This is a genomic window from Rhodococcus sp. 105337, from assembly GCF_012844225.1.
Lineage (GTDB): Bacteria > Actinomycetota > Actinomycetes > Mycobacteriales > Mycobacteriaceae > Rhodococcus.
Genome location: NZ_JABAGQ010000008.1, coordinates 171,977 through 216,796, shown reverse-complemented (window position 1 = coordinate 216,796; position 44,820 = coordinate 171,977). Strand labels below are relative to the sequence as shown.

The following is a 44,820-nucleotide window of genomic DNA, read 5'->3' as shown; positions in this document are numbered from 1 at the left end:
TACGCGATGGCCCACCCTCGGCGAGGGAGCGACACGCCGCGGACCTGGCCGGATGCGCTCAGCCGATTCCCACCACTCCCCGGGACTTACCCTCCGATGGCGGCTCGATTCCGTCCCCGTTCTCTGCCGAATACTCGACAACACGGCTGCGGCACGATGCCGTCGGTCTGCGGCGGACTCTCAGCGAGGTCACCTCGACACCGCTTCGTGCCGCACTTACAGACGGGCCGCGCCTCCACTTGTCCCGTCTGGATCGCCCGTGGTCCGACGCGCTCGCGATGAGCCTGGCAGTCCTGAGCGAACGCGAGCACATCGCAGGCAAGGCGCATTCCCGAGAAACCGATGCCTTCGAGTTGTCGACACGCACCGACAAGCTGTGGGAACGCATTGTCGAGGAGTTGCTTCAACGCGCGGGGTTCGACGCCGTGCGGAATCAAAGCAGACTCGGTACGGGGGTGGTGGCGGACCCCTGGTCCGGCAAGGCGGACAGCGGATCCCGCACATTCCCGGATCTCGTGGCCCAGTTTGGCGACGATCTCGTGGTGATCGATGCGAAATACAAGTTGCGTAGCAGTCTCGTGGCACCGAGCCGCGACGACCAATACCAAATGTTTGCCTACAGCCACCTCGTGGCGGACGAAGGGCGGCGTCCGAGCCGGGTCATGCTCATCTACCCAGGAACTGGACCGACTGCACGATGGTATCGAGGACCTGATAGCACGATCCCGCTCGATGCCTACAGCATTCCGTTCCCTCAACCTGGCGATGTCCGGACCGACGCTGCGTTCGCGCAGTACCTGGATCGTGCCGGAATGGATCTCGCGAAGCAGCTCCGTGACAGCTCCAGATGACACCAAGTGAGCCGGCTGACTCGCATGTCAGCTACGTGTGACGCTATTGCTCGGTTCGACCTTCCAAACCAACACGCAACTCTGAGGGCACGCAAGCCCACATCGCGGAGGTTGCAATTGTCCTGGCACTTCGATATCTGAAAGTGCAGGCGAACATCAAGGAACGGAGTTCAGAAGTGGCCGAGATAAACGGTGACACGTCGGCGGGCGACACCAGCGCTCCTGCGCGCCTCGACGGGGCTGAAAATCCCGACCATCCCAAAACGACTGTGTGGGATGGGCGACTCGATCATTTCTCCGAAGAGGAAATCGCGGTTCGAAACGCACTTGCCGATGCAGCCAGAGCCGCAAACTGGGAGGCTGTGTTCGGCCTGCTCGATACCCACAGATACACCCTGTCGCCGAACTCGTGGCGTGCGTATGGAAAGTCCTGGTACACACCACTTCACCAAGCCGCCTGGCACAACGCGCCGGTTTCGGTTGTCGAGGAACTCATCCAACGTGGCGGATGGCCGTCATTACGCACCGCGTCCGGCGAAACTGCACACGATATTGCTGTGAAGAAGGGACACATCACGCTTGGCGACTCGCTCGTCCCACCCACATCCAAGCGTGTCGACAATGACGTCTTCAGCAAGCTCGACGAACACTTGGCGCGGTTGGTCGAATCTCGAATCCGCCCTGCTCTGCCTGTACGGCTCCGCCACCCTGCCACCGAGGCACTCGCCGAGACCACCGACCAAGCGTTATGGTTCCCCATCCCGGGTATGTACGGCGGCTTCTCCATCCGACTTATGCGCAGCTATCTGTTCGTAGAAAGTTGGTGCCGAGTCGCCGGAGGATCCGGGCAAGCACACGTCGTCACCACCGAAGGGTTCACCCTCGTCGAGGAGGGGTTCGTATAGCCACATCTACCCCGATCCACGATCCACGGCCGAGAACCCAGGTCGGGACGCGATACGCGACCTGATCGCCCAGTACTATCTCCTCACCACTAACACTTCACGAGCACGGCCCGACGGGCTTCCGACACAGGACATGCCCCCACCCGATGCGAACCTGAAAAGGCGCATGGGCATTGACCAGTTGGATCGTCAAAATCGGCAAGGGCACTCCACAGCATTGGGATTTCGCGCGCGACGACGGGTTCTGGGATGTCCGCCAGCCCGGGTTCTTCCGACGCATCGAGCCTGGAGACGATATCTACTTCTGGCTGTCAGGGACCGGGCTACTCAGCAGGGTTCGCGCAACCAGCGCTCTCTACGAACTCACCCCCGGCTCGCGTTCGGCTCACTGGATCGACAGAGACGACGGCGGCTACACCCATCGCTTCGACTTCGAGACCATTAGCGAGGTTCCCCAGCGTTCCTTGACGTGGGGCGAGCTCAAACGAGAGCACGGACGCAACTACGCCGCGCAAGCCCCAGCCAACGAAATCGATGGTCCGGTAGCCGAATCGCACCTTAGATCCCTGTTCGACAATCGGAGCGATATCGCCTTTGCGAGTCTCCCGCTACCGGACGACACCCAGCTCGAGTACTCTCCCGGGTATACGCATGGCGACGATCTGCGTGAGCGAGCGAAACGCGAGATCGCAGCCCGACGGGGCCAGCGTAGGTTTCGCCAATCACTCCTCGTTGCGTACGAACACAGTTGCGCTGTAACAGGATCGAACGTCGAATCGGTTCTCGAAGCAGCACACATCGACCGATACTTCGGCGATCACAGCAACCACGTCACCAATGGAATATTGCTTCGCGCTGATCTCCACACTCTCTTCGACTTGCAGATGTGGACTGTCACGGATCTGCTCACCATCGAAGTTTCACCGATGCTGAAACGCAGCGAGTACGCATCGTTCGATGGCAGACCACTCCGGGTACCCGCGAATCCGAGGCAGCGTCCAGACCGTGCCGCCCTCGGCCGGCACCGAAAAGCCTGCCAATGGACAACGCAGAACGCCTAAGCAACTCTCGCTGAACAGCTCGGGCGATCGTGTAGGTGTGCATCTTCGGAACGCAACCGGTCGGGTCTCCTCGGTTTCGATCGTCAGGGCAACGGATCGACGCGCATTCACACCTCCGGATCGCGCCCCTTACCGCGTTTATCAGTCGGTACCTGACGAGGTCCTCAGTTCTGTGTATTTGGTGGCGTTGCCGCGCGCCTGGTCGACGGGATACTTGCTGGCGTTGGAGGCGAGCTTGCTCCGAACGGCGTGGGCCAGGTCGATGTCAAGGACGTCGGCGAGCCGGAGCAGGTATATGAACACATCGGCAAGCTCGTCGGAGGTCTGCTTCCGTTGTTGCGGATCGAGTTGATCCGCTTGCTCGGGAGTAAGCCACTGGAAGATCTCTGCGAGCTCGCCGAGTTCTCCGGTGAGTGCCATGATCAGGTTCTTCGGAGTGTGGAATTGTCCCCATTCGCGTTCGTCGGTGAAGGCACGCACCGCTGCTTGCAACTCGTCGATGGTCGTCACTTCCAGCTCCGTCCCTGCGCTCTTAATTCCGTGCCCCTCGTAATCCAGCTTCCCAGACCTGCGCGGCAGTGGTAGCGGAAGGGTCCGCACCGTTCCGTTTGGACGAAGCCGACTACCACTGCCTGCCGCCGAACGCACCGAGGCGACGAAGCATGCTCACGGCGGTCATTGCGACGCGCGACGAGTCACATTCGAGCAGGCACATCCGAGACACGAGGCGAGATACGCCGCTCGAGTTCGTCCCACAGCCCGGCCATCGCCGCGACCGGGTCGAGGTAGTACTCCGATTCCCGGACCCGCCAGAACTTCCACCCACTCCGGTGCAGTTCACGTTCCCGCTCGAGGTCGGCGCGCTGCCGGTCAGCGCTGGTGTGCCACTGCCCGTCGTCGCACGCGACCGCGAGCTTGCCCGCCGCTCCGGTCACCACCAGATCGATGAAGTGGCCGTTCACCTCGACCCGCGGGTTCACGTGATATCCCCGGGCCACGATGTCGAGGAACACCTCCTGCTGGAAGAGACTGTCGAACGCCTCGTGTCGTTCGTCGCGCGTCACGCCGTCCGGTATGGGTGCGGCGGGCGTCGTCGACGTCGACTGCATGTGGGAGAGCAGCGAATACCGCAGGTCGGTCCGCCGCAGCGTGTCGAGCGTCCGCGAATGGAACAACCACAGTTGGTCCTGAGCACGCGACGCCGCAACGTTGAATCGTCGCTGGTACTCGGTCCGCGTCATGGCCGCGATGTTCTGGTCGGGCGCCACGACCATCGACAGGAACACCACACTCCGCTCGTCGCCCTGGAAATCCGGGGGCGTGCCGACGCGCAGCCTGCGTTGCTCCCACTGGGCCGGGGTGAGACGGTCGAGCAGTTCGTTCTGGATGACGTCGACCTGCGACTGTCCCTGCAGAACGACCACGCCGAATGTCTTGCCGTCGTAGGCGGGGTCTTGGACACACTGCACGAGGGTGTCGACGAGGGCATTGGCCTCGGCGTGGTTCGCCAACGTGGAGTTCTGTCCCGTGACGGCGCCACTCTCGACGTATGTGGTGCGCAGTGGCGGCAGGCGGTCGGACCCGTATTGCCGCAGGGGAACCAGCGGGTCGTCTGCGTAGAACTGTTCGCTGGACCACGCGATGATCTCCGGCATCGACCGGAAGTGTTCCCGCAGCCGGATGATGCTTCCGAACCGTGACCGTAGCAAGGAGAACAGACTCGACCGCGGAGTGAAGCTGTCGCGCAGGTAATTCGGAATGTCGGGCAGGTACGAATCGAGACGGGTGAAGACGCCGTCGAGTGCACCCAGCGACACCGCACTCGGTGCACACTGCTTGTCATCGCCGACGACGATCACACGCGGCGCGAGCCACAGCAGAAACAGACTGCTGATGTCGACCTGACTCGATTCGTCGACGATGACGACGTCGAACGAACTCTGCTCGGGTGGAACCGAAGCGAGCACCTGCTGCAACGGCATCACCCACGCCGGCACCGCGCCCTGCGCAACCTGCATGGCCTCGCGCGCCGCCGCCCGATAGCGCTCCGCATACCGCCCGGTTCCCTTACCGATACTCGCGACATGGTCACGGTACGAATGGAGTGCCTGGACCTGTTCGGCCGTGGTGCGGGCGAGACACGTACTCCACGCCTTCTCCTCGACGAGCTGCGTCGTGAGACGCGTGATGTCCTTCTCGACTGCGTCGAGTTCACGTTCGAGCTGCCCGTCGTCGCTCCGTTCGTGGAAGCGCCGCACCCAGGCGTCTGCGCGTCGCCACGCCCACGCATCCTCGATGTGGGCGAGACGAACCGGCCATGCCAAGCTCAACGGATTGTCTCCGAGCGTCTGCGCGAGTGCCGGTGCAGCAGTCGTCAAACGCGCCTGCAGGGCTACGAGTTCCAGCTCCTCACGTTGTTCACCGACCGCACGGTCCCACGCGTCCAACGCCGCATTGATCGCCTCGAAGTCCGCTTCGTGGAAGGCTCGCGCCAGCGCGCGTCCTTCGGGCGACGCTCCCCCGGCGGTCTGGCCCCGCACATACATTCCGATGGATTCGAGCCAGTTCTTGCTTGCTTCCGCAGTGCCCGTCGCGGCGATGGCCCGTGCCGACTCCGCGATGGACCGCGCCTGTTCGACGCTCGCGATCCGCGGCGCACCGGGATGGACATCGCGTAACGCCGATTCGACGTCTCGCACCCGTGCCACGAGACTGTCGATGATGACGCGGTCCCGGTCGATGAAGGCGAGGGTGCCCACAGCACGGCTGCGCGACTCGTCGAGCTCGATGTCGATGCCCAGATCGCGGAGGACGACCCCCGCCACCCGGATCGCTTCGAGCACACGGAGGTGTTCAGCGACGATGCGCACCGTGTGGGCGGTGGTAGCCGCGACGCCGTCGACGGTCGCAAGTTCACCGAGCGCCTCGACTGCGGATTGTTCGTCGCTTCTCAGGAACCGAGCGAAACCGTTGCGCCACGTTTCCCCGGCCTCCAGCTTGCGGGCGAGCGCGTCGTACGCCTCGAAGGCGAGCGGTCCCGCTACCGACACCTGGACCGAGCTGGCACCGACGATCCGGTCGGCGTCCTGCGCGGCCTGCACGAGCCCTGCGAGCTCGGCGGTCTTTCCCCACAGATGCTGAGCCTTCCCCGACAGGACGTCGTCGGCGACGCGACGAATTCGAACGTCGAGCCGATCTGCATCCTTCAGGGCACCCTGCAACTGCTCGCAGCGGTCACGGATGTGGGCGAGTGCCTCGAGGGACGCGCCCTCGAGTATCCGCAGCAATCCCTGCATCTCGTCGTTCGCGGTGCCGCTCGATGCCTGTGAGACGGCCGCACACGCGTACTGCAGTTCCCTCTGGGTGGGGAGGGACAGCTCCGGGAAGCGTTGGTGCCGGCGTCGCGCACGCTCGACGCTCGACCGCTGATGGAGCGCATGGAGGGTGACGAGCTCGTCGACCGTCAGCGGCGCGGTGTCGGTGAGGAGAGGTGCGGGCAGCCACTCGTATTTGGGTTGTTGTGCGCGGACCCGTCGGACGATCGAGGCAACCGTCCCCTCGTAGCCGGCAGCGACCTCTGCATGGACCGATGCTTCCTCGGCTCGCGCCTGCCGGATCTGTTCCATCAGCGTCGCTCGACGGCCGAGTGCATCGTTGCGTTGCGTGGTGAGTTCGTCGATGCGTTCCTGCGCGCGTCGCGCGTTGAATTGCGCTTTGCGGATGGCGATTTCGCTGACGCTGCGGGTGAGTTCCACAGACCCGCCGTCGACCGGGTCGGTCACCGCTACACACAGGTCCTGAAGTTCGTCCGGGAGCTTGTCCCGGAGTACACGCAGCGCCTGCGCCTTCTCGCTGGTGACCAGCACGCGCTGGCCACGCGCCAGCAGCGCGGACACGATGTTGGCGATGGTGTGGGTCTTGCCCGTACCCGGTGGGCCCTCGATCACGACGCCGCTGTCGCCGGCGAGCCGGTCGAGGATCTCGCGTTGTTCTTCGTTGGCGGGCAGTGGAAGCAGCGGATCCCCGGTGAAGAGGCCCGACGGCGTGCCGATGCGGTCGAGCCATGCGACACGGTCGGCCGGCTCGATTGCTTCGACGAGCTGCGCCAGACCGAGCGGAACCGGATTCTCGTCGTCGGCCGCGGCCTCGGTCATGCGGTTGTAGTACTCGATGAGTGCGTGGGCACCGCGCTTGCGCAGGACGAGTGCGGGTGACGGCGTGACGAATGCGTCGGGCGACGATGCTTCCTCCGCACGGTCGGCGACCTCGACGCGCAGGGTGAGCGCACGCTCGGCCCAGCTCTTCAGAAACGCCCGGGCGGCGGGATCGAGGGGCGATGCGACCTGAGTGACAAGGGAGTCGTGCAGTTCGCGGACACTCGACGGGTCGAACACCTCCAGCCCGGTGAGGATCTGGACGTCTTCCAACGACGGGCCGGCGCCGGGATCGAGCCGGACCACCAGGTCGCCGGAGTCGCCGTGCCGCTCGACGACAGCGGACTGCGTGATCAGGTGCGTGCGAACCCGCGCGCCCGCAACCCGCTCGGACAGATGCAGCAAACCCGACGCGACGACGAGTTCCAGCGATTCGGGTTGGTCTTCGAGGTCGAGCATCGTTCGCTGCAGGAACGTGTACAGATGCGATGCGGCTCGTCGTTCACGGTCGGCGGCCGCCCATGTCCGCCAGTCCGTGAGCCAGGCGTCGAAGCCTGCCGCGGTGGCGGGGGCCGTCGGGTCGAGTGCGGGTTCGATGTCGGAGTCGCCGATGTCGCCGCGAACATACGTCGCGAACTCTCCGGAAGGGAGTGGCGGGTCTTCGAGCTGAGCACGACGCGCGCGCAGGAAGACCTCACCCGACGCGGCGTGAGCTTTCAGGCCGGCCCTGATGTTTCCCTCCTCGAGGGACATCACGGCACGGTGTTTGTCGACGATGCGAACCGGTGCGCTGCGGGCTTTGACGAGCTCTGCCATGAAGGCAAGCAGGCGTTGCACGCGGTCCCTCAGTTCGGGATCGTTGTCCCTCGACGCGACGTCCACTCCACACCCTGCTTCCACCCGCCGACGGCAACGGACCCCACCACCTTAGAAACTGTCTCCGGCGAGTCCGCGTCCGGTCCCGCCTCGTCCCCGCACAAGTGCATTGAATTCCGCCGACACTACCCTTCGACCTGCGTAAAAATCCCCTGCTGTTACCGCCAGGACAGTGCAGGGGCACCCGTTGCGAGCAATCAGCCGACGCCGGGCTTTCCATGCATGCTATTTGCTCGCCCAACGGGGATCCGCGCACGGAAATGCGCGAGCGAATCACCATTGAGCGCGCAGATCGACAACGGTTCGGCTCATCAACCCTCACTGAGCAGGCGACCGCATCCCCATTCGTCGGTCGGAGCAACCACCCCTGGTGTCCGCCCGATAGAGCCAAGTCCGCGTCCGGTACCTGGCTGCGTCCCTAGCCGGTGGCTTCGACAAAGCGCGAACCAGAAGGCACCGGCTTGTTAACCAGCTCCCGCGGCGAGTGAAGATTCACGTACAACCGCGGAATCGAAGCCGGCGTCACCGCCAATTCTGCCGAGTGCGCGACAGTCTCGAGACGAGTCCGCACCGGGAGAAGCTGAAAGGCTACGCTCGGCTGGTAGTCGTGGGCAGCGGGGCTTCACACCCCGCCCAACCGTTTCAGCACTCCCCTCCACCGACCGTCCGTATGAATGTCGGGTCGCCGCACACGATCAACTGGTCGCGGGCCCGGGACAGCCCCACATACAATCGTTCCCGCGATCGCTCCTGCGGCCGTGATTCGTTTACGGCAAGTACGACCGCCCGGCGCTCGAGTCCTTTGAATCCCAGGACGTGGCCGTAGAACACCTGGTCGCTGTCCCAGAAACTCTCCCAGTACGCTTCAGGCCCGGCTTGCTGCCGTTCGACCTGTTCGGGGTGCCGACTTCCGGTCGCGAGGAGGGCGACATCTTCGGGCCGCCAGCCACTTTCGAGCAGAGTCTCGATGGCGTCGTCGGCGCGATCGAGCGCATCTTCCGGTGCGCACGGAACGAAGGTGACCTCGGGCCCGTCGCCGCCGAGCAATCGCATGCGTTGCCCGACGAGCGGTGTGAAACACCCGGCGATCTGCTTGGTGTTGCGGAGGTTCTGATCGAGCACCAACGGCACCAGCGTAACCGGGGGAACACCTTCCCGATCGAAGACCCGCTGCCCTTCGTCGCTGAACACGTAGATCTCGCCGGCATCCTCGTCTCTCAATACAGCGAGAACCGGCCGCCACCAATCGTCGGCGAAGTCCTGCGCTTCGTCGACGACCACGGCGTCGAACCGCTGCCCGTTCGGAAGTTCGGCTGCGAGTTCCGCCATCCGCGCCGGGAGCACATGCTCCCAGAACGCCACGGTTTCTTCCGTGCGCAGGCTCTCCGGCGGACCTTCCGGGGCACCCCAGCGTCGGCCGAGTTTGTGAAATTCACCGACATAGGCGGGACGCTGTTTCCGTGGCAGTGCCCTGGTGACGCGTTCGAGGTAGGACGCGAGCCCGTGGGAATAGCAGATCAGCGCGACACGCTTACCCTCCTTGGTGAGCCTGCGAGCCTTTTCGATCGCGAGGAAGGTCTTGCCACTTCCCGCTCCTCCGCGGATCTCGACGCGGGGAAGCAGACGCGCCGCATCGAGTACCGCCGCTTGCTGCTGGGTGAGCAGGTTGCCGGCGTCCTCGTTCTCGAGCGCGCGCGAGACCACGTCGCGCTGAGGCAATCCACGCCCCGACAGCACATCTGCGAGTTCGAGGATCGAATCCGCGTCGATCCCGGTTCTCGCGACGTGCTGATCGATGAGCACCTTCATGAGCTTGCCGACGATTCCGCTCAGACCGTCGCGGTCGACCACCTTCCAGCGGGGACATTCCGGCAAGGCGAAGTCTGCGGGAAACGAACTGTTGGGGAACACGACCACGTGATCCCAGCGCACGTGGCCGACGGGGCGACGGGGATCGTCGTCGACGTACCGACGTAACGCGTACATTGCACCCCGCACCTGTCCCACCGGATCGATGACGGCGGGTCCGCCCGGGCGACGCTGATACCACGCGCCGTTCTCGTACCAGACTCCCCCGCCCTTGACCTCGAGGCAGATCACACCGTAGCCCTCGAGCGCCACGACGAAATCTATTTCGTGGTCCTTGTCGTGGTCGGTGACGCGCTGGTTCGCGACCACGAGGTCGTTCGGCCCGAGCTGATCGATCAGCGCCCGCCACACCACTTCTTCGGTGACATGCGCGAACCTCGGCTCCTGGGGAATACGAATGCTCATCGCAGATCTCGCGACGGCAGTACCCGTGACCGTTCAGGCATCGACGTCGACCCCGTACCGCACCGCAAGGGCCGCAAGGCCGTCGTCGTAGCCCTGCCCCACCGCCCGCAGACGCCACTTGCCTGCCCGGCGGTAGATCTCGGTGAGCACCATCGTGCGTTCGGTGGTCCCGGCGTCGAGAACGAAGGTCGCGGCAGTGCCGTCGTCGCTGTCGACGCTGACGGAGACGGCGCCGAGGTCACCGAAGGTACGGTCGCCGTCGATAGCCGCCGCGATGGCGATGCGCTCGCACTCGGCGGGCAGCGACGCGAGGTCGACGCGGACGCACTGCTCACTGCTGCCGTCGATGGTCAGTTCCACCACCCCGTCGTCGAACACGGGGTTGTTGTAGAAGACGAAATCGTCATCGGTGTCGACTTTTTCGTCCGAACCGAGCAGGAATGCGACGATGTCGATGTCGAACTCGTCGTCGACAGCTTCGGCTTTCCACGCGATGTTCACCGACCAGGACGTGATCTTCGCGGGCAGGTCGGTCACCTCGCCGAGCGACAGCACCGGCGCCGTCATTCGGGCTTCGGTCCGCATGTGCGGTGGGATCACACCCTTCTCCACCGCGGCGTTGACGTCGTCGGGGGTGAGGACGGGCAGCGCGCGTTGCAGCACCCGGGGCATCCGCTTGTCGCTTTCGCCGCCGCCGAGGACCAGCGCGTCGGTGACCGCGGCCGTGAAGTTGAGGGCGGGCCTGGCACCGAGTTGCGCGATGCGTGACCGCATCATCACCGCTTCGAGATGGGTTCCGCCCAGCAACAGTACTTTTCGGCCCGACCACAACTTGGGCTTGTGGCCCTGCAGCGCCCAGCCCTGTGCCGGCGCTGTGTCGTCGGGGGCGGGGGCGGTGACGACCTGCGGAATCTCCACCGGGATCTGTGCCTGCGGCACGACATCGATGACGGTGGCGACCTTGGGCTCGCCGGGAGCGACCCGGGTGAGAAGGTCGTCGAGGTGTCGCTCGCTGATGACGGGAATGCTTTCGGCCATCGCCTTGCGCACCTTGGCGGTCTGCACGACGGGGTCGTTGCACACCAGCACACTGGTCTGCCGGCTCGCCTGGTTGAGGACGTCGAGCCCTGCTTCGGTGAGGCGCTCGGCGAGTGCCGTCCGCGGCGTGGCGGTCGACCCGCTGATCACGACCTTCATACCCTGCACGAGACCGGCGTCCGTGAGCTTGCCCGGGTTCTTCCACCGGCAGGGAACCCGGGTCACCGATGCCGGGTACACCGACTTGCTGCTCCGGCAGTTCACGACGGGCAGCGGAAGTTGCAGTGTCTGTGCCATTCCGGCGCTGCGCAGAAAGATTTCGGTCAGCACACGCGCGTCGTCGTACGCGTCGTGTGCCTGGAGTTGCTGAATCTGCCAGTGCTCCGCGAGCGTCGCGAGCCGGTAGTTGGGAAGGTCCAGGTCGAGGCGGCGCGACAACGCGAGCGTGCACAGCCGCTGCTGCACCGGAAGTGTCCTTCCCGCCCGCCGGAACTCGGCGTCGAGAAAGCCGTAGTCGAACGACGCGTTGTGGGCGACGACGGTGCCGCCGGCGAGAATGTCCGCCAGCTCCGACGCGATGTCTTCGAAGCGCGGCGCTCCCGCGAGCCGCTCGCGGGTGAGGTTGTGGATGTGCACCGGCCCGGGGTCGCAACCGGGATCGACGAGCGACGAGAACTCCCGCTCGACCGAACCGTCCTCGCGCAACGCGAGCGCGGCGACGCTGAGCACGCGGTGGGCGTTTGCACGCACACCCGAGGTCTCGACATCGACCACCACCCAGCGATGCCCTCGGGGCAGCGTGACGGTTCCACTCGCCGGCGCACGAAGATCGATCACGTCTACCCCTCCGGATGTCCTCCCGGCCGAGCTGAAACTCGGTCCGATCGGACATTCTTACCGGAGGATCAGGCGCCTGAAAACTCGCCCCTGCACTTCTGCCGGCGCTGTAACGCCGTCGCTCATCCCGTCGATATATGTGGTTCCACCGCCCAGCGATCAGGTCGAAGAATGTGCCGTGAGCAGCACTTTCAGCGCACCCGTCTCCCCTGCCCGGCCGAATACGTCATATGCCTCTTCGAAGTCGTCGAGGTTGAACCTGTGGGTGATCATGGGCGACGTGTCGAGCCGTCCACTCTCCACGAGCCCGATGAGCGTCGGAGTGGAATACGTGTCGACGAGGCCCGTCGTGATGGTCAGATCCTTGATCCAGATGTCCTCGAGATGCAGTGTCGCGGGCGAACCGTGGACGCCGAGGTTCGCGACGTGTCCGCCCGGCCGGACAAGCGCCACCGCCTGCTCGAACGTCTGCGGCACGCCGACCGCTTCCATCGTGACGTCGGCTCCGAGCCCACCGGTGAGGTCACCCACGACCGCTGCGACATCGTCGCGTCCACCGTTCAGAGCGATGTCCGCTCCGAAGGATCTCGCGGCTTCCAGGCGACTGTCGGCGAGGTCGACGGCCACGATATGGCTGGGACTGAACAACTTGGTGCCCAGAATCGCGGCGAGACCGATCGGCCCGGCGCCGATGATGACCACCACGTCGGCCGGACGCACACACCCGTTGAGTACTCCCACCTCGTACGACGTGGGCAGGATGTCGGCGAGCATGAGCATCTGCTCGTCACTGACCCCCTCGGGGATCTTGTAGGTCGAGTTGTCCGCGAACGGAACTCGCACCAGTTCGGCCTGGGTTCCGTCGATCAGATGTCCGAGAATCCAGCCGCCTCCGTTGAGACATTGGCCGTACCGCGCCTCGCGGCAGTATCGGCATCGGCCGCAGGCGGAGACGCACGAGACCAGTACGCGGTCACCGGCCATGAGATTGCGAACGCCGGAGCCGACTTCGACGACAGTGCCCACGGCTTCGTGACCGAGAATTCGTCCGTCCGTCACCGCCGGAACGTCACCACCGAGAATGTGCAGATCGGTGCCGCAGATCGTCACCGCGTCGACGCGCACGATCGCGTCGGTCGGTTCGGTGATCGTGGGGTCGGGCACGTCTTCCCACGCGCGTTGTCCCGGACCATGAAATACCAGTGCTTTCATCCTCGGCCTCCCGCCGATCGATGGCGATTCACTCTCCAGAATGACACCGGCCGGGACGTCTCCGGGGCATATCCGGGCTTTCGGACGCCGCGACCGCACGCATGCCGATCACGCCGAATCCGGTCCGGAGCAACCGATATGCCGCTTCCGTCCGCATCGAGACGCAGCGACCCGGTGCGGACGAGATCAGTCCTCATCGCCGCGCGGAACTGTGCCGGGACGCGCCTTCCGGAAACCGTCGCTGTCGATCGGAATTCCATGGCCTCTTCTCCCGAGAATTACCCCCTCATTCTGCTAGTTTTCGTCGCACGGCATCGAATTCCGTCCCCTCGACGTGGCTCCGGCGCAAAAGTCGAAACGGAATGGACGAACTACAGCCCGCCGGCAGAACGTCCTACGACGAAAGCGACCCGCCCGTGACGACGACGACCGACACCACTCCGGCCCCCGCGCCTCATGAACGCGTCTCCCTTCCCATGCGAATGCGGCATGGAATCATGAAGTGGCTCAGTCGGTTCAGCTTCCTCGGGCTGGTGGTGGCGTTGCTATTCTATTGCTGGTCGCTCACGCCCTCGCTACTTCCGCGTGCGTGGTATCTGCAGGGGGTCGCCACCGGAATCAGCATCGTGACGGGCTACGGGATCGGCGTCCTGGTGGCATGGGGGATACGCAAATGCGGATTCGACGTCCGAGTGCCACCGAAAGCCGCAAAGGTCCTCTGGATACTGCTCGCGTTGGTCGCGATCGTGGTGGTGCCGACGTTCCTCGCGCTCGGGTCGCGCTGGCAGAACATCAGCCGCGAACTCGTGGGCATCGAGAGCGGAAGCAACTGGGACTATCCCGGCGTGCTGGCCGTAGCCCTGTTCCTCTCGCTGATCCTCCTTCTCATAGGGCGAGGTCTGCGTCGTGTCGCGCAGTTCATCACTCGGCAGGTCGTGCGGATTCTGCCGGTGCCCGTCGCGCGGGCAGTGAGTGTCGTGGTGGTGGGAGCCGTCGTATTTCTTGCGCTCGAGGGCCTGCTCGCGGCCGGGATCACGCGTATCGCCGACGGGTCGGCGAAGGTGGTCGACGAGGGCACCGCAGCCGGTGTCGTGCAACCGCAGTCGCCCGACCGGTCCGGATCCGACGCGTCGGAACAACCGTGGGACTCGCTCGGACGCGAAGGCCGGACGTTCGTCGCCGGCGGACCGACACCGGAGGAGATCGGCGCGGTCACCGGTAGGCCGGCCATGATGCCGATCCGGGTCTACGCGGGTTACCGCTCGATCGAGAACGCCGGAGGACAGTCCGAACCCGAAGAGATGGACACCCTGGCTTCACGTGTGGTGGCGGAACTCGACCGCACGAACGCATTCGATCGGGAGTATCTGGCCGTCGCCACCACGACGGGACGTGGATGGGTCAACGAAGACGTCGCGTCCAGCCTCGAATACCTCGCGGACGGGAACTCGGCGATCGCCGCGATGCAGTACTCCTTTCTGGCGAGTCCGCTGGCGTTCCTCGCCGACCGGGTTTCCCCACGCAACGCCGGTCGCGCACTGTTCGAAGCCGTGTACGACCGCTGGAGCGACCTGGACCCGAACACACGGCCGAAGCTACTGGTCTTCGGTGAATCCCTCGGATCGTACGGCGGCCAGTCGGCGTTCTCCGGGGCGCAGGACATGATTACCCGCACCGACGGCGCCCTGTGGGTGGGCACCCCCGATTTCACCGAGCAGTGGCGCAGGATCACCGACTCGCGCGATCCGGGCAGCCGCGAAATCCTCCCCGTCGTCTACGGCGGTCAGAATGTGCGCTTCGCCGCCACACCTGCAGATCTCACCGACCTTCCCGGACTGCGCCAATGGGAGTTCCCCCGCATCGTGTACTGGCAGCACCCGAGCGATCCGATCGTCTGGTGGTCCACCGACCTGATCCTGAACCGCCCCGATTGGCTCCGGGAAGAGCGCGGCGCCGATGTCGACAAGAGCATGTCGTGGATCCCGTTCGTGACGTTCTGGCAGGTGACCCTGGACATGGTGTTCGCCGCTGACGTACCCAGTGGCCACGGCCATGACTACGGCACCGAAGCAGCGTATTTCTGGGCGGACATCCTGGGAATTGAGGACCAGGCATTCGCTCAGCGCGTCTTCGATGCCCTCTCTGCGGGACCAGGCTGAGGGCGCGGACTCCGCCGAAGTTCGTTCCGCTCCGCCGAACCGGGTGTGCTAGCGTCTGGCGCCAACTGCGGATCCGGGGGGGCTCATGAGCAGGCGGGGCTTGGCGACGTGTTCTCTCGTGGCCGCAATAGCTGTCACGACAGGATGCGGGTCTCCACCACCCCCCGACGAACGTGCTCGAGCCGAGACGGTTGTCGAGACGTCGGAAGTGCGCACACCGCGCGTCGTCGACGACTCCGGACGTCCTCCCGTCACCTTCGATCCGTGCCTCGACCTCCCCGACGACGTGATGACGGAGGCCGGTTACAACGCGGCGCACAAAGAGTTTTCGGATATGCCGATGGGGTCGTACACGTTCCTGGGTTGCACGTACCGGAAGTCCGACCCGATTCCCGGCGTAAGACGGGGATACAGCCTCAGCGTTCTTGCAGGCAACGTATCCCTCGACGAAGAGATCGCCAAGAACGGACACGTGGCTACCGCCACCACCGTGAACGGCCGAACCGCGCTCCTAGAACTTGACCCGAGCATCAAGGACGCATGTACATACGTCCTGCAGAGCACGTTCGGAATCGTCATATTCAGCAGGCTCTACAACAAGGATCATGCCGGCGCGGTTCCACAGAATGAGTGGTGCGCAGATATGGAACCTCTCGTGCGAGCGGCTGAACCATTCATCGGTAGTTGATCCGCCCACCCCAAAGGGAGCCATGTCAGAATTCACGAGACTCGACCCACCCGTTATTGATGAGATCGTCGCCATTTGCGAGACGATGCTCGCCGAGTTCGAAAACTCAAGGATCAAAGCAAAAAATCTCGTCTCCGCGAACGGCTTCGGCGACCTCGAATCCGCCCGGCAACTCGCCGCCGGTTACAGCCGCAAGGCGGCCGGCACACCCGAATCCGCCTACGAACGGATCGAGCAATTCATCGACACTCTCACCCAGCTGCGCGACGCGTTCGCGGCGGGAGGCGAGGACTTCCTCGACGCGCAATTCGACTGGGCACGCGCACTCGATACCGCGGACAGGGACGTGTAGATCCTGATCTGCGCGTCGAACGGAGATTCGCTCACGATATTCGCCGCGCAAATCTCCATTCGGCGAGCATTTCCTCTCTTTCAGATGGTTAACGGGGAGCGGCGTCCACCAGGTCGTGGGCGACGCCGTAGTCCACGCGCATACGGTCCATCGCTGCGTCCCGAACCTTGTACGCCCGCGCTGTGGTCCGAGCCTTGTCCGGGTAGCGCCGCTCCTGGATCCGGTTGACGAGGGCGAGCGCGGGGCCGGCCCGGCGCACCACGTGCTTGAGCGGGCTGTCCGGGATCCCCAGCGCATCGGCCTCCGCGTCACCTACGAAGACACGCTGCAGGCTGTGCATCAGCGTGCGAGCGAGAGATGTTCGCACACGGTCGTTTCCGGGCAGGAGGTTCGCGAGTTCCGGGACGAGATAGTCGTCGGTGAGTGCGGCCACGAAATCTCGGTCGTCCTGGCTCGGTCCCGGAGAGGTCAACCGGTACAACTCCTCGACGAGCACGTGATCGGCTTCTTTACACAGGTTGAGTTCGTCGCTCATGCCGATCACATGCCCGACGTAGCGCCACAGGTGGTAGATGTCGTCGAGTTCCGTGCGGGTGAAACGCACGCCGAGCGTCTGCATCGCTTCGACACAGATGTGCCCGAATTCGGCGATGGTGAACGCCATATAGGGCTGAGGGATCGGCACACCCCATGCGTCCTCGTCCCACAGTCCGCTCGCGACGATGCCCCGGCGCACGTGTGCGTGGATGAGCCGCACCCGGACGGTGAATGCGAAACCTTCTCCGTTGCGGCGCATTCCGTCTCGCGCGATCACATGCCGCAGCCACTCCCCCACCTCGACGGAGCGCACCGCCGGCTGACTCACGTAACGACCGGTCAGCGCGAGAGGCTTCCCGGCGATCTCACTGGCGGCACCCCGAAGCAGCGACGCCGCCCCGAGCACCATGCCCATCACGGGGGTGTGACGGATGAGGGCATCGGCAGCGTGGTCCAGGCGGTCGTGGTCGAGCCACTCGGGTTCGTCGTCGAGGCGTGTGAACAGCGCTCGTAGCGACTCGGGAGCGTTCGGGACAGCGTGGATACCGTCTGCCAACGCCCTGCGTACTTCGGCTGTGGCCGAGGAGGAACCGAAATCGTCGGCGACGACCGCGTCGGCCAGTGGGTCGGCCTGCCACATCCCGTCCAGCCACCTGCTTCCGAGGTCGCCGTAGCGACGCACAGCGAGATCTGCGTTGACAAGTTCGCGCGGAATGCGTCGATTCATACATTCCATGCAAACACGAGAAATCCTCACTTACTATTCATTTCTTGTGACCAGCACACCGAACGGCAATTCGGCCGGTAGAGGGGTACGAACATCCCCGACTCAGCGCCGTGCCAGAGAGATGCGTACGCACCTTCTCACGTCCACGCACGAGCTTCTCGAGCGTCGGCCCGGGGCACGCGTCAGTACGACGGCTCTCGCCGAACACGCCCACGTGAGCATCGGCACCGTCTACCGCTACTTCCCGGACATGGACGCCATCATCGACGAACTGAGGATGACGGCCGTCCACAACATCACCACGGCGCTGTCGACGGCAATCGCCCGCGCGATGGACCAGGCGTCTCTCGACGCTATGGTCACGGTCGTGGAGGGGCTCACCTCGGCATTCGAGAAGCACGCCCCGGTCCTGCGAGTGTCCTACACCTCGAACGAGGCCGAGTTCGGCTTCGCCTGGGCCGACATCGAGGCCCCCCTCCGCCCCTTGGCGCGCATCATTCCCACACGCCTGCGCCCCGATCTCGACGACGACGCACTCGACGACCTGGTCTTCATCGTCATGGGTGCCACCGCGAGTCTGTGCTCCCGGATCGCCCTGCTCCGGCCCCCGGATGCCGACCGGACGAAGCTGATCTCGGTAGCGGCGAAGATGCTCCTGGCGGCAGTCGAAGGTGCGTGACCGATCAGCCGCGCACATCCTCGAGTAGGTCGTCGTCCAGCGAGACGCGTACGAGCGCCGCGGCAAGCGGAGCGAACCGGCCGTCGGGCGCGTGCTTCTCCAATTTCTCCGACTCTGCGGGCACACCGAGCGCTTCGGCGCCTTGCCGGGCACGCTTGTCGAGGTAGGGCCGGAGCCAGGTCCACACGTCCTGGACTTCGCGCAGGAAGATTTCCGCTCCCACAGGTCCGATTCCGTCGAATTCCTCCAGCAGACGGGCCGCTGCCGCAGCGTCACCGTCAGCACGCTGTGCCAGTTTTCTCAGATCGCCCTGGTACTCGGATTCGACTCGTTCGCCCATCTCGCGCAACCGAGTGGCAGTGCTCTCGTCGTACCGAACGTAGTGACCGCGTCCGAGCGCAGCAATCACGTCCGGACGTGGCGCCTTCGCCATTGCCTCCGGGGTACGCCATCCTGCCTGAAACAGTTCTTTCGCCGCAGCGACGGCGATATCCGCCGATATTCGCGTACTCGACAGCAACGCGAGGACGAGAAGCTCGAACAAGGGCTTCGGGGTGTCTTTCAGTGTGATGCCCGCATCCTCCGCGTACGTTCGTCCGGCGCGATCGAGCAGTTTTGTCACGGTGTCCATCGACATCCTCCTGGAAGCGGCTGGTCCTGTCGTGGTACCCGAATTCCCGACCCACACACTCACCCACTTCGACGGGGATACGCTGCTGCGAAGCCCCGTCGAAGGAGCCCGATGACCGAGGACGCACCGAACCGCTCCCCCGCCGGCATCGTCGCCGGAGCAACTCTCGAAGAGAAGGCGGGCTTGACCAGCGGGCTGAACTTCTGGTTCACCAAACCGCTTACCCGGTTGGGCATTCCGTCGATCATGCTCACAGACGGGCCGCACGGTGTCCGCAAGCAGTCCGAGGGCGGCGACCATCTCGGGCTCGCCGACTCGGTACCGGCGACCTGCTTTCCGCCCGCCGTCGCGCTCGGTTGCTCGTTCGACGCGGCCCTTCTGGAACGTGTCGGCGTTGCGCTCGGGTCCGAAGCCCGCGCCGAGCAGGTCGGCGTGCTGCTCGGTCCGGGGATCAACATCAAGCGGTCGCCGCTGTGCGGACGGAACTTCGAATATTTGTCGGAGGATCCGTTGCTCGCCGGCATCCTCGGCACCGCGCTGGCTCGGGGCATCCAGTCGCAGGGTGTCGGTGCGTCCCTGAAGCACTTCGCGGCGAACAACCAGGAAACCGACCGGATGCGTGTGTCGGCGGACGTCGACCCGCGACCTTTACGGGAGATCTACCTGCGCGCTTTCCAGCGCGTCGTCGAGGATGCACGTCCCTGGACGGTGATGTGCTCGTACAACCGCATCAACGGGGTCTACTCGTCGCAGAATCCGTGGCTGCTCACCGGCGTGCTGCGAGGTGAGTGGGGATTCGACGGTCTTGTCGTCAGTGACTGGGGCGCCGTCGCCGATCGGGTCGCTGCGGTGGCAGCGGGCCTCGACCTCGAGATGCCGTCGAGCGGAGGTCGCACGGATCAGGAGATCGTCGACGCGGTGCGGTCGGGCGCGCTGGACGAAACGGTGCTCGACACGGCAGCAGCGCGGGTCGTCGACCTCGTCGGCCGCGTCGCCTCGCGCGCCGACGCCGACGCGACCTACAACGCCGACGACCACCATGCCCTCGCACGGGAAGCTGCGGCAGCGAGCGTCGTGCTCCTGCAGAACGAGCGCGCCCTGCTTCCACTCCCTCTCGACGTCGACGTTGCGTTGATCGGCGAACTCGCCCGCACTCCCAGGTATCAGGGAGCGGGATCGTCGCGGATCAATCCCACCCGGATCGACACACCGCTCGACGAGATCAACGCACTCGCGTCCGGGAATGTCGCTTTTGCCGCGGGGTACTTGCTCGACGGTACCGCCGACGACGCACTCCGCACGGCTGCCGTCGACGCCGCTGCCGGCGCCGAGGTGGCTGTTCTGTTCCTCGGACTCCCCTCCGAACTCGAATCGGAAGGCTTCGACCGCCCCGATCTCGAACTCCCGTCCGAGCAACTACGACTGCTCGACGACGTGGTTGCGGCGAACCCCGACACGGTGGTCGTCCTCTCCAACGGAGGTGTCGTGCGGGTCTCCGGCTTCGCGCACAAGGTGCCCGGGATCGTCGAAGGGTTTCTGCTCGGACAAGCGGGGGGCGGCGCGCTGGCCGACGTGCTGTTCGGCATCGTCAACCCGTCCGGGCGTCTCGCCGAAACGATCCCGCTCAGGCTCGAGGACACTCACTCGTTCACGAACTTCCCGGGCGAGCACGGGCACGTCCGCTACGGGGAAGGATTGTTCGTCGGCTACCGCGGCTTCGATGCACGACGCCAAGATGTGTCGTTCCCGTTCGGACATGGCTTGTCGTACACGACCTTCGAGTACGGTGCCGCGGCCGTAACCGCTGGTGACGATCCGACCGTGACCGTCGCGGTGACCAACACCGGCGACCGCGCCGGGTCTGAAGTCGTGCAGGTGTACGTCTCGCTGCCGTCGTCCGCCGTGTCGCGGGCACCCCGCGAGTTGAAGGGATTCGCGAAGGTATTTCTCGGACCCGGCGAGTCGCGGGAGGTCCGAATCGCGGTTCGTCGATCGGACCTCGCCTACTGGGACACGCGTGTCGATACGTGGGTGGTGGAGGGCGGCGTGTACACCGTGGAGGTCGGCGCGTCGAGCCGCGACATCCGGGTCACGGCAACTGCGGAAGTCGCCGGCGATACCGTGAACGTGCCGTTGACGTTGGAGTCGTCGATCGGTGAAGTTCTGGCCAACCCTGCTGCTGCCGAAGCACTCTCGACGATCTTCGTGGCATCGGGAGACCGGCAGGCTCCGGCCCTCGATCCTGCGGTCCTCGCCATGGCAGCGTCGATGCCCATCGGCCGGATTCTCAGCTTCGGCGATTTCGGGATCGGCGAGGACGAGATTCAGCGCCTGCTCGATGCCGCCAACGGGTAATCCGTCGAATTTGCGCGGTGAATTGTTATCTGCCAACGCTATTGCGTGAGCAGATCCCGGTTGAGCGCGCAAATCGCGACGATACGGCGCTGCGTTCCCTGTGCTAGCGTCTGCGGCAATCGGCGGATCGGGGGGTCGCGTGGGTGGGTGGAGCTGTGTCGTGCGAGCGGTCGCATCGCTGGCTGTCGTGGTGACGGCGGTGGGATGCGCATCCGGCGCGGCGACGCCGAGCGAGCCGGAAGCTGTCGAAACCCCGACCTCGACGACGAGGACGCCGCGGGTCGTGGACGACTCGGGTCGCCCGCAGATCACGTTCGACCCGTGTCTGGATATCCCGGACGAACTGCTCGCGTCTTCGGATTTCGATCCCAGGAGCAAGGGGCCGATAGAGATGCCGATGGGCACCTACAGCTTTCTCGGCTGCGATTATCGAGGGACACTCCACATTCCCGGTGTTCTGAGCAGTTACAGCCTCATCATCCTTTCGGGCAATGTCACCCTCGAGGAAGAGCTCGCGAAGAACGGGCACGTGGCTATCGAGACGACGGTCAACGGGCGACGAGCGCTTCAGGAGATCGACCCGAGCCTGAAGGGTTCGTGCGCCTATGTCCTTCAGTCGAGCTTCGGAATCGTGATACTGAGTCGCATCTACCACGCAGACCATAGTCGGGCCGTTCCCCAACATGAGTGGTGCGCGGGTTTCGCAGACTTCGTCATGGCAATCGAACCTCTCATCGAGAAGTGAGGAGGCGTCATCATGGCCGAATACACAAGGCTTGATCCGCAGGTCGTCAACGAACTTGTCGCAATTTGCAACACGATGCTCGCGGAGCTGAAGGCCGCGGGGGCTAAGTCCGAGCGGCTCACACGGACAGACGGTTTCGGCGACCTCGAGTCCGCCCGACAACTCGCCGACGGCTACGCCCGCAAGGCCGCCGGGACCCCGGAATCCGCGCGCGAGCGCATCGACCAATTCATTGCCACGCTCACCGACCTGCGCGACGCTTTCGCTTCGGGAGGGGAAGCATTTCTCGAGGCCGAGTTCGACTGGGCACGACAACTCCGGGGGATGGAAACCGAGCTATGATGCCGCCGCGTGTGTCGGGATCAGCGAGGACGAGATTCAGCGCCTGCTCGATGCCGCCAACGGGTAATCTTCCAATCCAATTTGCGCGGTGGATTGTTATCTGCCAACGCTATTGAGTGAGTAGATCCCGGCTGAGCGCGCAAATCGCGGCGATACGGCGCTGCGTTCCCTGTGCTAGCGTCTGCGGCAATCAGCGGATCGGGGGGTCGCGTGGGTGGGCGGAATCGTGTCGTGCGAGCGGTCGCATCGCTGGCTGTCGTGGTGACGGCGGTGGGATGCGCATCCGGCGCGGCGACGCCGAGCGAGCCGGAAGCTGTCGAAACCCCGACCTCGACGACGAGGACGCCGCGGGTCGTGGACGACTCGGGTCGCCCGCAGATCACGTTCGACCCGTGTCTGGATATTCCGGACGAACTTCTTATCGCGGCTGGGTACGACCCGCGAAGCAGAAAAGTAGCCGACTATCCGATGGGAAGTTATACGTTCCTGGCGTGCGGATACGATGGCACCGTTCATATCCCCGGCGTGCTCTTCCGATACGGGCTCAACGTTCTGGCAGGCAACGTAACCCTCGAAGAAGAGCTCGCCAAAGACCGACTCATTGCAACCGAAACAACCATAAATGGCCGGCAAGCGCTCTTGGAAGTCGACAACAACAACCAGAATTCCTGTTCGATCGCCGTGGAGACCGAGTTCGGCATTGTCATCTTCAGCCGCACGTACTACCCCGATCACACACGTGGCGTACCCAGAGAGCAATGGTGCAGCGGTCTCGATGACCTCGCGTCATCGATCGAACCGCTTCTCGACCTGACACACGGTTGACTCGGAAGGATCACATCCATGGCTGAGTTCGTCCGCCTCGACCCTGACGTCGTCGACGAGATCGTCGCAATCTGCAACACGATGCTGAAGGAATTGATTGCGACACGCGAGACAGCAAACAGGCTGCTCGAGACCCGCGGTTTCGGCGACCTCGAGTCCGCCCGACAACTCGCCGACGGCTACGCCCGCAAGGCCGCCGGAACCCCGGAATCCGCACGCGAGCGCATCGACCAATTCATTGCCACCCTCACCGACCTGCGCGACGCTTTCGCTTCGGGAGGGGAAGCATTTCTCGAGGCCGAGTTCGACTGGGCACGGCAACTCCGGGGGATGGAAACCGAGCTGTGATGATGCTGCCGCGTGTGTCGACTCGGTGACTCCGGACGTACGTGGCAGGCTCGGAAGAATGCATCTGTACGACGAAGGATTCGAGCCTCCGAAGGCCTGTGCCGAGTGGTGCCGGGCACGGCCCTTCGACCTTCAGGTGCTCGACGACGGCGTGACCGTCGATTTGCAGTGGTGGAACGATCATCTCGAGGACGCGGGACACGAGATCCGGTTGCGGGGACGAAACCTCGACGGCCGCATCGTCACCACCGGCACTGCGGTGGTGCAGCGCAACGACCTTCGGTTGGGTAGCGACCTGATCGATGCCGACCATGAGGGTCTCGGTCTGTTGTTCCTGTGTGCGGCATGGCGCAGCGCGCATCCACGACGAAAAGCGGTGCGCCGGTTCCCCGACGTCCGCGACGTACGTACCCCCGCGGGTCGCCACCCGTTCGCGAAGATCAAAGGTGTCCTCAACTATTGCGCCAAGACGAAAGGGCTGCCCGACACCTCTCGTCAGACCTGGTCGGGCTGGCCCGACACTCCGGGAGTGGGTGTGCCGTTGATGGCGACCTACCTGTGGGCGGTGGAGGCGCGCACGGACACCGGTCCCGCGCAGATGCTGGACCAGTACGGCGTGTCGACGCTCGTGCACGAGGGATGGCTCGAGGACCCGTCGGTCGCAGACTTCACTGTGCGTCGCTATCACCGGTACGTCGAACTGCTCAACACGTGGGCCGGTCCCATGGCCACGCGACCGGAGCTGGTCGAGATGTGGCTCGTCGATCGGTGGCATGCGCGGGTCGTCGAAGCCCGGGACGGATCCCACGCGACTCCGCGCCTGTTCTGATCCGCGCGTACTTGTCCGCAGACACGGCATTTGTCCACAAGGGCGCCGGTACGTTGCCTTCGAACGCTCGGACCCGTGACCTGATCGGGCACGATCCGCTGCATGGACGAGCCGGAAGTGCTGACGAGGACGTCGCTCACGGCCGCAGGGGCGTCGGACAACGACATACGGCACGCGCTGCGCGCGGGCACACTCGTCCCGCTTGCCCGCGGCGTCTACCTGCGGCGGACCGAGTACGACGCGCTCGACGAGGCGGGGCGCCACCGCGTGCACGCGCGCCACGTCGGTTCGCTTCTCGAGCCGGGTGAAGCGATCAGCCATGTGTCTGCGGCGGTTCTCCATCGTCTCGATATCTGGAAGGTGCCTCTGACCCGCGTGCACGTCTCGCGTCCGGCGCGACACGGGCGGATCACGCCACACCTGCACGCGCACCACACGACGTGGGGCGATGACGATCTCGTGGATATCTGCGGAGTCGCCGTCACGTCGGTCGCCAGGACGGTCGTCGATCTCGCCCGCACGCTGCCGCGCGACCAGGCGGTGGCAACCGGAGACTCCGCTCTACGCCTTCACCCGAACACACGCCTGCAGTTGGCCCCGGTACTCGCGCGGGCACGACACCACACCGGTACGACTGCCGCGGCGTCGGTTCTGGATTTTCTGGATGGGAGAAGCGAGAGCGTCGGTGAATCGCTGTCGCGGATCCGTATGCGAGAGTCCGGGTTACCCGCACCGGATCTGCAACGCGAGGTGGTCGTGCGCGACGGACGACGGTACCGCCTCGACTTCTTCTGGGACGGCCTCGGCATCGTCGGCGAGTTCGACGGCAGCATCAAATACCGGGACCGTCGTGACCTCCTCGCCGAGAAACGTCGAGAAGACGCATTGCGCGACCTGGGACTGGAAGTAGTCCGCTGGAACTGGGCAGAGCTGGAGCGGTTCGAGGTGGTCGCGGGCCGGTTCGCACGCGCCGTCACCCGTGCACGCTCCCGGATTGCCGCAGCCGCGCGGTGAGTGGAGAGTTGCGCACGCTGTTCCGCGAGTCGATCCCCACTTACCGCGCAAATACCCCAGTTCACCTGCGGCGTATGATTCCCGGAGAAGTCCTGCCCGTCGAGAAAGGCCCCATCGTGTACGTCATCACCAACCGCATCGAGGTTCCCGCCGAGACGGCAGAGGCATTCGAGAAGGTCTTCGTCGACAGCATGCGCGAAACCCTCGACGGCGTTCCCGGCCTCAACCGCACGACTCTCCTCCGTCCGGCGGCCGACGGTCTCCCCTACCTGTCCACGATGGAGTTCGATTCCAAAGACGACTTCCTCGCCTGGCTGCGTTCCGATTCGTTCAAGGCCGCGCACTCCGACGATCAGGCACCGGGCATGCAGGCGCCGTCCGCCGTCGAGCAGCACACGCTCGTCGAGGACATCGTCTTCGAGAAGTAGCAACACCCTCTTACACACGACGGCGCCCACCGGAGAATCTTTCCCGGTGGGCGCCGTCGTATCTGGGGTACGTCTACACCGCGACGGGCTGCCGCTCGGGAGCCACGACCGGCACGACCACCGGCGGCTGCGGCTTCGTCGCAGGCCGGGTGACCAGTGCAACCGTCACGTAGGCGACGAGCGCCACGATCGCCCCGAGGAAGGTTGTCCAGCCGTCGGCGGCTGCGGTGACGAGGTCGTTCGGGATGTAGAACAGGGTGTTGTCGACGCCGTAGATCGTCGGGGTGAGTACGAAGAAGCCGACGCGCACGCCGATGCCGCAGATCGCTGCCGCGGCGACGGCCCGGCCGTCACCCCGCTTCCAGAACAACCCGAGGATGAACGGCACCACGAGCGACGCCAGCAGCAGGTCGAAGGTCAGGGTGAGCAGGATGCCGGTCTGCGGAACGCGCAGCGCGACCAGCGCTCCGAACGCCGCCATGGGCAGCATGCACAGCCGGGTGGCCCGCATGACGTCCGAGGACATGGCGGCGTGTTCGCCGCCGACGCGGAAGAGGTTGCGTACCAGGACAGTTGCGGTGGAGAGCAGGACGCCGCTGATGGTGGTGAGCGAGGCCGTCACGAGTCCGGACAGCACCAGGATCGACAGCCACTTCGGGGCGTACTCGCCGAGCAGCACGTACAGGATCGGGCCGTCCACGGCGCTGTCCCCGACGATGGAGATTGCCGCAAGTGCGACGAACGAGAGCGGTACGCACAGAACGAGGATGCCGGTAGCCGCCGAGAAGCAGGCCCGCTGCGCGGCGTGCGGGCTCTTCGCCGAGAACACCCGCTGCATCAGGTCGATCGCGACGATGTTGCCGAGGCCGAGGGCGATCAGCGTTGCCCAGTTGATCGCGGCACCCTGCGCCGGATCGGTGAGCTGCCCGAGACCGCCGATGCCGAGCCCCTCCGGAGCCGAGAATCCGGGACCGAACGCCACCCATCCCAGCAGGCAGACGATGCCGACCGCCATGACCGCGAACTGCACGACACCGGTGTAGACGCTTGCGAACATTCCCCCGGCCATCGTGTAAGCCAGAACGAACGGGATCAGAACCAGCACTGCGACGGTGTAGTCGAGCCCCACGAAGTATTCGAGAAGGTATCCGAGCGCGACGAGGTTGCCGGCGAGGAGGATGCCGAAGCTTCCGACCGTCAGGACCGAAGCGGTGATCTCGGTGCCGCGCCCGAAACGCTGCGCGAAGTACTCGGGCAGGGTCACGACACCGGTAGCCCTCAGCTTCTTCGCGAAGAACAGCCCGACGAGCAGCACGCTCAACGCGACGCCCAGCGGCATCGCGGCACCGGCCCAGAACCCGAACCCGGCAGCAAGATCCGCGCTGCCCAGTGTCGCGTTGGAGTCGATGACCTGGGACATGAGCAGCACCGCGAGGATCGGCGCCCCGAGGGATCGTCCTGCCAGGAGGAAGTTCCCCGTATCGCCCCGGACCTTACGGGTGGAATAGAAGCCTGCGCCGAGAAGAACGACGAGGCATACGGCAACACCGGTGATGATCATGGCAACTCCAGATGAGGAGGTCAGACGGCAGGAGCGCTGCGTTGAGCTTCGCGTCCGAGCGAGTAGAGGGGTCGTGCGTTGTCGGGAAGGGTGATCTCGCCCGAGGCGAGTCGGCGCTGCAGGTAGGTGAAGCTCTGCGCGGTTTGCGCGAACAGGTGGTCGCCTGCCCGCACACCGTCGTATCGCGGTCCGTCTGTGGTGACGAACTGAGGCAACGGCTCGACCCACGTGTTGTAGTCGACGTTGAAGAACAACGGGAACGAATAACGCTCGTGCGATACCTTACGCACCCGATGTGACGTCGCCGTAAACTCTCCGTTGGTCCAGATCTCCAGCAGGTCACCGATATTCAGCACCAACGCATCGTCGGCGTAGGGAACGTCGATCCACGTTCCGTCTGCGTTGACGACCTCGAGTCCGGGGGCGGTGGGCCGGAGCAGCGTGAACACCTCGTAGTCGGTGTGGGCGCCGATGCCGGGACGGTCTGCGGCGCTGGGGTCGTGCGGGTAGTGGATCAACCGCAGCTGGGCGGGCGGGGTGCTCACGTGCTTGTCGAAGAGGTCCGCGGGTTCTCCGAGCGCTTCGGCGAAGGCGCGCAACAACAGTCGTCCCAGCGAGAAGACCGCGTCGTAGTAGGTGGAGACGGGTTCGGCGAAGTCGTCCAATTCGGGCCATTGGTTGGGACCGAGCAGGGGGTTACCGGCCAGATAGTCCGGGTGATGATCGGACGGGAGGTCTATCGACAGGTCGTAGGCTTCCTTGTGGTCGGGAGTCGCACCCGCGAACACTTCCTCACCGGCGGGGACGTATCCTCTGTGGTTGGTCGAATTACCGATGTACACCTTCATTTTCACATCGTCCGGTTGCGCGAAGAACCGCTCGGCGGCACGCTGCACCGCCGCGAACGACGCGGGGTCGATGCCGTGTCCGACGATCTGCGCGAACCCTACTTCTCTTGCGGCACGACCCAATTCGGCGATGACGGCGCCGCGGTGCACCGGATCGCCGGTGACGAGTCCTGTGACGTCGATGGTCGGAATGCTGGTGAACGTCACGCCATGCCTTTCTGTTCTGTCTCGGGAAGATCGAGTCGGCGCCAGCGGCGCACGATCGGATGGCCGTCGACGTCGATGTCGGACGTCGACAGGATTTCGCCCGGCACGGGGTCGAGCGTGTCGCCGACCCGGAACGGGAGCGTGGAGGCGGTAATACGCCACTCCCCGAGTCCAATACTCCCGAACGATATTTCACAGTTCATCAATTCCCGGGCCGCCGACAACGTGCCGGCGCCCCGGACCTGCTCGTGCAACGGCGCCCCGCCGATCGGACGGGTTCGGCCGCGGGCGAAGGCGAAGTCTTCGCCGACGCGGATCAGGATGCCGGGAGCACCGGTCTCGATGTCTTCGAGCAGGTATTCGTCGATGCTCGACGACGTGGCGCCGATCCGCCAGTGCTCGAGGTAGTCCTCGAAGACACCGTGCTCGGCCACGGTCGTGGCGTCGAGCAGTTCCAGACTGCCCGCGTCCGGGTGTGGGCCGGGTGGGTGGATCGCCACCGTGCGGGTCCATTCCACATGCCCGCCGTGGGAGAGCAGACGCCCTGCGAACCCGTCCTGGGTTGCCAGGACGAGCAGGTCGTCGATGCTCGTCGCGCCCAGCGACCGGGCCTGCACCGGGACTTCCGCCGCGGGCCGACGAAGATCGCAGTACAGGCTCGCACCCTGCAGCCAGACGACCCGGCTGGTGGTGTCGGGCGCCGCGCCCGGGCGCGCCAGCAAGGTGCGCTCGAAGCGGGTGCCCGAAATCGTGAGGGTGTCGGCGGCAGTCATGCGCCGCCGGCTTCCCAGCGCGCCCGTTCCTGCGCGAAGGCAACGGACTGGACCGCTTGGAACGACTCGATCGATTCGGTGTTCTCCGAGAGGAATTCGCGGTGTTGCGCGAGGGAGAACGTACCGTCGGTGATGTCCACGCCTCCGCCTCGGCCGGCCGCGAGGTCGGCCCGCAGATCGAGGAGTTCCTCGGGGTCGACCGGGTACCACGAGATACGGTCGAAGAACCTGAGCAGCCACGGGGTGCCGTTCTCGAACGCGCCCGCGGGTTGCGGGTGCCGGTGGTTCCACACCTGGGTGGTCCGGCCGACGAACTGGTAGCCGCCGGGTCCTTCCATGCCGTAGATGCACAGGTAGGCGCCGCCGATGCCGACCGCGTTCTCCGGTGTCCACGTGCGGGCGGGGTTGTACTTGGTGGTGACGAGACGGTGCCGGGGGTCGAGCGGCGTGGCGACCGGCGCTCCGAGGTAGACGTCACCGAGACCGAGCACCATGTAGTCGGCAGCGAAGACGGTGTCGAACACGTCGGCAACCGTGTCGAGGCCGTTCATCCGGCGGATGAACTCGATGTTCCACGGGCACCACGGTGCGTCGGCGCGCACGCCGTGCATGTAGCGCTGGATGGCCTCCCGCGTCGCGGGGTCGTCCCACGACAGCGGCAGGCGCACCTGCCGGCTCGGCACTTCGAGTTCGTCGCTGTCACCGATGGCAGCCTCGGCTTCGGCGAGCAGACCCAGAAGCTTCGGGACGGGCAGCACGTCGGGATCCACCTTGACCTGGAGGGACCGGATGCCCGGAGTCAGTTCGAGAAGGCCGGACGGACGCTCCCCTTCGAGACGCTGGTGCAGCGCGTGGACGCGGGCCCGCAGCGCCAGATCCAGTGTCATGTCGCCGTATTCGACGAGCACGTTGTCGTCTCCGCTGCGCCGGTAGGTGACGGCGGTGTTGCCGTCGCGGCGCGCGAGCACGCCGTCGTCGCCGTCTCCTCCGGCCGACGACACGAGCGAGAGACCCGCGCGTCGCGCAACGCCGAGGTCGCGGCGTGACGCCGCGTGCTCCGACCGCACGGGCACGAAACGGATGGTGTTGCCCGGGGCGAGTTGCCCCAGCTTCCAGCGGTCCGCGGCGACGACCGTGACCGGGCACACGAAGCCGCCGAGGCTCGGTCCGTCCGGACCGAGCAGAATCGGAGTGTCACCGGTGAAGTCGAGTGCGCCGATCGAGTAGGCGTTGTCGTGGATGTTGGACGGGTGCAGGCCCGCTTCCCCACCGTCGGCGCGCGCCCACTGCGGCTTCGGCCCGATGAGCCGGACGCCGGTGCGGTCGGAGTTGAAGTGCACCTCGTATTCGGTGGCGTAGAGCGCGTCGATGTCGTCGCGTGTAAAGAATTCGGGCGCTCCGTGCGGCCCTTCGGTCACCGCGATTTCCCAGTGGCTGCTCAACGCGGGCACGTGCTCGGCGGGCACCGCGGCGCAGCGCCCCGCGGTGACGTCGCCGACGACGAGCACATCACCGTCGCGGAGAGTGCGGCCTTCGTGTCCGCCGAACGTGCCGAGGGTGAATGTCGAGGCACTGCCCAGGAACTCGGGTACGTCGAGTCCGCCGCGTACGAGAATGTAGGCGCGGAGCCCGGGGCCGGTCACCGCCCCGACGTCGAGCAGGCCACCCTCGGGGACGACGACGGGCCGCCACTGCGGGACGGGGGTGCCGTCGACGCGCACCGTGACGGGCGCTCCGGTCACGCAGACCTCGGTGGCTTCGGTGAAGCGGAGCGCCGGGCCGGCCATGGTGGTCTCGAGCCCGGGCGCACCCTCGGGGTTTCCGAGCGCGACGTTGCCGAGCCGGAACGACAGGTCGTCCATCGGCCCCGACGGAGGGACTCCGAGCTGCCAGTAGCCGGTGCGGCCCGGGTAGTCCTGGACGGTGGTGAGCATTCCCGGTCGTTCGACAGTGATCTTGGTGGTCATGGGCGTCTCATGCCTCCCGCGGCCGGGTGACGATCATCCGCACCGGAGTCGGATCGAAACCGTTGCAGGGGTTGTTGATCTGGGGGCAGTTCGACACGAGGACGAGTACGTCGCGTTCGGCCCGGATCGCGAGGCGCTTGCCGGGAGCCGACAGACCGTCGACGATGCCGAGGGTGCCGTCGGGCTCGACGGGCACGTTCATGAAGAAGTTGATGTTGGACACGAGGTCGCGCTTGCCGAGGCCCCATTTCGCGCCTTCGATGAGGAAGTTCTCGACGCATGCATGCTGGTGCTTGGTGTGATGCCCGTAGCGCAGGGTGTTCGATTCCTGCGAACACGCGCCGCCGACCGTGTCGTGGATGCCCACCTCGTCCGCGACGAGTGTCATCAGCGGTCCGCCGTCCGCGTCGCGCAGTACCGATCCCGTGGTCAGGAACAGGTTTCCTTGCCCCGCGACGGTGGCTGCGGCGCTGTAGCGGGCAGTGTGGTCGTGTGCGTCGTAGACGAGGGTGTCGACGGCCTGGTTGCCGTGGAGATCGACGATGGTGAGCACGTCGCCCGCGGCGACGACAGTGGACCAGGGTCCGCGGACCCCGACGACCTCGTCGAGCAGGACGCGGCCGGAAACGAGGGCGAGGTCCGTGGAGTCGAGCGTGGCGGTCATGTCAGTTCTCCATTCCGGAAGCAGCGGCAGCCCAGGCGTCTTCGGTGTTGAGCACGGCGCGTCGGTATTCGGGGTCGGTAGCGGGGAGCGAGTCGAGGTCGGCGGGGGCACGCCACGCGAGGATTTCGAGTGTGCTGGTCGGGAAGTCCTCTGCCGGGTCCAGCGGGTGCGCGGTGTTGGCGAGCAGCACGATCACCGGCAGGTGGAGAATCAATTCGACGTAGGTGTCGGGCCCCGCCGAGCCGGTACTCGTCAGCGTGCCGTCGTCCTCGACGCGCACGCCGTGGAAGAACGACAGCGACGGGGGCAGGTCGCGCGGGGCGAGATCGTGTTTCGCGGCGGCGACCGTGAAGAGTTCCCGTCCGGCGGGAGCTTCCGAGTGCAACTCTCCCGCTCCGTATTTCGCGGTGTTTCCCGCGAGGTGCGTGGTGCCGCACAGCGCGTCGTGGCGGCCGGAGGTATCGGCGACGATCGTGGCGAGCACCCGGCCCTGATCCGACAGCAGCGGATGGCCGGTTCCCAGATACGCCTGCCACGGCACTTTCAGCGTGTCGGCGACGTTGAGCCGCTCGTGCGGGGCGTCGGCGCGGAACAACAGGAGGTTCGCGCAGGCCGCACCGTGGATGTCGCGGAGTCGCAGGCGAGTTCCCCGGGCAAGCACCTTGCTCGTGTAGCGGCCACCGGGCACGGTCTCGGCCCAGACGAGGGAGGCGGCGCGTCCGGTGGGAGCGGCCGGCCACGCGGACGCCGGAACGGTGGGCATGCCGTCGGTGACGATGCCCGACTGTGCCCGTGCGTGGGCGCGGGCGGCGTGGGTGGTGGCCGTCGCGAGGGTCTCGGTCATGGTGCTCCGATCGTGGCGCTCGGGGAAACTGTCACTCGACAGTTTTCCGAGCGCGCATATTCGGGGAATTGCCGCGGCGTAACAACTCCGTGACCCATGTTTCGTCCGGATTTCGGAGTTCTCACGGCCGGACACGACCGCGCGGCGCACACGACCGTTGTGCCATGGTGAGGGAGTGACCCACGCAGGACCGGGCCGTCCCCGGCTACGAGAACCACGTCGCCCCGGCGCCACCGCGCGTGCCGAAATCCTCGATGCCGCAGCCGAACTCTTCACCACCCGGGGGTTCGCGTCGACATCGACCCGGCTCATCGCCGACGCGGTGGGCATCCGTCAGGCGTCGCTCTACAACCATTTCGCGACGAAGAACGACATCCTCGTCGCACTGCTGGAGGACACCGTCGAGCCCACGATCGAATTCGACGCGGGCCTGGATGACAATCACCCCGCGGCGGTGCGGTTGTGCGCACTGGCCTGGTTCGACACCGCGCAGTTGTGCGCGGGCAGATGGAATCTCGGTGCGCTGTATCTGCTGCCCGAAGTGCGCACCGAGCAGTTCGGGCGTTTCCGGGCAGAGCGGGAGCAGTTGGCGGTTCGTTATCGGGATCTGGCGGCCGAGATCGTCGGAGAGAACGATCCCCGGGCGGGCCTACCGTTCCGGCTCGTCGAGTCGGCCATCGCGATCCGCGCCGACGACGAACGAGTCGACGCCAAGCTCCCCGAGATGCTCGCGACGGCGTCGCTCGACGTTCTCGGCGTGAGCGACACCGCCGCTGTGAAGCGGCACGCACGTGCTCTCGTGATCGGGGTCCCCGATCTGCCTCCCGGGCACTGAGGCACGGGAGGCCGGGTCACCGGTTTTCGTCGGTGCTGTCCGACGGGGAACGGTTGGCCCCTTCGAGCACGTTGACCTCGCGCTTGTTGCTGCCCGGCCCGACGTGCGCCTCGGTGCGCATCTTCTCGGACATGTGCGGGTAGTGCAGTTCGAACGCGGGGCGCTCCGACCGGATCCGCGGTAGTTCGGTGAAGTTGTGCCGCGGCGGCGGGCAACTCGTTGCCCACTCGAGCGAGTTACCGAAGCCCCACGGGTCGTCGACCGTGACGACCTGGCCGTAGCGGTAGCTCCTGAACACGTTCCACACGAACGGCAGCGTAGAGGCACCCACTATGAACGCACCGACCGTCGAGACCGTGTTGAGCGTGGTGAACCCGTCCGAGGGCAGATAATCCGCGTAGCGACGCGGCATGCCCTCGTTACCGAGCCAGTGCTGCACCAGGAAGGTGGTGTGGAAGCCGATGAAGGTCAGCCAGAAGTGCCACTTGCCGAGGCGTTCGTCGAGCATGCGCCCGGTCATCTTCGGGAACCAGAAATAGATGCCGGCGTACGTCGCGAACACGATCGTGCCGAAGAGCACGTAGTGGAAGTGCGCCACGACGAAGTACGAGTCGTGCAGGTGGAAGTCGAGCGGCGGGCTCGCCAGGATGATGCCGGACAGACCGCCGAACAGGAACGTGATGATGAAACCGACGGCGAACAGCATGGGTGTCTCGAAGGTGATCTGCCCTCTCCACATCGTGCCGATCCAGTTGAAGAACTTCACGCCCGTCGGGACGGCGATCAGGAACGTCATGAACGCGAAGAACGGCAGCAGCACCGCGCCGGTCGCATACATGTGGTGCGCCCACACGGCGATCGACAGCGCCGCGATGGCGATCGTCGCGTAGACCAGGCCGCTGTAGCCGAAGATCGGCTTGCGGCTGAAGACCGGGAAGATTTCCGAGACGATGCCGAAGAACGGCAGCGCGACGACATACACCTCCGGGTGGCCGAAGAACCAGAACAGGTGTTGCCAGAGGATCGCGCCACCGGTCGCGGGATCGTAGATGTGGCCCCCGAGCACCCTGTCGACGATCGCCCCCATGAACGCTGCCGCGAGCAGCGGGAACACCAGCAGGACCAGGATCATCGTGATGAAGATGTTCCAGGTGAAGATGGGCATGCGGAACATCGTCATGCCCGGAGCGCGCATGCAGACCACCGTGGTGATCATGTTGACCGCGCCCAGGATGGTGCCGAGACCCGTGATGACCAGGCCGAGGAACCATAGGTTCGCGCCGACACCCGGCGTGTGTTCCTCGGACGCCAGCGGCATGTACGACGTCCACCCGAAGTCGGCGGCACCCCGAGGGGTGACCAGGCTGTACACCACCGTGAGCGAGCCGAACAGGAAGAGCCAGTAGCTGAACGCGTTCAGCCGGGGAAACGCGACGTCGGGGGCGCCGATCTGCAGCGGGAGGATGTAGTTCGCGAACCCGAACACCACCGGGGTCGCGTACATCAGCAGCATGATTCCGCCGTGCACGGTGAAGAGCTGGTTGTACTGCTCGTTGGACAGGAACTGCAAGCCGGGACGCGCGAGCTCGGTGCGCATCAGCAACGCCAGCAGCCCGCCGATGAGGAAGAAGACGAAGGAGGTGACGATGTACATCAACCCGAGCGTCTTCGGATCGGTCGTGGTGATCAGGTCGCGAATGACCGCGCCCTTCGGCTTGCGTCGAGGGGGATACGGCCGCTTCGCCTCGACCGGAGCAATCACCGCGTTCATCGGGCCTCCTCACGCCGCACGGGGCGACGATCTCGACGATGCAGACGGACCTGCACGCGTTCGACGGCGTGCGTCCTCAGCCTGCGGGGCAAGCAGATGCGTCCCAGAGTAAGGCGTGTACCTATCCCGCGGAGCGGTTCTCGGTGATTAGTTTTCGATCCTCACGTAGTGCCGGAACGACCTTTTCGCCGAGCAACCGCATGCTCTCCCACGAGGGCTCCTCCGGCATTCCGGCACAGAGCGGATGGGTGGTGACGACCGGGAGAAAGCCCTCCCTGCACCGGCGGATCAGGCCGTCGGGCGTATCCACGACATAGGTGCCCGCGGCACGGAGTTCTTCGATCGTCGTGGATCGGTCGAACACGTGCGACAACGCCGTACCGCTCTGGTGCCATGCGGCGTAGCCCCGGGCATCGGCGAGCAGATGATCCCCGTACCGCGCCCAGAATTCGTCCGGATCGGCTGCGCAGAACACCGTTGCCGGTCCGGGCGGGGGCATCATCACGTGCCCGGGCCGGCGCCCGAGCCTCTCGCATTCCGCGCGGTACAGGTCGCGTAGCGCTTCGTCGGCGATCTGGGGCTGGAAATTGAGGCCGAGCCTTGCTGCCCGGCGCGCAGCGGTCGGTGTGCCACCGCCGTAATAGGCGACGGGGTGCGGGCGGGACAAGGGTGCCGGGGTCACGGCGCCGACCCGCCCGGCGCGGTCCACTCGCTGGGTCCGCAGTGCCTCGAGCACCAGTTCGAGTGCGTTTTCCGTGTCTTGCCCGCGACTGGTCCACGGTCGGCGATAGAGCGCGTACTCCTCGGTGCGATATCCGAGCGCGAACACATACGACACCCGGCCACCGGACAGCAGGTCGATCACCGCGATGTCCTCGGCGAGCCGCACGGGGTCGTAAAGATTGACGATCAGCGCAGAGACAGTGATGGGGATCGTGCGGGTCCGGGCCGCGAACGCCGCGGCGACCGGGAGCGGACTGGGCAGGTACCCGTCCTCCGAACCGTGGTGTTCGGAAAGCATGACGACGTCGTGCCCGGTGGATTCCGCGTACTCGACCTGTTCGAGTGCGCGCGCGAACAGCGCCTGCCGGTCGCGTGGTGTCGCACCGGGCGCACGGAAGTCGAAACGGGTCGCGAACAGGGTTCTGGACACGGCAGCCACTCGTTTCTCTCCGGCGTAACTCGGAACAGCCACAGCGTCGTCGTTTCACGCTGTGGGCGATTACCTTGCCGAATCACCGGACAACTGTCCAGACTCCTCGGTACGCGTGTTCCGGGTGTCGGCTCGAGGAGGATCGGTCCATGAACGGCAGGACAGCAGTGGTGATCGGCGGGGCGTCGGGAATCGGCTGGGCCACGGCCCGGCTTCTTCACACTCGCGGAGCGACCGTGGTGATCGCGGACATCGACGGGGCCGCCGCTCGCGCGCGGGCCGGCGAACTGGGCGCAGGCGCCCGGGCGAGCACCGCCGACGTCACCGACGAGAGCAGCGTCGAAAGGCTCTTCGCCGAGGTGGTGGCGAGCGAAGGCGCTCCGGACACGGTCGTCGAATGTGCCGGGGTGTCGATGCCGGGGCGCATCACCGACCTCGCGCTCGAGGACTGGCAGACCACGGTCGACGTGTGCCTGACCGGTGCTTTTCTGGTCATGAAGCATGCGGGGCGCGTGGTGCGCGACGGCGGCAGCATCACCACGATCGCGTCGCTCAACGGACGGCAACCCGCTCCCGGAATGGCTGCGTACTGTGCGGCGAAGGCGGGCGTCCTCATGCTCACCGAGGTTGCGGCGCTCGAACTCGGTGCACGAGGAGTACGAGTGAACGCCGTCTCCCCGGGACTGGTCGACACCCCGCTCACGGCGGGGGTCGCACTGGTGCCCGGTCTGCGCGAGGACTATCTCGAGAACACCCCTCTCGGACGCGCGGGACGTCCTGAGGAGGTCGCCGAGGTGGTCGCGTTCGTCGCCTCCGATGCGGCGACCTGGATGACCGGAGCGACGATCGACCTCAACGGCGGCGCCCACACGCGCCGCTACCCCGATCTACTCGCGCACCTCGCCGCGATGGCATCGCCGCTGCCGGACGCCACGAACCCGGGAAAGTAACCGCGATCCACGCCGGTGCGGCGGTGTGGTCCCGGCGGCGCGGACAAGGCATGGCTCTACCCGAGAACGTGTTCTACATTGTGACCGTCGTCACCGAACACTCCGGATTCACCCGACGTTGGGGGAAGGTCATACATGTCGGCACCGAGTACCGCTGTCATCGGCGCGGGAATCAGCGGCCTGACCACGAGCAAGATGCTGTCCGACTACGGCGTGCCCTACACGTGCTTCGAGATGTCCGATCGCGTGGGCGGGAACTGGGCCTTCGGTAACCCCAACGGACGCAGCAGTGCTTACCGTTCGCTGCACATCGACACGTCGAAGCATCAGTTGTCGTTCAAGGACTATCCGATGCCGGCGTCGTATCCCGATTTTCCTCACCACTCCCAGATCAAGGACTACCTCGACGGATATACCGACGCCTTCGGCCTCCGCGACAACATCGAGTTCGGCAACGAGGTGCTCCGCGCCCGGCGCCTGGACGAAGGGGGCTGGGAACTCGACCTGGCAGACGGCGGCACCCGGCGGTTCGAGTTCCTCGTTGTCGCCAACGGCCATCACTGGGACCCCCGGGTCCCCCGATTTCCGGGCGACTTCACCGGGGTGGCGATGCACTCCCACCACTACATCGATCCGCAGACCCCGCTCGATTTCGCGGGCAAGCGCATTCTTGTCGTCGGCATCGGCAACAGTGCCGCCGACATCGCCGTCGAACTGTCGTCGAGAACGCTTCGGACGGAGGTGACGCTCTCGACTCGGTCGAGTGCGTGGATCGTTCCCAAGTACATCGCCGGGCGCCCCGCCGACAAGTACTACCGGACGGTGCCCTACGTACCGCTGGCCTGGCAGCGCAAGCTCGCACAGTGGGGGCAACCCCTGCTCTCCGGCAGGCCGGAGTTGTACGGTCTTCCGTCGCCCAACCACAAATTCTTCGAAGCCCACCCCACGCAGTCGGTGGAGTTGCCACTGCGTCTGGGGTCGGGCGACATCACCCCGAAACCCGACATCGAGCGGTTCGACGGCCGCACAGTGCATTTCGTCGACGGTAGCTCGACCGAGATCGATATCGCCGTCTACGCGACCGGTTACAACATCACGTTCCCGTTCTTCGAACCCGCTTTCCTCAGTGCGCCGGACAATCACATCGCGCTCTACAAACGGATCTTCGCACCGGGACTCCCCGACCTCGCCTTCGCCGGTTTCGCACAGGCGACGCCGACGCTGTTCCCCTTCGTCGAATGTCAGGCGCGGGTGATCGCCGCGTATGCCGTCGGCCGCTACGCACTGCCCGCGGACGACGAGATGGAACGGGTCATCGTCGCGGACCAGCAGAAATTCACCGGGCACATGCTGGATCGTCCACGGCACACCCAGCAACTCGATTATTTCGCGTACGAGCACGACATCCGCACACACGAACTGCCGGCCGGACTTGCCCGTGCCCACGGAGGCGACCGATGACATTCCACTCCTTGCAGTTCCGGTCACGCGACGCCGATGTCGACGCCTGGCACTTCCCCGCGAAACCGGGACGGCTCGACGCGTCCGGACGAGCGCCGGTCGTCATCATGGCGCACGGACTCGGAGGAACGAAGGACTCCGGACTCACCCCGTTCGCGGAACGCTTCGCCGATGCGGGGATGCACGTCGTGGCGTTCGACTACCGGGGGTTCGGCTCGTCCGGCGGGGACGACCGTCAGCGCGTGGACCTCGACGGCCAACTGGCCGATTACCGCGCCGCGATCGACGCGGCGCGGCGCCTCGACGGAGTGGACCCGGATCGCGTCGTACTGTGGGGTGTCTCGCTGTCGGGCGGTCATGTCCTGACGATCGCCGCACACGACTCGGGTATCGCAGCGGTTGTGGCACTCACACCGCTGGTCGACGGCCTCGCCGCCGGACTGCTCGCCGCGCGCCACACACCGGCGGCGAGCCTGCTGAGATCCACCGCCACGGGCGTTCGAAGCAAAATCGGGTCACGAATCGGTCGCGGTGCCAACATGATTCCGCTGGTCGGGGAACCCGGCGACATCGCAGCGTTGAATCTCGACGGGCATCGCGAGGGTTATCTCGCCATCGCGGGCCCGACGTGGCGCAACGAAGTCGACGCGACGATCGTGCTGGAACTCGGTACCTACCGCCCCGGCCGCCACGCCGCGTCGATCCGGTGCCCGGTACTGGTGCAGATCGCGGACTTCGATCGCAGTGCGCCACCCCACTCCGCTGCCCAGGCGGCCTTCCGGGCGCGCGCCGAGGTTCGCCATTATCCCTGCGACCACTTCGACGTGTGGCCCGGGAAAGACTGGTTCGAGCCGGCAGTGACGCACCAGATCTTCTTCCTGACAAGGCATCTCGCGGACTCTTCGACTCCGAAGCCGGACACCCCCGAGGTCTCCGGCGACCCCGTCTCTCCCCTCCCACCACACTGAGGACGATCACCATGGCCGACACCGTTCAGCAGGCACTGCGCGCACTACTCGACGACGACACCGCGGCGATCGTTCACGACACCGGACGCTGGACCTGGCGAGAGCATCTGACGGAGGCGTCGGCTCAGGCCTCGGCACTGCTTTCGATTCTCGACCACACCCGGCCGGTGCATGTCGGCACGCTACTCGGCAATACACCCGACATGCTGCACGCTGTGGCGGCCGCAGGGCTCGGAGGGTTCCCCCTCGTCGGCATCAACACCACGCGACGCGGCGAGAGCCTGGCCGGAGACATCCGACGCGCCGATTGCCAGGTGGTGCTCACCGATCCGGCGCATGCCCCGCTCCTCGACGGACTCGATCTCGGCGACATCACGGTGCTCGACGTCGCGAGCCCGCAGTGGCGGTTGCTGGTCGAAGGTGCGCCTCCCCTCGAGCCGTACCGCGAGGTGGAGATGATGGACCCGTTCATGCTGATCTTCACCTCCGGTACGAGCGGCGACCCCAAACCCGTTCTGCTCGCTCAGATCATGGTGATCTTCGCGGGCAACAACCTGGTGTCGCGCTTCTCGATCACCTCGGACGACATCGCCTACCTGTCGATGCCGATGTTCCACTCGAACGCGATCCTCGCCGGGTGGTGCGTGTCGCTGTGCAGCGGCGCAGCCATGGCGCCGGCGACGTTCTCCGCGTCGGCCTTTCTCGACGACATCCGCCGCTACGGAGCGACATACATGAACTACGTCGGCAAGCCTCTCGCATACCTTCTGGCGACGACCGAACAGAAGGACGATGCCGACAATCCGCTGCGGGTGGCCTTCGGCAACGAGGCCACCGACCGCGACATCGACGAGTTCGCGAGGCGGTTCGGGTGCACCGTATGGGACGGCTTCGGTTCGACGGAGACAGCCGTCATCATCACCCGCGAGGAGGGCACGCCCGAAGGCTCCATCGGAAAAGGACTCGCCGGGGTGGAGGTGTACGACTCCGTCACCGTCACGCAGTGCGCACCTGCCGAGTTCGACCACAACGGTGCCTTGAGCAACGCGGACAAGGCCATCGGCGAACTCGTCAACACGCAAGGGGGCGGCTTCTTCACCGGCTACTACAACGATCAGGAGTCGACCGACGAGCGGATGCGGCACGGCATGTTCTGGTCGGGAGATCTGGCATACAAGGACGCCGAAGGCTGGATCTATCTCGCCGGCCGCACCGCGGACTGGATGCGCGTGGACGGTGAGAACCTCGCGGCGGCACCGATCGAACGGATCCTCCAGCGGCTCCCGCAACTGAGCCGGGTCGCGGTCTACGGTGTTCCCGACGAACACGTCGGCGACCAGGTGATGGCAGCCATGGTGCTCCGCGACGACACCACACTCACCCCGGATGAGTTCTCCGAATTCCTTGCTGCTCAGGCAGATCTGTCACCGAAGGCGTGGCCGCGCCACGTCCGGATCGACGCCGACCTGCCGGTCACCGCGACCAACAAGATCCTCAAACGCGAACTGAAGGAGCAGGGAACAACCGCCGGAGCCGGCGCGCTGTGGTTGCGGACGGGTACCGACTACACCCCGGTGTCGTAACCGCCCGGCCACGCGGGCACGGGTCGCGCAGGGCCGCTCGCCGACCGCTCAGCTGCTACGTGCGAGGTACTCACCGAGCGCGGGGGCCTTCGGTCCGTCGAGACGCCAGAACGTGTCTCCGTCGTGCGACTCGATGTCGCCGCTGAGGAAACCCGCGACAGCGTCGGCGGCGGTGGTGGGGTCGGGGAAACGTCGCCCCTCCATCGGTCCCCGCGTGATCTCGAGCGCGCCCGTAGTCGTGTCGAAGCGTCCCTGCACGCGGTAACCGCCGACATCGGCGCACACCGCGACGCGCGGGTCGACCTCTTCCGGCTGCGCTGCGGGACGCGCTGCGGGGGCTGCCGTCCGGCGGGGGCTGCGCCGCGTGGGAGCGCACGTACGAGTGGTGTCCTTGACCGCGTCGAGCCCCAGCAGGTCCCAGCGGTCGAGGCCGTGCGCAACGCCACTGAGCGGGATGGGATGACTCCCGGTCGCGGTCCGGCCCGGGCGCTCGGTGAGCCACAGCGCGACCTCTTCCTCGATCCCGGCCTCGATCTCGGCCGACTCGACGATATAGAACGCGGGGGGCTTCTGCCCGAGGTCGACGAAGACCCAGTGCGACGACCCGGTCTCGTCGCTGCCGGCGATGCCGTCCTGCCGACGTGCGAGCCACGGTCCGCCCTCGGTGGTCCGCACGCGGACCACCCGCTTGACCCCGTCCGTACCGCGGACCTTGACGGTGCGCTGGTCGTCGAGAGGTTCTGCGCGTCCGCCGCGCTGTTGAACGTCCGTCACAAAAGCGGCCATGCCCTGACCTGCGATATCACCCATGCCTGCTGTCCTTCTCTCGTGCACGAAAACCGACGCGAGGTGGCGTGACGGCGTCGCCGCACAACTCGGGGGGTCTGCTGGTAACCCTACGGGTCTCAGCCTGGTAACGACAGTTTCTGTGAAGCATCACCGAAATGCGTCCCCCTTCGTGGTCAGGGCTTTGACCCGTTCGACGATGCGATCACGCAGTTTCGAGGGCGTGCGCCACCGCATCGCGAGCTTGTCGTAGTCCATCGCGTGCTCGGCGATGATGTCCTTGAGCCGCTCCGCGTCGAGGACGTCGAGTTGCACCCGCAGCCCGGGCTCGCCGGCTTCGCGGTAGACAGCGAACGGGTCGAACGGGCCGGGCGCGCGCTTGCCGCGACGAGCAGGCGCTTTCTGCGCCGGGGCTACGCTCCCTTCCGGGGCTGTGTCGTGAGCCGGGGCTGTGTTTTCGGGGTCCGCCGCACCGAGCGCATATCGGACGTTCCAGGCGCCTCCTGGCCCGGATGCCGGTCCCGCTCCCGGTGACAACGCTCCCTGCGAGAGCACGGTCGACAGCGACTTCGCGAAGCGGGGCGTACGGGCCGCTTCGTCGGCGACGACCCGGACGAGCGCGACGAGTTGTCCCGCCGTCCCCGGCGCGGTGTCGTCGAGCCTGAGCAGTGCCGCGGTCGCTTCGCCGATCTGCATGCGCAGACGAGCCTCGCCGGTGTCCGGTTTCGTCACAGGTACACCTGCGCGTTCATCAGAATCGTCTCGGTGAGAATCCGCAGCGCGTCGAACTGCCCCGTGTTGCCGTACTTGCGTTTGAGAGTGCCGTACGGCACGAACTCCGCGGAGGCGGCGATCTGGTTCGCTTCCGGAACCCACGCGGGTACGACATCGGCGATCCGGTCGTCACGCTGCAACTGTTCGATGATGCTGCGGTGGAGGTTGGAAGCGCTGCGATACTTCGTGATGACCAGACCGATTTCCCGGAGGGGATGACCCGTGCGCTGCGCAAACTCCTGAATACGCTTCTGCAGCTGGGGAATTCCGTACGTCGACAGGATGTCCGGGATAGTCGGGATCAGATACCCGTCGGCCGATCTCAAACCGTTAAGCGTGAGCATGCCCAGGTTGGGCGGGCAGTCGAGGAGTATGTAGTCGTATCGATCGGCGATCGGTTCGATCGCCTTCGTGAGGATCTCGATCGGCCGATGCGACCCCGGGTCCGCATACTGCCGGTGGCTGAGACCCTCCTGGATCTCGATGAGATCGAGCGAGGACGCCAGGAGATCCACCCCGCGCACGGCCCGGACCGGCGAGACGTCGTGCTGAAGGGCCTTCTCGATGTCGAACGAGGCGGTATCGGATTCGATCGCACCCCGGAACAGCGCCGCAAGGGTGCGGTCGAGCTCGTTGAGTTCCTTCCAGCGCTCCTCACCGATCATCATGGTGGTGAGGTTCGTCTGGGGGTCGAGGTCGACGAGCAGTACCCGCTGCCCGAACTCGGCGGCCATGAACTCGCCCAACGCCGCGGTCGTCGTGGTCTTACCGACGCCACCTTTCAGGTTGATCGTCGCGATTACCCGCGCCACCGTGCACCTCTTCGGAAAGATCGACTGCTCTTCCGATAGAAACGTACACCGCGATCCGGACAAACATGACGTCCGGTCTTATCTGCCCTTCGCCTCGACACCGACTCTCTCCAGCCCGCCCGAGGTATCCGCGCGGACGACCGAGTCGGCAGTTGCGAACCCGCTGAGCGCAAGCGCAGGCGCGCGGTCGACGACCGCGTGCACCACGCGCCCTTCCGACATGAACACGATCATCCCTTCGGCGCCCACCGTCGGGAGGTCCTTCCACACGAGACCCGAGGTATCGAGGATGCGGTTGACCTCGCTCATGAGCAGAGGAACACGGAAGTAGTACATCCGGTCCCAGTCCTCCCCCTGCAGGTCCGCAACCTGCGCGAGATCACCCAGCGTGCGTTCCTGACCGCCGGCGAGCACCTCGCTGAACGCTGATTCGAGCTGGGGATCGTCGACCACCGTCACCGCAGGATCCCCCCCGCATCCTGCGATGACCATCGCCATGACTCCGGCTGCTACCCCTGCCGATACCCGTCGTGCAAACACCCACGCCACCCCCGTCATTCGACCCCCAGATGAACGCGAGGAAGTTACCACCGAATCGGACATTTGCACCAGTGAGGCGTCTCACATTTTGGGGACTGGGTGGCCGGACCCTGCCACACGCGGGAAACCTGTGACCGGACACAACGGACACGGTCAATCCTTGCCGGTGAGCTCCGCAATGTCGCTCCGGAGCGCGGTGTGCAGCGAACCGATGAGTTCCGCGGCCGACCCGAACTGGTCGCCGACGAAGTCGGTGTTCTCGGCCGAGAGCTCGCGCGCGCCCGACCGCCCGATGAGATCGTCGATACGCTCGTCGAGGCTCGCGGTGCGGCGTGCGACATCGACCATGCCCATCCGGCTTTCCGCGTTTCCGAGCAGATCGCCGATCCTGGCGAGCGCCGCCACCCGGGCGAGAAGCTGGTCCCACACGGGATCGAGCGCCGCGACCCGCGCGTC

At 65.6% G+C, this 44,820-nt stretch carries 40 protein-coding genes (1 of these 40 running past the window's edge); 20 read left to right on the top strand and 20 right to left on the bottom strand.

Annotated features, from left to right (window positions below; all coding sequences use genetic code 11):
* Nucleotides 1-44: 44 nt before the first annotated feature.
* The 3 genes from HF886_RS14680 to HF886_RS14670 all read left to right on the top strand — a co-directional run bounded on the left by HF886_RS14680 (nt 45) and on the right by HF886_RS14670 (nt 2,817).
* Nucleotides 45-851: a hypothetical protein gene (locus tag HF886_RS14680; RefSeq protein ID WP_346765377.1), complete on the top strand. Its 807-nt coding sequence runs from the start codon at nt 45-47 to the stop codon at nt 849-851.
* Between the two features lie 143 nt (nt 852-994).
* Nucleotides 995-1,756: an ankyrin repeat domain-containing protein gene (locus HF886_RS14675; protein ID WP_240955137.1), complete on the top strand. Its 762-nt coding sequence runs from the start codon at nt 995-997 to the stop codon at nt 1,754-1,756.
* A 173-nt stretch (nt 1,757-1,929) separates the two neighbouring features.
* Nucleotides 1,930-2,817, top strand: coding sequence for an HNH endonuclease signature motif containing protein (locus HF886_RS14670; protein WP_169652682.1), 888 nt, complete (start codon nt 1,930-1,932; stop codon nt 2,815-2,817).
* A 141-nt stretch (nt 2,818-2,958) separates the two neighbouring features.
* Here HF886_RS14670 and HF886_RS14665 read toward each other — a convergent pair whose 3' ends face one another.
* The 5 genes from HF886_RS14665 to HF886_RS14645 form a co-directional block, all read right to left on the bottom strand.
* Nucleotides 2,959-3,327 carry a nucleotide pyrophosphohydrolase gene (locus HF886_RS14665; protein ID WP_346765376.1) on the bottom strand — a complete coding sequence of 123 codons (369 nt, stop codon included), beginning with the start codon at nt 3,325-3,327 and terminating at the stop codon, nt 2,959-2,961.
* Nucleotides 3,328-3,512: 185 nt separating this feature from the next.
* The gene (locus HF886_RS14660) at nt 3,513-7,853 is read right to left on the bottom strand and encodes an AAA domain-containing protein (RefSeq protein WP_346765375.1); all 4,341 of its coding nucleotides are present in this window, start codon (nt 7,851-7,853) and stop codon (nt 3,513-3,515) included.
* Nucleotides 7,854-8,489: 636 nt separating this feature from the next.
* The gene (locus HF886_RS14655; RefSeq protein ID WP_169652681.1) at nt 8,490-10,121 is read right to left on the bottom strand and encodes an NERD domain-containing protein/DEAD/DEAH box helicase; all 1,632 of its coding nucleotides are present in this window, start codon (nt 10,119-10,121) and stop codon (nt 8,490-8,492) included.
* Nucleotides 10,122-10,154: 33 nt separating this feature from the next.
* Entirely contained in the window at nt 10,155-11,996 is a 1,842-nt protein-coding gene (locus HF886_RS14650; RefSeq protein ID WP_169652680.1) for a TerD family protein, read from the bottom strand.
* A gap of 159 nt (nt 11,997-12,155) precedes the next feature.
* Complete coding sequence (locus HF886_RS14645) at nt 12,156-13,208, bottom strand: zinc-dependent alcohol dehydrogenase family protein (protein ID WP_169622702.1); 1,053 nt, start codon at nt 13,206-13,208, stop codon at nt 12,156-12,158.
* Nucleotides 13,209-13,705: 497 nt separating this feature from the next.
* Here HF886_RS14645 and HF886_RS14640 point away from each other — a divergent pair, with 497 nt between their 5' ends.
* The 3 genes from HF886_RS14640 (at nt 13,706) to HF886_RS14630 (ending at nt 16,407) form a co-directional block, all read left to right on the top strand.
* The gene (locus HF886_RS14640; RefSeq protein WP_240952692.1) at nt 13,706-15,367 is read left to right on the top strand and encodes an alpha/beta-hydrolase family protein; all 1,662 of its coding nucleotides are present in this window, start codon (nt 13,706-13,708) and stop codon (nt 15,365-15,367) included.
* An 85-nt stretch (nt 15,368-15,452) separates the two neighbouring features.
* The gene (locus HF886_RS14635) at nt 15,453-16,055 is read left to right on the top strand and encodes a DUF3558 domain-containing protein (RefSeq protein WP_169652679.1); all 603 of its coding nucleotides are present in this window, start codon (nt 15,453-15,455) and stop codon (nt 16,053-16,055) included.
* Nucleotides 16,056-16,077: 22 nt separating this feature from the next.
* A complete protein-coding gene (locus tag HF886_RS14630) occupies nt 16,078-16,407 on the top strand; it encodes a hypothetical protein (RefSeq protein ID WP_169652678.1) in 330 nt (109 codons plus the stop codon).
* Between the two features lie 88 nt (nt 16,408-16,495).
* On the opposite strand, the gene HF886_RS14625 is transcribed toward HF886_RS14630, so the two are convergent.
* A complete protein-coding gene (locus HF886_RS14625) occupies nt 16,496-17,671 on the bottom strand; it encodes an oxygenase MpaB family protein (protein WP_169652677.1) in 1,176 nt (391 codons plus the stop codon).
* A gap of 121 nt (nt 17,672-17,792) precedes the next feature.
* On the opposite strand from HF886_RS14625, the gene HF886_RS14620 reads away from it, so the two are divergent.
* A complete protein-coding gene (locus HF886_RS14620) occupies nt 17,793-18,350 on the top strand; it encodes a TetR/AcrR family transcriptional regulator (protein WP_169652676.1) in 558 nt (185 codons plus the stop codon).
* Between the two features lie 4 nt (nt 18,351-18,354).
* Here the strand turns inward: HF886_RS14620 and HF886_RS14615 are convergent, their stop codons facing one another.
* Complete coding sequence (locus HF886_RS14615) at nt 18,355-18,981, bottom strand: endonuclease (RefSeq protein WP_240952689.1); 627 nt, start codon at nt 18,979-18,981, stop codon at nt 18,355-18,357.
* Between the two features lie 111 nt (nt 18,982-19,092).
* Here HF886_RS14615 and HF886_RS14610 point away from each other — a divergent pair, with 111 nt between their 5' ends.
* The 8 genes from HF886_RS14610 (at nt 19,093) to HF886_RS14575 (ending at nt 25,867) form a co-directional block, all read left to right on the top strand.
* Complete coding sequence (locus tag HF886_RS14610; RefSeq protein WP_169652675.1) at nt 19,093-21,336, top strand: glycoside hydrolase family 3 C-terminal domain-containing protein; 2,244 nt, start codon at nt 19,093-19,095, stop codon at nt 21,334-21,336.
* Between the two features lie 100 nt (nt 21,337-21,436).
* Nucleotides 21,437-22,081 carry a DUF3558 domain-containing protein gene (locus tag HF886_RS14605; protein WP_346765374.1) on the top strand — a complete coding sequence of 215 codons (645 nt, stop codon included), beginning with the start codon at nt 21,437-21,439 and terminating at the stop codon, nt 22,079-22,081.
* Between the two features lie 12 nt (nt 22,082-22,093).
* Complete coding sequence (locus HF886_RS14600) at nt 22,094-22,423, top strand: hypothetical protein (RefSeq protein ID WP_169652673.1); 330 nt, start codon at nt 22,094-22,096, stop codon at nt 22,421-22,423.
* Nucleotides 22,424-22,654: 231 nt separating this feature from the next.
* The gene (locus tag HF886_RS14595) at nt 22,655-23,248 is read left to right on the top strand and encodes a DUF3558 domain-containing protein (protein WP_169622693.1); all 594 of its coding nucleotides are present in this window, start codon (nt 22,655-22,657) and stop codon (nt 23,246-23,248) included.
* Between the two features lie 18 nt (nt 23,249-23,266).
* Complete coding sequence (locus HF886_RS14590) at nt 23,267-23,596, top strand: hypothetical protein (protein ID WP_169652671.1); 330 nt, start codon at nt 23,267-23,269, stop codon at nt 23,594-23,596.
* Between the two features lie 58 nt (nt 23,597-23,654).
* Nucleotides 23,655-24,425: a hypothetical protein gene (locus tag HF886_RS14585; RefSeq protein WP_169652670.1), complete on the top strand. Its 771-nt coding sequence runs from the start codon at nt 23,655-23,657 to the stop codon at nt 24,423-24,425.
* Nucleotides 24,426-24,527: 102 nt separating this feature from the next.
* Nucleotides 24,528-25,439 (top strand): hypothetical protein, encoded by a 912-nt coding sequence (locus tag HF886_RS14580; protein WP_169652669.1) that lies wholly within the window; start codon nt 24,528-24,530, stop codon nt 25,437-25,439.
* A gap of 74 nt (nt 25,440-25,513) precedes the next feature.
* Complete coding sequence (locus HF886_RS14575; RefSeq protein ID WP_206037343.1) at nt 25,514-25,867, top strand: antibiotic biosynthesis monooxygenase; 354 nt, start codon at nt 25,514-25,516, stop codon at nt 25,865-25,867.
* A gap of 73 nt (nt 25,868-25,940) precedes the next feature.
* Here the strand turns inward: HF886_RS14575 and HF886_RS14570 are convergent, their stop codons facing one another.
* From HF886_RS14570 to HF886_RS14545, 6 genes are read right to left on the bottom strand one after another with little or no spacing between them, the layout of a single operon-like run.
* Complete coding sequence (locus tag HF886_RS14570; RefSeq protein WP_169652668.1) at nt 25,941-27,428, bottom strand: sodium:solute symporter family protein; 1,488 nt, start codon at nt 27,426-27,428, stop codon at nt 25,941-25,943.
* A 20-nt stretch (nt 27,429-27,448) separates the two neighbouring features.
* Nucleotides 27,449-28,483: an isopenicillin N synthase family oxygenase gene (locus HF886_RS14565; protein WP_169652667.1), complete on the bottom strand. Its 1,035-nt coding sequence runs from the start codon at nt 28,481-28,483 to the stop codon at nt 27,449-27,451.
* Nucleotides 28,480-29,256: a hypothetical protein gene (locus tag HF886_RS14560; RefSeq protein WP_169652666.1), complete on the bottom strand. Its 777-nt coding sequence runs from the start codon at nt 29,254-29,256 to the stop codon at nt 28,480-28,482. The genes HF886_RS14565 and HF886_RS14560 overlap by 4 nt, the downstream gene beginning before the upstream one ends.
* Nucleotides 29,253-31,223 carry a 5-oxoprolinase/urea amidolyase family protein gene (locus HF886_RS14555; RefSeq protein ID WP_169652665.1) on the bottom strand — a complete coding sequence of 657 codons (1,971 nt, stop codon included), beginning with the start codon at nt 31,221-31,223 and terminating at the stop codon, nt 29,253-29,255. The genes HF886_RS14560 and HF886_RS14555 overlap by 4 nt, the downstream gene beginning before the upstream one ends.
* A gap of 7 nt (nt 31,224-31,230) precedes the next feature.
* A complete protein-coding gene (locus tag HF886_RS14550; RefSeq protein ID WP_169652664.1) occupies nt 31,231-31,887 on the bottom strand; it encodes an urea amidolyase associated protein UAAP2 in 657 nt (218 codons plus the stop codon).
* Nucleotide 31,888: 1 nt separating this feature from the next.
* Nucleotides 31,889-32,731: an urea amidolyase associated protein UAAP1 gene (locus tag HF886_RS14545; protein WP_169652663.1), complete on the bottom strand. Its 843-nt coding sequence runs from the start codon at nt 32,729-32,731 to the stop codon at nt 31,889-31,891.
* A 175-nt stretch (nt 32,732-32,906) separates the two neighbouring features.
* Here HF886_RS14545 and HF886_RS14540 point away from each other — a divergent pair, with 175 nt between their 5' ends.
* On the top strand, nt 32,907-33,566 hold the full coding sequence (locus HF886_RS14540; protein WP_169652662.1) for a TetR/AcrR family transcriptional regulator: 660 nt from the start codon (nt 32,907-32,909) through the stop codon (nt 33,564-33,566).
* Nucleotides 33,567-33,582: 16 nt separating this feature from the next.
* Here the strand turns inward: HF886_RS14540 and ctaD are convergent, their stop codons facing one another.
* Together ctaD and HF886_RS14530 are read right to left on the bottom strand one after the other, a co-directional pair.
* Entirely contained in the window at nt 33,583-35,337 is a 1,755-nt protein-coding gene (gene ctaD / locus HF886_RS14535; protein WP_169622682.1) for a cytochrome c oxidase subunit I, read from the bottom strand.
* 121 nt (nt 35,338-35,458) lie between these two features.
* On the bottom strand, nt 35,459-36,490 hold the full coding sequence (locus HF886_RS14530; RefSeq protein WP_169652661.1) for an LLM class flavin-dependent oxidoreductase: 1,032 nt from the start codon (nt 36,488-36,490) through the stop codon (nt 35,459-35,461).
* A gap of 149 nt (nt 36,491-36,639) precedes the next feature.
* Here HF886_RS14530 and HF886_RS14525 point away from each other — a divergent pair, with 149 nt between their 5' ends.
* The 4 genes from HF886_RS14525 (at nt 36,640) to fadD1 (ending at nt 41,452) form a co-directional block, all read left to right on the top strand.
* Nucleotides 36,640-37,440 (top strand): SDR family NAD(P)-dependent oxidoreductase, encoded by an 801-nt coding sequence (locus HF886_RS14525; protein ID WP_206038789.1) that lies wholly within the window; start codon nt 36,640-36,642, stop codon nt 37,438-37,440.
* Between the two features lie 135 nt (nt 37,441-37,575).
* Nucleotides 37,576-38,901, top strand: a complete 1,326-nt coding sequence (locus HF886_RS14520) for an NAD(P)-binding domain-containing protein (protein WP_169652660.1) — start codon at nt 37,576-37,578, stop codon at nt 38,899-38,901.
* Nucleotides 38,898-39,869 (top strand): alpha/beta fold hydrolase, encoded by a 972-nt coding sequence (locus HF886_RS14515; protein ID WP_169652659.1) that lies wholly within the window; start codon nt 38,898-38,900, stop codon nt 39,867-39,869. Before HF886_RS14520 ends, HF886_RS14515 begins: the two co-directional genes overlap by 4 nt.
* An 11-nt stretch (nt 39,870-39,880) precedes the next feature.
* Nucleotides 39,881-41,452: a fatty-acid--CoA ligase FadD1 gene (fadD1, locus tag HF886_RS14510; protein WP_169652658.1), complete on the top strand. Its 1,572-nt coding sequence runs from the start codon at nt 39,881-39,883 to the stop codon at nt 41,450-41,452.
* Between the two features lie 48 nt (nt 41,453-41,500).
* On the opposite strand, the gene HF886_RS14505 is transcribed toward fadD1, so the two are convergent.
* From HF886_RS14505 to HF886_RS14485, 5 genes are all read right to left on the bottom strand, one after another.
* Complete coding sequence (locus HF886_RS14505) at nt 41,501-42,262, bottom strand: hypothetical protein (protein WP_169622678.1); 762 nt, start codon at nt 42,260-42,262, stop codon at nt 41,501-41,503.
* A 126-nt stretch (nt 42,263-42,388) separates the two neighbouring features.
* Nucleotides 42,389-42,970 (bottom strand): hypothetical protein, encoded by a 582-nt coding sequence (locus tag HF886_RS14500; RefSeq protein ID WP_346765373.1) that lies wholly within the window; start codon nt 42,968-42,970, stop codon nt 42,389-42,391.
* On the bottom strand, nt 42,967-43,824 hold the full coding sequence (locus HF886_RS14495; RefSeq protein WP_169622677.1) for an AAA family ATPase: 858 nt from the start codon (nt 43,822-43,824) through the stop codon (nt 42,967-42,969). Before HF886_RS14495 ends, HF886_RS14500 begins: the two co-directional genes overlap by 4 nt.
* Nucleotides 43,825-43,902: 78 nt before the next feature.
* Complete coding sequence (locus HF886_RS14490) at nt 43,903-44,322, bottom strand: hypothetical protein (RefSeq protein ID WP_240952687.1); 420 nt, start codon at nt 44,320-44,322, stop codon at nt 43,903-43,905.
* 195 nt (nt 44,323-44,517) lie between these two features.
* Nucleotides 44,518-44,820: the 3' end of a hypothetical protein gene (locus tag HF886_RS14485; protein ID WP_169652657.1), read on the bottom strand. Its footprint extends 897 nt past the window's final position; 303 of the gene's 1,200 nt are visible here — the last part of the coding sequence; the start codon falls outside the window, past its right edge; its stop codon occupies nt 44,518-44,520.

Excerpts from the sequence above, each read along its gene's own strand:
- HF886_RS14560 (WP_169652666.1), bottom strand. The coding sequence starts at position 29,256 with ATGACTGCCGCCGACACCCTCACGATTTCGGGCACCCGCTTCGAGCGC.
- HF886_RS14505 (WP_169622678.1), bottom strand. The coding sequence starts at position 42,262 with ATGGGTGATATCGCAGGTCAGGGCATGGCCGCTTTTGTGACGGACGTT.
- HF886_RS14615 (WP_240952689.1), bottom strand. The coding sequence starts at position 18,981 with ATGGACACCGTGACAAAACTGCTCGATCGCGCCGGACGAACGTACGCG.
- HF886_RS14640 (WP_240952692.1), top strand. The coding sequence starts at position 13,706 with ATGAAGTGGCTCAGTCGGTTCAGCTTCCTCGGGCTGGTGGTGGCGTTG.
- HF886_RS14575 (WP_206037343.1), top strand. The coding sequence starts at position 25,514 with ATGATTCCCGGAGAAGTCCTGCCCGTCGAGAAAGGCCCCATCGTGTAC.
- ctaD (WP_169622682.1), bottom strand. The coding sequence starts at position 35,337 with ATGAACGCGGTGATTGCTCCGGTCGAGGCGAAGCGGCCGTATCCCCCT.
- fadD1 (WP_169652658.1), top strand. The coding sequence starts at position 39,881 with ATGGCCGACACCGTTCAGCAGGCACTGCGCGCACTACTCGACGACGAC.
- HF886_RS14620 (WP_169652676.1), top strand. The coding sequence starts at position 17,793 with ATGCGTACGCACCTTCTCACGTCCACGCACGAGCTTCTCGAGCGTCGG.
- HF886_RS14655 (WP_169652681.1), bottom strand. The coding sequence starts at position 10,121 with ATGAGCATTCGTATTCCCCAGGAGCCGAGGTTCGCGCATGTCACCGAA.
- HF886_RS14550 (WP_169652664.1), bottom strand. The coding sequence starts at position 31,887 with ATGACCGCCACGCTCGACTCCACGGACCTCGCCCTCGTTTCCGGCCGC.
- HF886_RS14580 (WP_169652669.1), top strand. The coding sequence starts at position 24,528 with ATGGACGAGCCGGAAGTGCTGACGAGGACGTCGCTCACGGCCGCAGGG.
- HF886_RS14610 (WP_169652675.1), top strand. The coding sequence starts at position 19,093 with ATGACCGAGGACGCACCGAACCGCTCCCCCGCCGGCATCGTCGCCGGA.
- HF886_RS14635 (WP_169652679.1), top strand. The coding sequence starts at position 15,453 with ATGAGCAGGCGGGGCTTGGCGACGTGTTCTCTCGTGGCCGCAATAGCT.
- HF886_RS14520 (WP_169652660.1), top strand. The coding sequence starts at position 37,576 with ATGTCGGCACCGAGTACCGCTGTCATCGGCGCGGGAATCAGCGGCCTG.
- HF886_RS14525 (WP_206038789.1), top strand. The coding sequence starts at position 36,640 with ATGAACGGCAGGACAGCAGTGGTGATCGGCGGGGCGTCGGGAATCGGC.
- HF886_RS14630 (WP_169652678.1), top strand. The coding sequence starts at position 16,078 with ATGTCAGAATTCACGAGACTCGACCCACCCGTTATTGATGAGATCGTC.
- HF886_RS14600 (WP_169652673.1), top strand. The coding sequence starts at position 22,094 with ATGGCCGAATACACAAGGCTTGATCCGCAGGTCGTCAACGAACTTGTC.
- HF886_RS14645 (WP_169622702.1), bottom strand. The coding sequence starts at position 13,208 with ATGAAAGCACTGGTATTTCATGGTCCGGGACAACGCGCGTGGGAAGAC.
- HF886_RS14515 (WP_169652659.1), top strand. The coding sequence starts at position 38,898 with ATGACATTCCACTCCTTGCAGTTCCGGTCACGCGACGCCGATGTCGAC.
- HF886_RS14590 (WP_169652671.1), top strand. The coding sequence starts at position 23,267 with ATGGCTGAGTTCGTCCGCCTCGACCCTGACGTCGTCGACGAGATCGTC.
- HF886_RS14585 (WP_169652670.1), top strand. The coding sequence starts at position 23,655 with ATGCATCTGTACGACGAAGGATTCGAGCCTCCGAAGGCCTGTGCCGAG.
- HF886_RS14545 (WP_169652663.1), bottom strand. The coding sequence starts at position 32,731 with ATGACCGAGACCCTCGCGACGGCCACCACCCACGCCGCCCGCGCCCAC.
- HF886_RS14490 (WP_240952687.1), bottom strand. The coding sequence starts at position 44,322 with ATGGCGATGGTCATCGCAGGATGCGGGGGGGATCCTGCGGTGACGGTG.
- HF886_RS14625 (WP_169652677.1), bottom strand. The coding sequence starts at position 17,671 with ATGAATCGACGCATTCCGCGCGAACTTGTCAACGCAGATCTCGCTGTG.
- HF886_RS14570 (WP_169652668.1), bottom strand. The coding sequence starts at position 27,428 with ATGATCATCACCGGTGTTGCCGTATGCCTCGTCGTTCTTCTCGGCGCA.
- HF886_RS14555 (WP_169652665.1), bottom strand. The coding sequence starts at position 31,223 with ATGACCACCAAGATCACTGTCGAACGACCGGGAATGCTCACCACCGTC.